A 56,084-nucleotide genomic window follows, 5' to 3' on the forward strand; every position below is an offset into this window, starting at 1 on the left:
GAATCAAGTTCGCTGTTCCCGTTGAGTACCCTGTTCAAAAAGACTGACAGCATTTCATCCACCTACTGTCAAAGAACGTCACCTCGGTGAAGCACAACGAAAAGCCTCCGAGTTTCTGGGGGCTTTTTTCCCAACATTTATGGAAAACGTCTTGCCCTTATGGGGCGGCTTTTTTCATGGGATGCGCGCCGATGGCGCGAGAGCCGGGTTTGGGGGCTGCGCCCCCAAAAGCCCTCCATGCCCTCCCGGCGGGGTCCATTTCTTTTGCTGCGCCAAAAGAAATAGACGAAAGAAAAGGCGCTTGAAGCGTTATCACCGCCCCGGTGCTCGCTGGCGAGAATCTCATCCAACCCGGTCGGCTCCAGACTACGTGGAGCGGAACGCCCTGCCAATTTTACCGTACGTAGGCCGTCCCACTCCGTGCGAGTTCTGGCACAAGAGCCACCGCCCGGTTTGGTGAGCTTCTAGGCCCGTGAGCAAGGGGCTGACTGCGGACCTTTGAGAAGGAAGTCGTAGCGCCGAATTGCTTCTTTTTGATTCGTAATGGGGTGTCAACTCGGATTGATGGGCGAGGACAAGCTGCCCTTATAGCATAACAGGGTGTCAGCTCGACTTGGCGGACAAAGAAGAATTGCCTTGTTCGGTAAGCTACCAATCATCCAGGCAGCGACCTGTCATCGAGTTCGGGGCTTAGAGCCGCTTGCACACGGCTGAAGCGCAGCCCGAAGCGCGCCTGCCCGCAGGCTTTCGCTTTTCGGGCAGCGGAAGCCGTGTTAGCGGCTCTTGGCCTCGAAATCGCGCTGCAGCACCAACAGAGCGACTTTTGCTTACTTTTGGGCGCTCCGGTCCAAAAGTAAGTCGCCCCGGAAGGGGCGAAACCCTTCATCCAATCATCGCCGCCGACAGGCGGCTTCCTTTTCTCTTCTTCTCCCAGCGCCGCAGGCATCGTAAAATAAAAAGGCCGCCCATATGGGCGGCCTTCCCTTACTTCTTCAAAACAAAAAATCTCACCACCTACCCGCCATATTCCTTCAAATACCCTTCCAGCCGGTCCATCCCTTCACGAATGTCGTCCAGCGAGGTGGCGTAGGAGAAGCGGATGAACCCTTCGGCACCTTCACCGAAGTCGATCCCCGGCGTGACGCCGATCTTCGCCTTCTTCAGGATGTCATAGGCCAGGGCCAGGGACGAGCCGTCGAACTTCGCGGCCAGGTGGCGCATGTTCACCAGCACGTAGAACGCGCCCGTGGGGTCGTGCTTGATGTCGAAGCCCATGCCCTTGAGCCGCTCAAGCATGTACACGCGCCGCTTGTTGTAGGTCTCCTTCATCCGCGCAACGTCCTCGTCCGCTTCTTTCAGAGCCGCGACCCCGCCCCACTGGGCCATGGTGTTGGCCGAGATGAAGAAGTTCTGGCAGACCGTCTGCAGGGTGCGCATGAAGTCCGGCGGCGCGATGACGTAGCCCAGCCGCCAGCCGGTCATGGCGTAGAGCTTGGAAAAGCCGTTGAGCACGAAGGCGCGGTCCGTGTATTCGAGGATGGAGTGCTCGGTGCCCTCGTAAACCAGGCCGTGGTAGATCTCATCCGAGACCACCCAGAGGCCCTTTTCCTCGGCCAGGGCCGCGATGCCCTTGAGCCGCTCCTCGGAGAGCAGCGTGCCCGTGGGGTTGGCCGGAGAGTTGATCAGGATGGCCTTGACGTTATCGTTGGCCTCCACTGCCTCGCGGATGGCCGAAACGCGGAGTTGGAAGCTGTCCTCTTCGGTGACCGTGATCTTGACCGGCTCCGCGCCCGCAAAGGTGATGAAGTTGTCGTAGCAGGCGTAACACGGGTCCGAGGTGATGACCTTGTCTCCCTCCTCAAGGATGGCGGAGAACAGGGCGAGCATGGCCGGGCTGGTGCCCTGGGTGACGGCGATGTTGGCCGGGTCCACATCCACGCCGTAGCGCTTTTGGTAATCCTCGGCCACGGCCTCGCGCAGCTCGGGGATGCCCAGGGAGTGGGTATAGTGGGTGTGGCCCTTGTCCAGCGCCTCGCAGGACGCGCGCTTGGCGCACTCCGGCGTGTCGAAGTCAGGCTCGCCCACCTCCATGTGGATGACGGATTCGCCGTTGCGTTCCATCGCCTGGGCCTTTTCCAGGATTTCCATGACCAGAAACGGGGTAATGCCGCAGCATCGTTTCGAAATGCTCATCGCCTTTCCGTCCTCCAACGAAAAACCCCGCCCCGGGCCGTGAACAGCCTGGGGCGAGGGAAGCTGTTGAATCAATCGACTTCCAATGATTTAGGAAACTTCCACAACCTCGATGTCAAAGACAAGGGTCTTTCCGGCCAGAGGGTGGTTGCCGTCCAGGGTGACCGTCTCCTCATCGAACTCGGTGACCCGCACATAGGCGGGCTGGCCGTCTTCGGTGCGCAGCTCCAGCATGACGCCTTCCTGCAGCTCGACATTGGGCGGAATCTGGTTGCGGCGGACCTGGAAGACCAACTGCGGGTTGGGATCGCCATACCCCTCTGCCGGGGGAATCTCGGTGGTGACCTTGTCGCCCACGGATTTGCCGATGACTGCCTTTTCAAAACCGGCGATGACCATGCCCTCGCCCAGCTTGAACTCCAGCGGGTCGCGGCCTTCGCTCGAATCGAACCTGCTGCCGTCTTCTTTCAACGTGCCGGTGTAGTGTACCTTGACGGTGCTTCCTTGTTGTGCGGTCATGCTGACTCCTTGTGCTTGCTTTGCCTCCGGCGGCCAAGGGGAAGGGGAGAGAGGGAAACCCTTTGCACAGGGCTTTCCCTCTCTCCCCTTCCCCCTGGACCCCCATCCCCTCTCTTCCTTTCCTGAACCCTGTGGCGCCGCTGACGCGGGGCGGAAGGCGGGTATGGTGCACTGTCGCTCGGGAAAGCACACGAGGGCGTTAGTTCTACTTGCGGTTTATTCGCTTGTTTCCATCCGATAAATTCAGGGGATAGTAGAATACATCGAAGTTGATGTACACCCCGGGGCAACTTGGCGGTCTTTCGATCCATCCCCTCTAGTGTCTCAGTCTCTTTCTGATTTCTTGACCTGCCGCAAACTCGATTTTCCGATGGCCTCGGAATATCCTGCGGCGCGACAAAAAGTTTGGGAAAGGGGATGGGATGGGGGCCCGGGGGAAGGGAAGGGGGCGAACCCTTCTCTAAGGGTTTTCCCCTTCCCTTCCCCCGGCCGCCGGAGGCCTTGCCTCCTAATAATCGAATCCGGTGACCTGGCGGACTTCGTCCATGGTCTTTTCGGCAAAGGCGCGTGCCTTCTTGTTGCCGTCGTGCAGGATTTCGCGGACGCGCTCGTCGGTGCAGGCGGCGCGGCGTTCCTGCATGGGAGTGAGGAATCGTTCCATGGACTCCATGAGCAGCTTTTTGCAATCCACGCAACCCCAGGAGGCGTTGCGACAGCCTTCCTGAATCTCCGGCAGCTTTTCCGGATCGGTGAGCAGCCGGTGATAGGGGTAGAGGTTGCAGATTTCCGGGTCGCCCGGGTCGGACTTGCGCAGTCGGTTCTCGTCGGTCTTCATGCCGCGCAGTTTGGGCATGATCTCCTCCATGGGCTCGGAGAGCATGATGGAGTTGCCGTAGGACTTGGACATCTTGCGTCCGTCCAGGCCGAGGAGCTTGGACTCTTCGGTGAGCATGTCCGCCGGTTCCGGGAAAAGGTCGGTGTTGTTCAGGTGGTTGAAGCGGCGGGCGATCTCGCGGGTCAGCTCCAGGTGCGGGAGCTGGTCCTTGCCAACGGGCACGGCGCACGCCTTGTACATGAGGATATCGGTGCTCATGAGCACGGGATAGCCCAGGAAGCCGTAGGTGTTCAGGTCCTTCTGGACCAGTTCGGTCTTCTGTTCCTTGTAGGTGGGGCAGCGCTCCAGCCAGCCGAGCGGGGTGGTCATCGAGAGCATGAGGTGCAGCTCTGCGTGTTCCTTGATCTTGGACTGCTGGAAGATGACGCATTTTTCCGGGTCCAGGCCGGAGGCGACCCAATCCTTGACCAGGCCGGGCACGAAGCCCTTGATCCGGGTGGGATTGGCGTATTCGCTGGTCAGGGCGTGCCAGTCGGCCACGAAAAAGTAGCAGTCGTATTCTTCCTGGAGCTTGATCCAGTTGGCGATGACGCCGAAGTAGTGACCGAGGTGGAGGGGGCCGGTGGGCCGCATGCCGGAGAGAATGCGTTTGTTGTCGCTCATGATGGAATCGCTGGGTTTATATGTTGACGCCGAGCAGGGCGGCCGCGCCCGAGACCAGGGGGAAGATCACCTGGCCCACCAGGGAGTAGCCGGAGAAGCGCCCGACAAGGATCAGGCCGATGAGGATGAAGAATCCGTATCGGCTGAGGCTCATGTACTTGTAAGCCAGACGAGGCGGCAGAAAATACGCCAGAACGTTGCTGCCGTCCAGTGGCGGGATGGGAATGAGGTTGAAGATGCCGAGGACAAGGTTCACGAAGACCCCGGCCTCGCAGATGTAATACAGGGGCACCACCACTGACTGGGCCAGCCCTCCTTGGGTGAAGGGGATCGAGGCCAGCAGGTGCAGGACGATGGCGAAGACGCAGGCGAGGATGAAATTGACGCCCGGACCGGCGATGGCGGTGAGCAGCATGCCCTTGCGCGGGTCCTTGAAGTAGTTCGGATTGATGGGCACGGGCTTGGCCCAGCCGAACTGGACGAAAAAGAAGGCCAGGGTTCCCAGCGGGTCCAGATGCCTGATGGGGTTGAGCGTCAGCCGTCCCATGGACTTGGCCGTGGGGTCGCCGAGCAGATAGGCGACGTAGCCGTGGGCCACCTCATGGCAGACCAGGGCGATGAGCAGGCCGGGAGCAAGGATGACCGCCTGCTGGAGGGCGGCTGCGGAAAAGAAAGCGGGCATGCGAAGCGGCTACCATGCGAGGGTGGGCGACGCAAGCGGAATGTCCGTGACGATCCCTTACGGGTGCGCCGCAACAGGACGTTTGCCAGGGATGAACCGGAACCGGTCCAGCGCTTCCCGCGTCTCTTGGGTGACGTGGTGCCCTGGCAGGTCGATGCGGACCCGTTTCTCCAGCTTGGCCTCATGCAGGGCAGTTGCAAAAGCCGGGGTGGAGGTCAGGAGTTCCTGGAATTCGCCGGACTCATACGCGGCCTCGAGACCACGGAGGATGTCGTTGTGGAGGTCCTGCCTGTCCTTTCCCACAAAGAAGTAGAAGGCAAATGGGTAGGTCAGCAGCAGGTGCTCGTCGATGACCAGTTCCGGGTTGGTGCCCTTTTGCAGCCGATACTCTCCGCCAATCTCGAAAAGCCCGCGCGGGAAGAGGTCCACCCGGCCGGCGGCGGTCATCCTGTAGAGGAGTTCCCCTTTGTACACCTCCTCGACACGGAGGCCTGCGGCCCTGAGGATGGGGACATCGGCCCAGCCGAGCCCCTGGATGAAAGTGAACTCGCGGAGATCCTCCAGGGTGCGTACCGACTTCAGCTTGCCTGCCGTGGCCTTGTTGGTGAGCAGGATGCGCTGTCCCGAGCCGACACCGAGCATGATGGGTGCGTGCACCGCCAACAGCTCGGTTTCGAGCTTCGGGCTCGTGCCCAGAACGATGACGCAAGCCTCGCCAGGGGTCTTGATGCGCTCGATTCGACGTAATTGAGAGGACTCGTCTATGCTGACGGCGACGCGGTAGGGCTTGCCGGACTTGGTGAGCGCAAGCTTGAGAAGCGCCTCGTTGTAGCCCTCGCCCGCATTCTCTGCGGATTGGATGAGATGAACCGTCTCCGGCTCCTCCGCCAGGCAGGGCAAACAGGCTCCCAGGAGCAGGGTCAGAATTGTAAGCAAAAGGCGCGGCACGCTTCATTCTCCGGATGATGTGGGAACAGTCGCCCCAGAAAACGCAATTTCACCCCGTTGTCAATGTTCCGCTCAAGGCGGCTACATGATCTCGGCGCGGGACAGCATCTCCACGAACCGTTTGAGTAGCGGCTTTTCCACCATGCCATCGTCGTCCATGATGGTCTTGAGCGCCTCAAAGGGACGCAGGGCCTTGCGGTAGGGCATATTACGGGTCAGCGTGTCGTAGGCGTTGCACAGGCAGATTATCTGCACGTACTGCGGGATGTCCTCGCTGCCGGCCTTGGTGGGATAGCCTTTGCCGTCGGCCCGCTCGTGGTGGAAGAGGATGCAGTTGGAGGCGATGGAGGAGAGGTTGAAGCAGGAGCAGGTTCTGGCCCCGACCATGGGGTGCAGCTGAAGCACGGCGGCTTCGTCTCCGCTGAGCTCTGCGGGGTCCTTGGTCACGATGTCCTGGGGGAGGCCTATTTTGCCGATGTCGTGGAGCAGGGCGCCCATGCCGCAGGATAGGATCTTGAAATCCTGGTAGCCGAACTCATGCATCAGGGCCATGGAGTAGACCATGGTGCTGATGCCGTGGTGGTAAATATTGTACCCCTTGCTGATGAAGCCGGAAAGATGCTTGAGGGGCTTGGGCGACTGGATGAACCCGGCGGTGGAAGTAATAAGCTGCTCGAATCGGTGGTATCGCTTCTCAAAGGTGGGGCCGGGCAGCTTGTCTTCATAGAGTTCCTTGCCCAACATGGCGGCGGCGTTGGACCAGGCCTCGGCGCGTTTGTCCAGGGGAATTCCCTCGTCATCCAGGATGCCGGTGATATACTCGTTCAGATAGGTTCGGTAGCTGTCCAGGCTGCGCTTGTCGATGTATACGTTGTTGACGCTGTTGGCGGCCAGTTCGCGGCATTGGCCGCCGGTCAGGGTCATGCCGGCGGCGTTGAACAGGACGTAGTTGCCCTCATGGCGCAGGAAGACGTCGAAGGGTACCCGGGAGTCGGCCCGCAACATGAGTGGGGAGATGGAGACGTATTGGGGCTTGCTGCGCTTCGGGACCATGCGTGTTTTCCTGTGGCGGCGTCAGGTTGTCTGAAATGACGCCCTGTGCCGTATGGATTTTTCTACGTGCCGCCTTTCCCGATGTCAATTTCGCGGTTGTGACGCCAGCTGGGAAGCAAAAGGCGTCCTCTCCATTTCGGGAGAGGACGCCCTGCGGAAAAAATACCGGGGACGGCCTACATGCCGGCCTTGTTCACGGCCATGCGCACCTTGTCCTTGAGTTCGGTAAGATCCACGGACTTGACCACGTAGTAGTCGGCGGCGATGGATTTGAGGTCGTGCTGGAAGGAGTCGTAGGCCGTGGACAGGATAACCGGAATCTGTTGGTTCTGGGAGCGGATCTCCTGCAACAGGTCCAGGCCGGACCGGTTCACGCCGAGTTTGATATCCAGAATGACGATGGTCGGGTCTTCGCGGCCGATGACGTCGAGGATGTCCTCCTCTCCGTCGGAGGTGGCCACTTCATAGCCGTCGGCCTCCAGTTCTTCCCGGTAGAGCATGCGGATGTGTTTTTCGTCGTCGACGACGAGAATCTTCGGTTGGCTCATGGAATCCTCCTTGAGAAAATATCCCTATGTCGGACGTTACAGGACATTGCGGTTTTGGGTCAACACGATTCCCTTATTTTTTGGCAAGGATTGGCATTTGCCGCATGCGTCAGCAGGGACTCCACGCCTTCCGACCTTGAACTCGGCGGACTTCGCGGGTAGGGTCCGCCCACACCGCTGGCATTCAAAACGGCTGGCGGAAGGAGAAACAATCATGATTACCGTCCATCTCGAACCGGAGGGGGAAGTGGTCGAGCTGCACAATACCAAAAGTGTGCTCGCCGTGCTGAACCGGCTGAACCTCCGTTCCACCATGGCCATCGTCGTCCGCGACGGCGAGCTGCTCACCCCGGACCGCAAGCTGCACATGAACGACGTGCTGATGGTCCGCAAAGTCACGTCCGCAGGCTAGGGAGGCCATCATATGAAATGCTCTCGCTGCAAAAAGCTCGCGTGCGTGGCCCTGCCCAGCCACCACGCCGGATTCTGTCCCGAGTGCTTCCCGCTCTTTTTCACCCGCCAGGTGGAGACCGCCATCCGGCGCGAAAAGATGTTCACCCATGACGAGCGCATCCTCGTGGCCCTGTCCGGCGGCAAGGACTCCCTGGCGTTGATGCTGGAGCTCAAGCTCCAGGGATACGACGTCACCGGTCTGCACATCGACCTCGGCATCCCGGATTCCTCGTGGAAGGCGCGCAAGAAGGTCGAGGACTTCTGCGATGCCAACGACCTGAAGCTGGAAGTCTTTGAAATGGAGGCGTGGGGATTGCCCATCTGCGACGTGAAGCAGTACGTGGACCGTCCAGTCTGCGCCGTGTGCGGCAAGCTCAAGCGTCACCACTTCAATCGCATCGCCCGCGAGGGTGGCTACGACGCCCTGGCCACGGGTCACAACCTCGATGACGAGGTGGCGCGCCTGTTCGCCAACACCCTGCGCTGGGACACCCCCTACCTTTCGGATCAGGGCCCGGTTCTGCCCGCGAGCGACGGGTTCGTGCGCAAGGTCAAGCCGCTCTTCCGCCTCTCGGAGTTCGAGACCGCCAACTACGCGTTCCTCAAGGGCATCGAGATTCATTCCGACCCCTGCCCCTACGCTTCGGGCGCGAGCTTCACCAACCACAAGCAGTTGTGGGGCGAACTGGAGCACCGCAGCCCGGGCCAGAAGTTTCAGTTCTACAACGGGTTCCTCCAGCGCGGCAAACTGGCCTTCCAGGCCCTGGAAAAGGAAACCGGCGCGACCCTGCAGCCGTGCGAGGAGTGCGGTTCGCCCACCAGCGTGGGGCGCTGCTCCATCTGCCGCATCAAGGAATCGGTCCACCGGAAAAAGGCCGCCGCAGCGGAAGGATAGGCGATCATGGCCGCCCCGAAGATCTCCGTGACCCTGCCCTGCTACAACTGCGGGGAGACTGTGGGCCGGGCTCTGGACTCGATCCTGGCCCAGACCTGTGGGGATTTCGAGGTGGTGGCCGTGGATGACGGCAGCACGGACCACACCGCGTCCGTGTTGGCCGAATACGTCCGCAGGGATGGGCGCGTGCGTACCTTCTCCATCGAGCACGGCGGGGTGGTTGCCGCGGCCAACGCCGCCATCGAGGCAGCCCGTGGGCGGTACATCGCGCGCATGGACGCCGACGACGAGATGCTTCCCGAACGGCTGGCCGCCCAGGCCGGGCTCCTGGACGAAAATCCCGGCCTCGGCCTGGTGGGCTGCCGGGTGCGCTTCGGCGGTTGCCGCGAGTCCTGCGCCGGCTACGCCCACTATGTGGACTGGACCAACACGCTGCTCACGCCCGAGGCCATCTCCCTGAACCGATTCGTGGAGTTCCCGGTGCCCAACCCGTCCATCCTCTATCGCCGGGAGTGCGTGGAGACCCACGGCCTCTACCGCGACGGCGACTTTCCCGAGGACTACGAACTGCTCCTGCGCTGGCTGGAGGCCGGGGTGGCCATGGCCAAGGTGGACGAGGAGCTGCTGGTCTGGAACGACCCGCCCTCGCGTCTCTCGCGCAACCACCCGCGCTACGACGTGGACGCCTTCTACCGGGTCAAGAGCGAATACCTGGCTCGCTGGCTGGGGGCCAACAACCCGCACCATCCTGTTGTCCACATTCTCGGCTCGGGGAGGACCACCCGCAAGCGCGCCGACCTGCTCCTTGACCACGACATCGAGTTCGCGGCCTACCACGATGTGGACCCGCGCAAGATCGGCCACGTGGTCAACGGCGTGCCCGTGCTCGACCGCGACAGGATTCCGCAGCCCGGAGCTGGGTTCTGCCTTCCCTATGTGGCCAGCCGGGGAGCGCGCGAGGAGATCGCCGAGTTCCTGGAGGCTCGAGGCTTCGTGCTCGGGCTGGATTATCTTCCCGCAGCGTAACATACTCTGATCACGGTCAATGCGCTTGACCAAAACAGCGGAATCGGCGTATCGCTTGATCGATTTTCTCAATAGTAACCATACGAGGAAGCCGATGATAGTCACGAACATCGAGTCCATTCCGGGGAAAACCGTTGTCGAGCACTTCGGCCTGGTTTCCGGCAACACCATCCGCGCCAAGCACTTCGGGCGGGATTTCATGGCGAGCCTGAAGAACATCGTTGGCGGCGAACTGAAAGGATACACCGAGCTGCTGCAGGAGTCCCGCGAGGAGGCCACCCGGCGCATGACCGAGGAAGCCCGCGAACTGGGAGCCAACGCCGTGATCAACGTCCGCTTCTCCACCTCTTCGGTGGCGGCGGGCGCTGCGGAAATCTATGCCTACGGCACTGCCGTCCTGGTGGAGTAGGAGCGCGCCATGGAACTGTATATAGTTCTTGCGCTCCTCGTCCTGGGGTATGTGGCCGGAACGTATCGAGAGCGCCGGCACTACCGGTCCATACTGCGCCGGGAACAGGAGTTGGTGAACGTGCCGGTCAGCAGCATGAAGACCGTGCCCTTTGATGAAGACCGCATCGAGCGGGCCGAGCTGATTCAGGGCAGCGTGGTGGTGGGCACCGACTACTTCAAGCGTATCGCCGCATCCCTGCGCAATCTGTTCGGCGGCAACATCCGCGTCTATGAATCCCTGATCGACCGCGCCAGGCGGGAGGCCGTGCTGCGGCTCAAGGAGTCTGCCGGAGACGCCGACATCGTCGTCTGCCTCCGCATCGAGACCTCGACCATCGGCGCGGGCAGCAAGAACAAATACGCCTGCGTCGAGGCGTTCGCCTACGGCACGGCCATTACCCTCAAGGGACAATGCGCCTGACCAACAAGCTGCCGCAACGCAACCACAACCTTTCTCCGGCATCGCCTCTGGGGAACTTTCTCAAGAGCCTGATCGGAGGGGCGGTCATCCTCGCCGTGCTCTATTTCGGGATGGTCTGGATGCTCGACCTCTGCATCCCGCATATCTCCCCGGAGATGGAAGCGTGGCTGGGCAACGTATTCTCGCGCCATTATGACGGCGGCGGACGCACCGGGGAGGAGGTCCGGTTGCAGCATCTGCTGGACAGCCTCGCGGCTACCGGTCCTGCCCTGCCGTACCGGCCCGTGGTGCACATCGAGCAGTCTGACGGGGTCAACGCTTTTGCGCTCCCCGGCGGCAACATCGTTGTCCTGTCCGGTCTGCTGGACCAGGCCGCGTCCGAGCGTGAGGAGGCCTTTGTTCTGGCCCACGAGCTGGGGCACATTGCCCACCGCGATCATCTGCTCGGTCTGGGGCGGGCGATCACCCTGACTTCGCTCAACCTGCTGTGCTCCGCTGTGGCGGGCGTGGAGCTTCTGCCCGAAACCCTGGTGCTCTATGACCGGTCCGTCTCCCGGCAGCGTGAGGCCGCCGCCGATCGATTCGGCCTGGATCGCTTCTACCGGTTCTACGGCGATCTGGACGGCTCCTTCGACTTTTTCGAGCGCCAGAAGGCCCAGCGGGAGCAACCCGCCTGGGCCGAATACTTCTCCACCCATCCCGGCGCGGAGCACCGGATAGCCTTGTTGCAGCGTTACGCGGCGGACAAAGCGTACGCCGCCAAGCCGGTTCCCTGATTCCGCCCATTCCCTTTCCGGGCCGCATCTGGCATCCTCCTGCGGACACAAGGAGGCGACATGCAATACATATCCACACCGGACAGTCCTGCACCGGCGGGGCACTATTCCCAGGGCGTCGTGCACGGCGGGCTGGTCTACGTTTCGGGCATGCTGGCCGTGGACCCGGTCAGCGGAGAAAAGAAACTGGGCAGCGTGGAGGAACAGACCCTTCAGGCACTGAACAACGTGGAAGGCGTGCTCAAGGCCGCCGGTTCCTCGCGCGACAAGGTCCTCAAGTGCACCTGCTACGTGGCGGACATTGAGCTGTGGGGGCGGGTCAACACGGTTTATGCGGAATTTTTCGGGGAGCACAAACCGGCGCGGGCCGTGGTGCCCACCCGTGAGCTGCACTTCGGCTTTCTGGTGGAGATCGAGTGCGTGGCTGCTGTGGAGGAAGCGTAATGGCGACATTGGTATGCAAGGCGTGCGGTGAGCGTTTTCCGGACACGGACGCGCGCTGGCGCTGCGGTTGCGGCGGTGTGCTGGACCTGGATTTCACCCCTTCGCTGGACCCGGCCGAGGTGGCCGGGCGGCCCGCCACCCTGTGGCGCTACCGGGAGGCTCTGCCCGTACCCGAGGGTGCGGAGCTGACTTTGGGCGAAGGCTTCACCCCGCTCCTGCCGGTGGAGATCGGCGGGCGGGAGGTGCTGGTCAAGCAGGAGCATCTGGCCCCCACCGGCTCGTACAAGGACCGTGGCGCGGCGGTGATGATCGCTCTGGCCGCCCACCTGGGCGTGTCCGGCGTAGTGGAGGACTCCTCGGGCAACGCCGGGTGTGCGGTGGGCGCCTACTGTGCCAAGGCGGGCATTCCCTGCCGCATCTTCGTCCCGGCGGACAATTCTCCGGGCAAGCTCGGCCAGATAGAACTCTACGGCGCAGACCTGGTGGCCGTGCCCGGCAGCCGCGAGGACACCGCCGCGGCGTGCATGGAGGCCGCGGCCGACACCTTCTACGCCAGCCACGTGTACATGCCGCACTTCTTTCACGGCACCAAGACTTTCGCCTACGAAGTGGCTGAACAACTCGGCTGGCGCGCGCCCGACACCGTGGTCCTGCCCGCCGGGAACGGCACGCTTCTGCTCGGAGCTTATATCGGGTTCACCGAACTGGCCGGGATGGGGCTGATCGAGTCCGTGCCCCGGCTGATCGCGGTCCAGTCCGCCGGATGCGCGCCCCTGGCCGCAGCCTTCGAGGCCGGCGCATCGGTCCCGGCGGAGATCAGGACCTCCCCGACCCTGGCCGAAGGGATCGCCATTGCCGCGCCTGTTCGCGGGGCGGACATGCTCGAGGCCGTGCGCGCCACGGACGGACATTTCCTGGCAGTCGAAGAGGACGAGATACTGGCTGCCTTCCGGGATATGGGCCGCAAGGGATATTGCATCGAGCCGACCTCCGCCGCAGTCATTGCCGGGGCGGCCAGATATGTGCGGAGCGCCTCCCCGGACGAGGTGGTGGTCACCGCGTTCACGGGCCACGGGCTCAAGGCGGGAGATAAGCTGCATAAGCTCTCGGGAGTATAATCGTGGTGGAAAACGGCTCTTCCAACCCCAGGAGACCTTGGCTGGCCGCGCTCCTCTCCCTGGTCTGCACCGGGCTGGGGCAGGTCTATGCCGGGCCGTGGAAGCGCGGCGTGACGTTCCTTGCCGTAGAAGCGGTAATCGGCACGGCGGTCTTCGCCTGTCTCGGCACCATGACCGGCCTGGTAGCGGGCATGTCCGTGCTCGTGGTCTTCAATATCTATGTGGCGGCGGACGCCTTCCTTGTTGCGCGACGGGCTGGCGAATATCGCCTCGGACCGTGGAACCGGTGGTGGGTGTACGGCTTGGTCGTGGCCGTTGGCCTGGGGTTGGGCTCGGCCCTGGACGCGGTGGTTTCGGCCCGCTCCTACGAGACCTACCGGGTGCCGTCGGAGTCCATGGTGCCCACGCTGCTGGTGGGCGACCATTTCATGGCCGAGGTCCTCGCGGAGGACGAGCCCCTGTCGCGGGGCGATGTCGTGGTCTTTCTGGAAAAGCGCAGCGGCAGGCACTTCGTCAAGCGGGTCATCGGCCTGCCGGGCGAGACCGTGTCCATGCGCGACAAGACGGTCCACATCAACGGCGGGCGGCTGGACGAGCCCTATGCGCGTCACATCTCACCGGTGAATCTGCCGGTCCGCGATACCTTCGGTGCCATCCCCCTCGGACCGGACGAATACTTTGTCATGGGAGACAACCGGGAGGAGTCCCACGACTCCCGCTGGCTCGGCCCGGTCAAGCGGAGCGTCATGGAAGGGAGAGCCAAATATATCTATTTCCCCGGCGGCAGAGAGAATCCTGACTGGACTTCACGCTGGGGCATGGAAGTTCGGTGATCTACCAGAAGTCGGGCGAGATGAGCAGCCCGTCGGCCTGGTTGACCTTGAGCGGGGCTATTGTTTCGATGTCCAGGGCGCGCATGTAGCCCAGGACCAGGATGAGGTTGGTCAGGCGGGTATCCGCGTACTCGCTGTTGAATGCCTCGTCGCTCTTGCCGGTCCAACGCGACAGGGCTTCCTCCACCTCCAGGCGGGTGTAGGCGGGGCCTCGCTGGCCCAGGAGTTCGGGAACGGCGTGATAGTGCACCCCGCCGATGCCCACGACGCGCACCTTGCCGTTGCGAATCCGGTTGGCCAATCCCTTTTCCACGCTGAGCATGGCATAGGCTTCGACCAGCTCAAGCCCGCGTTCCACCTCATTGGCGGACATGGGGTTGGGAGAGGAAACCGTGTTGATATCTCTGCCCTGGATGGCCGAGATGACCGCGTTTTTGAACGAGACCGAGGCCATCTTGTCGATATGGAACACGAGGCTGCCGTCGTTGGCCCGGACGGTCATGGTCTGATCGTCTCCGCCGATGTCCCAGACCAGCAGGTCCGGGGAGGCCACGCTCGCGTGCTGCTGTACGGACTGGTAGCTGAGCAGCGATGCCTGCTGCTCGGAGACGATGCGCGCGGCAAACCCGGTCTCCTCCTGGATGAGGGCGAAAAACGCCTTGCCGTTCCTGGCCTCCCGGAAGGGCGGGCCTCCCACGGCGGAGAATTCATGGGTGCCCAGAGCCAGGGCCTTCCGCTTGAGTTCCTTGACGGCCTTCATTCCCTTTTCCAGTATATCCTTGCTCAGGTTGCCGTCGTAGGAGCGGGCCATGTCCTCTGCATAGTCCACCTTGACGGAAAAACGCTGCACGATTTTGACGACGTCGCAGGAGATGGGATTGACGTCCGCCACCGTGCACTTGGTCACGGCTGAGCCGATATCCAGGGCGGCCCTTCGGATGACCGTCGGAGACTCGGCGGCCATGGTCAGGGCTGGGAAAAGGAGAAGCAGGAGGCAGAGAAACAACCCGGCACGGATGATGGTCCCGGAAACGGCCTGGAAGGTATGGTGGCGGTGTGCGGTCATGGCGATGTCTTACAGCTTGGTGGAGCGGTACGTGCTACGGTTGCGATGCATCTGGTATTTGCGCACAGCCCGGTTGTGTTCGTCAAGGGTTCGGCTGAAATGATGCGTGCCATCCCCCTTGGCCACGAAGTAAAGGAAGTCGTGTTTCTCCGGATGGATGGCGGCCTTCAGCGCGTCCAGCCCTGGTGAGCAGATGGGCCCGGGCGGCAGGCCCGCGTGCGTATAGGTGTTGTAGCGGTTGCCTTTGTCCTGAAGGTCGCTCTTTCGCAGATTGCCGTCAAAGGAAGGGCCCAGGCCGTATATGATGGTCGGGTCGGACTGGATGAGCATCCGCTTCTTCAGCCTGTTGCGGAATACGCCCGCGATGCGCGCCCGCTCCGAGGCGTCGCCGGTCTCCTTCTCCACGATGGAGGCGAGGATGACCGTCTCATGCATCTTTTTGAACGGCGGTAACCCTTCGGGCCATGCCTTGGCCGCGTTCTTGAAGAATTCCCTGATCATGGTCTCGGCCATGTACGGGGACTGGTCGCCGCGCGGCGGGGTGAGCAGGTAGGTCTCGGGAAAGAGATAGCCCTCGGCGTCTCCTGCCTTGATGCCGTATTTGGCGAGCAGGTCGGGGTCGCGTACGGCCTCGGCAAAGGTCTCACCGCTGCCGATGCCCGCCTCGCTGATGCGATCTCCGGTCTGCCACCAGGTCAGTCCCTCGCGGACAGCGACCTTTTTCATGATCCCCGCCGACGTGGTCAACTCGTGCAGAACGGCTTCCGGCACCCAGCCCGTGTTCAGCTTGAACACGCCGGCCCGAATGGACGAGGTGCGCCCGGACCTGGCGGCCAGGCCGAGGAAGCGGCGGGTGTCGGTGATCAGCCCGGCCTGCTTGAGATTTCGTGAGATGGTGGTGAAGATCTGCCCCGGCTCCACGCGGAAAACCACGTCGCGGCCAGGGGTTTCGGGCGGCACGGTCAGAAACTGTTTTTCCTGCCACGCCTTGTGCCAGCGGTAGCCGCCCAGGCCGATACCGGCCAGGAGCGCAAGGACCGCAATCCCTATGAAGAGTGTCCGTTTTCGAGCCATGAGCGCAAGATGATGGTTGCGGCCTGGCTGTCCAGGGCCTGTTTCCTTTTTTTGCCGCGCAGCCCTGCTGCGTTGAGTTCCTCTTCGGCCTGCGCCGAGGTCAGCCGCTCATCCATCAGGTGGATGGGCAGGTCGGTCCGCCGCCCCAGGCTCTCGGCGAAATTCCGGGCCTGGCGCGTGGTCAGGGTGTCCTCGCCCTCCAGGGACAGGGGCAGGCCGACCACGATGGCGCCGACGGATTCCTGTACAATGATTTCGAGGAGTTCGTCAAAAAGAGCGTTCCGGGTGGTCCGCTCCAGGGTCTTCAGCGGCGAGACCAGGGTCTGCGTTTGGTCGCACACGGCCAGGCCCACGCGTTTCAACCCGAAGTCGATGCCGAGAACGCGCACGCCTACAGATCCTTGAGTGATTTCTTGGTCCGGTAGCCCATGGCCTGGATGTCGGCCACCAGCTCGCCGGAATCGTCGCAAACCCGAACCGAATAGGTGGCCATGCGGCCTCCGGCGGAAATCTCCTCGGCTGTGGCCGTGAGGCATTCGCCTTTGCCGGGCTTGAGGTAGGCGATGGACAGGTTCACGGCCAGGGCCGCGTTGCCGTGGCTGTTGGCCGCCGCGCCGAAGGCTGTCTCGGCCAGGGTGTAAATGGCCCCGGCGTTGACCGTGCCGAAGGGATTGAGATGCTCGTCGCGCAACGCCAGGCGGCAGGTTGCCCGGCCTGGAGAGACCTCGGTCACCTCCACGCCCACCAGCGCGGCAAAGGGATTGCCCGTCGAGAGCAGCTCCTTGACGGCTTCGCTGTCCATGTCCGTACTCCTTGCCTTGTTCCGGCGGCAGATGCGCGCCCGTTACGCTCCCTTGCGCTCCACCTGTTCCATCAGCTCCTTGAGCTCCTTCTTCCACTTGGGACCGCCCACGCACTCGGCCAGGTATTCCGCCGTGTGCATGACCCGGTTGGGCCGCTTCATCTGGAGCAGGGACCTCTTTATGCCCACCTTGCAGGACGGGCAGCCCACCACGATGGGCTTGTCACGGTTCTCGCTCAAGTCTGATTCGAGTTGAATCTGCTTGCGCTCGCGCAGCCGGTTGTAAATGTCCGGCGTGGTCAGCGCGCCCAGGCCGGACTCGCCGCAGCAGCCCGGGGACAGGGATACGTCCGTGCCGGTCAGTTTGGCCAGGTTGGACCGGTACAGGTCGGCGGCCTTGGTCTTGGGCACGTCCACCCATTCCGCGTGGCAGGCCGAGTGGTAGACCACGGGCTCGGTCTGGCGCAGGCCGATGGGGTGGCTTGCCAGGCGTTCCATGAGGAACTGGATGACGTCCATGTGCTTGAGCGGGTCCACCAGCTCGCCGGAGAAGTCATAGGTCTCCAGGGACTCGCGGCAGGTGCCGCAGGCGGTCAGCAGCGTGGTGGCCTTGAGCCCTGCCTTGCCGGTCTTGACCAGCAGGTCGAGGAAGGCCTGGACGTTGCGGTGTCGGTTGGTCTTGTACGCCTCCTCGCAGCCCGAGGCGAGCAGCGGGTAGCCGCAGCACATGTGCTTGTCGGGCAGGACCACATTCACGCCGGACTTGAGCAGCAGGTAGACCGAGGCCTGTCCGATGGAGCGGGAGAAGAGCGAACCGCCGCAGCCGGGGAAGTAGAGCACGGTCTCGTCACGCGCCGCGCGCGGGTTCTTGAACACCGAGCCGGTCTCCAGCTTCAGGGACTCCGACAGGTTGCGGAAGTCCATGTCCGGGCTGCGGTGCTTGAACATGGGCGACTCGATGCGCGAGAGCCAGCGGGCCGGGATCATGCCCAGGGTCTTGTCCTGCACAGACTGGCCGATGGCGAGCAGCTTGGCCGTAACCGGGACCGTGGCCGCCGGGTTCTTGGCCAGATTCTTGAGGATGATCTGCTTCAGCGGGTGGCCGGACTTGCCCTTGGAATCCAGGAAGGACCGGATGGACAGGGCGGACCCCGCCGAGTCGATCTTTACCGGACAGACGGCCTGGCACTTGCCGCAGGCCGTGCAGTGGTCCATGAGGTCGCGCAACTGGGCCATGAGGCCGGGCGCGGGCTCGCCGGACTGGATCTGCGAGTAGTAGATGCCCTCGATGAGCGCGCCCAGCGAAATGTTCTTGTTCCTGGGATGGAACATCAGCCCCTTGTCCGGATAGTACATGGGACAGACCTGCTTGCACTTGCCGCAGCGGGTGCAGGTCTGGATGTTCCTGAGCAGGCGGATGAGCGCTTCCTTGTCCTTGAGCTGGGTGGCGTCGAGGTCGTTGATCAGCCGGTTGAAGGAGAAGGTGAAGGGCTGGCTCGGCAGCTCGCGCCGGACGAGTTTGCCCGGGTTGAACACGTCGTTGGGGTCCACCAGCTTCTTGTACTCGGCCAGGGCCTTGATCTTTTCCTCGCCCAGGAAGGCGATCTTTGTGACGCCGATGCCGTGTTCGCCCGAGACCTCGCCGCCCATCTCCTGGACCTTGGTCATGACCGCTTCAGCGGCCTCGTGGGCCTGGGCCAGCATCTCTGCGTCGTTGGAGTTGACCGGCAGGTTGACGTGACAGTTGCCGTCGCCCGCGTGCATGTGGTTGGCGATGACGATGCGGCGCTGCTGCATCTCCTGCCAGAAGGCCTTTATCTCACGGTCGAGCTTGGGGTACGTGTCGCGCAGCTTGAGGAACAGGAAACGGCACTGGGCCTCCTGCTCGGTGTCGGAGTGGTCCTTGGAAGAGACCGCCCCGCTCAGGATGGACTCGACGCGACGCTTGGCCTCGGCGATGTCTTCGTCGTTTTCGTTGACGCCTTCCAGGTCCAGGACCCGGTTCAGGGTCTTGTCGTAAATCTTGGCCAGGTAGATGAGGTTCAGGTCCTCCAGGTATTCCGAGAATTCCGGGATGACGTCCGTGGGGATGACCACGTCCTCGTTGATCTTGAAGCCCGAGGTGCGCTTGGCGATGGCCGAGAGCTTGTGCCGGTCCTCCCAGAAGAGTTCGGCCTCCTTCTCGTCGCGGGCGGTGAAGATGTCCACGCCGTCGTAGGGCTGGGCCAGGGCCACGATGGTCTGGCTGGCCGCGTCCAGGGCCTCCTTGTCGTCGGAGTCGAGCTGGAGGATGAGCACGGAGATGGGGTCGCCCTCATACTGGGTCGATTTGGCCTGGTATTCGATGGCCTGGACGTATTTGGGTCCGAACTCCTCCAGGGCCGAAATCTTGACCAGGTCGCCTTCCTCGCGAATCTTGTTGCGCAGGCCGACCACGTCCTTGATCACGAGCATGGCGTTGTTCATGGACCGTCCGTAGAACTCCAGACAGAGCACGCGGGAGTGGGCCAGGGTCGGGTAGCAGATGAAGGTGGCCTCGGTGATGATGCCGTCCACGCCTTCCTTCTGCACGCCGGGCAGGCCTCCCAGATACTTGTTGGAGACGTCCTTGCCCAGCTTCTCCTTGCGGATGTCCTTGCCGCCCAGGCTGACGGTGTCGATGAGCTTGCCGTACTCGTCGAAGATCTCGAACACGGCCGTGTCGGTTTCGTAAATCTTATGGCGCGGGTGATCCTTGCGCCGCACCTCGATCAGCTGCCCGGAGGGCTTGACCATGCGGTAGCGCAGGATGTTGTCGATGGTGGTGCCGTACTCGAAGGCGAACGGCCCGCCCGCGTTCTCCGCGATGTTGCCGCCCAGGGAGGAGCCGGCCTTGGACGCCGGGTCCACGGTCAGGAGCAGCCCTTCCTTCTCGGCGGCTTTGATACCGTTCAGGGTGATCACGCCGGACTGGACCGTGATGGTCTTGTCCTTGGTGTCGATGTCCAGGATCTTCTTGAAACGGGACAGGGAGAGGATCACGCTCCGGGGCATGGCCGGGATGGCGCCGCCCGTGGCGCCGGTGCCGCCGCCGCGCGGGATGATCCCGAACTGCATTTCGTTGGCAAGCCGGACGATGCCCTGTACCTGGGCCTCGGTCTCCGGGAAGAGTACGAGCATGGGCAGCTCCATGCGCAGGTCGGTGGCGTCCGTGGCGCATTCGATGCGCATGTGCGGTGCGTCGCCGATGCCGCGTTCGGGCATGAACTGGCCCAGCCGCTCGATGATCCGCTTGCGGAAGGCCTGTTCCCGGTCGAACCGCTCCCAGAAGAGCTCAATGCCCTTGGCCAGGATGGTGCCGAATTCCTTGTCCAGCAGGGGCTTGGACATGTTCAGCCGCCGATCCACGGACTGGCGCACCAGTTTCGGGTCGATGAACGGGTTGTAGCGGACCATGAAGAGTTCGGCCGCCAGATTGGAGGCCAGTTTCTTCACGCCCTCGGGCCAGTGTTGATACTGCTCCATCTCCACAACGCCCAAGGCGCGGGTGATGAGTTGTTCGTCCGATATCGATATGTGGGGTCCAAGCTGGGCCATGTCTTATTACTCCATGGGAAATGGTGAAGAGTCAGGAAGTAGGACTTTTTTTGGCGGTTGGCAAGGGTGAGGGGTGGAGGGTGCCTGCGGCGCGGCCCGAGAGCCGGTGTTGGAGCGTACCGCTCCAACAGCCTCCAGGGTTCGCGCTTGCCGTGCGGTTGAGGCGTTTTGTTCGAAATGACAGGCTCCAGCGTAGCATTTGGTGAACGTCGGGACTGAGGGAGGTGGGAAAAGAGAAGAGGAAGCCGCCTGTCGGCGGCAATTGATGGGGAAAGGGTTTCGCCCCTTTCGGGGCGACTTACTTTTGGACCGGAGCGCCCAAAAGTAAGCAAAAGTCGCTCTGTTGGTGCTGCAGTGCGATCTCGGGACCAAGAGCCGCTAACACGGCTACCGCTGCCCGAAAAGCGAAAGCCTGCGGGCAGGCGCGCTTCGGGCTGTGCTTCAGCCGTGTGCAAGCGGCTCTAAGCCCCGAGCTCGATGACCGGTCCCAGCCGGGGTGATCGGTAGCTTGCCGAACGAGGCAACTCTCCTTTGCCTGACAAATTGAGCGATTCTCAGAATCGTAGCAAAGACATCTCTCTCATCCGGCCAAGTCGCGCTGGCTCCTGCGTACTAATCAGAAAGAAGCAGTCCGGCTCTTCGACTTCCTCTTCGGAGGTCCGCAGTCAGCCCCTTGCTCATGGGCCTAGAAGCTCACCAAACCGGGCGGCGTCTCTTGTGCCGGAGCACGCACGGAGTCGGACGGCCTACGTACGATAAGCTTGGCAGAGCGTTTCACTCCACGTAGTCCGGAGCCGACCGGGTTGGATGAGATTCTCGCCCGAGAGCAGCGGGGCGGAGATGGCGCTCACAGCGACCTTTCTTTGCTACTTTCTTTGGGCGCCGCCAAAGAAAGTAGGCCCGCCCGGCAGGGCATGGAGGGCTTTTGGGGCGCAGCCCCAACCCCGGCTCTCCGCGCGCTGCAAGCGTGATTCCCGGAGGGGGCGGAGCGGAACGCTCCAACACCGGCTCTCCGCGCCGCAGGCGCGATCCACCCACCTCGCCGCCGCAGGCGGCATCCCCACCTCTTCAGGGGCAGCGGGCCCACCCGCCTCTAAATACTCACCCTGCTGACGCCCTCGACATCGGCCAATGCCTGCCGCACCTCCTCGGTGGGCTTCGCATGCACCACGTAGACGGTCTGGACCTGCTCGCCGAGCTTGCGGGAGTTGTTCTCGCGGATGTTCACGCCCATCTCGCCCAGCAGGGTGCCGAACCGGCCGAACATGCCGGGCGTGTCGCGGTGGGTGATGAAGATGGTGTAGACCTGGGTGCCTTCCTCCTGGACGGTCTGGCCCACGTTGACGGAGTTGGCGTAATCTCCGCGCAGCAGGTAGGCGGAGACCACCTCGGCGATCTCCATGCCGGTGCGCACGCCCGCGTTGGTGGTGGACGCGCCCAGGTGGGCCGAGAGCACCACGTTATCGAGCTCGCGCAAGCGGCATTCGAAGGGCTGCCCCTCGCGCTTGGGTTCGGTCTCGTAGCAGTCCAGTGCGGCTCCTGCGATCCGGCCGGTCTGGAGCGCCTCGTACAGGGCGTCCTCGGATACGTTCTTGCCGCGCGAGGCGTTGATGAGGAAGGCGGTCTCCTTCATGTGCGAGATGGCGTCGGCGTCGATGATGGCGTCGCAGCCGCCGCAGTGCAGGGAGACGAAGTCCGCTTGTGCGAGGAGTTCAGGCAGGGTGTCCTTGTACTCCACGGCGGCGTCAAGAGAAGGGTAGGGGTCAAAGCCGATGACCTTCATGCCCAGGGCGCCCGCCTTGGCGGCCAGGGCCTGGCCGATACGCCCGCAGCCGATGATGCCGAGTGTCTTGCCGAACAGCTCCACGCCCAGGAAGCGCTTCTTGTGCCAGGTGCCGCCCATGAGCGTGTGGTGTGCCAGCGGCACCTTGCGGGCAATGGCGAACATGAGCCCCAGGGCGTGTTCGGATGTGGCGTTGAGGTTGCCGTTGGGCGCGAATTTGACGATGACGCCCAGCTCCTTGGCCGCCTCAAGGTCGATGTTGTCCGTGCCGATGCCGCCGCGCCCTACGATCTTGAGCTTGCCGTTGCCGGAGACCCCGGCTTCGAGCAGCCGCCGCGAGACCTTGGTCGCCGACCGGACGAGCAGCGCGTCAAAGGAGCCGATCTCGCCCAGGAGATCCTCCTCGTCGCGCTTCTCCGTGTCCACGGTGAATCCCCGATGCTTCAGGAACCGCCGCGCTTCCTCCACCAGACCGTCATTGGCGAGTATCCGCATGCCGAACTTCCCCCTTCGGCCAGCCGGACGGCGCGTAGCCTCCGAAATGGGCCGCAAAGGCGTTGGTCCCTCCGGTTCCTTTGCGGCCTCGTGCCCGCGCTTCCGGGACGGCCTGTTGTGATTTCCGTTACAACTTCTTCAGCTCCGTTTCGAGTTTGCCGAGATATTCGCCGAGCATGTCCGGCGTGATGTCGCCCATGTGTCCGATGCGGATGACCTGCCTGCGGCCCGCTTCCTCCAGGGCCGCGTTGAGCTTTCCGTAGCCCGGGTCCATGAGGTAGCCCTCGCCCCGGAGCGCTTCCTTCACGCCCTGCTTGAGCTGGGCCACGGTGACCCCTTCGGGACAGACCACGGTGGACACGGTGGGCGAGCGGTAGCCCTCGGGCGCGAACATGTCGAACCCGTCCAGGCCTTCCACCCACTTCTCGACCATGCCGCGCATCTCGATGTGGCGGGCGAAGCGGGCGGCGATGCCCTCATTGTTGACGATGTAGTCGAGCTGCACGCACATCTGGTTGGCCAGGGCGCAGTTGGGCGTGGTCAGGGTCTGGTGCTTGCGCGCCAGGACCAGGTGCTTGGAGATGTCGTGGTGGTGGCCCTTGTTCTGCACCCGGGCGGCCTTTTCCTCGGCCTCCTTGCTGATGAAGCCGATGCCGAACCCGGCGTTCAGGGCCAGGGCCTTCTGGGTGGCCGTGGAGTACATGGCGGCCCCGGAGTTCTTGAGGTCCAGGTCTGCGCCGCCGAAGATGGACACGCCGTCCACCAGGGGCATGGCGCCGTTCTCGCGGATCAGTTCGCAGACGGCCTTCATGTCGTTGACCACGCCGGTGGAAGTCTCGTTGTGGGTGAAGGATACCACGTCCGGGCGCATTTCCTTGAGCTTGGCGTCCAGAATGTCCATGTCGATGGGCTGGCCGTAGTCGAACTTGAGGTTTTCGGCCTTTTTCCCGTTGGACTCGGCCAGGGTGTAGTACATGTCGCCGAACGCTCCCACCGACACGTTCAGGATGGATTCGTCGTCGGCCACGAGGGAGCGCACCGAGGCCTCCATGCCGGTGGAGCCGGAGCCCAGGAACAGGACGGCCTCGTAGTCGTCGTCTGCCCCGGCCAGCTTCTTGAGGTTCTCGAAGATGGGACCGAAGCGCAGCTCGTTTTCGCTGTCGCGGTGGCCGAACTCGGGCAGGGCGGCGGCCTGCCTGACCTCTTGGCGGATGTATGTGGGGCCGGTGATGAAGAGCTTCAACGGTGCAAAATTCTGTATGCTCATTATGCGTTCCTTTCCGGGTGTGTTGAAGGGAGGGGGATGCCCAGCCGATAATGGATAATGTCCCCGTTCATATAACGAAGGCGCGCGGGTTGTCCAGAAAGGGGCTGCCCTTCAGGAGCTGTGACGCGTCATTCCGGGCCTGTTCTTCCGACGTCTATTTCCGAGCGGAAAACTCCAAAAACGTCAAGCGTCTTTAAGGGGCATGACTGTTTTGGAATGAAGTGGAACAAAAATGATGAAAGGTATGTTGTGCGTGATATAAATAGGAATATTGCCAGCAGTGTGTCTGGAGTGACTCATCAGTCAATGTGAGTGAATAGCAGTAACAACGTAAAACGTCCGTTTGGAAAACATAACAACGGTTAATATAAGATCATTTTATTGTAATTGACCGGTTTTATGTATTTTGATGTGTACATGATGCAGTAATTGTGGCAGTGTGCATCGAACTGAAACTCCTACGCATGAACCGGCATAGTACGAGGTTGGAAGGGTTGCCGCTCACGAGGGAAGGTGTCGCTCAACTGTCTGGAGAGCGGTGGCTTGCCTCAAACAAGGAGGTTTCGTCGATATGACGACCGCGCTTCTCGTACTGATTGCTGTCATGTGGATTCCCGTGGCCCTGCTGAACATCGGCAAGGGCGAACCCAAAGGAACCGGTGCCGTGTCCGCCCTGGTCGGTGTCATTGTGGTCTTTGGGGCGATCCTGCAGGCCGCCGTGTTCGGAGACGCCTTCACTGCAGGGCTGCTTTTCGCCCATGGCATCCTCTACTGCTGCGTGGGCTACGCCCTGCTGACCGGCCTGGAAGACCTGCGTTCGGTGGGTAACGTCAGCCTGACCGTGGCCCTCATCTCCGCCATTTACGCTCTCTGTTTCTACTACGGCGGTCCTGTCATGCCCGACGGCACTCGTCTCGTGGCTCCGAGCATGTACCTGGCCATGGCCTGCGTTGGCTACACCGTGCTGACCCTGGAAGTCTGGATGGCTTTCTACGGTAAACTCAACCCCGGCGTTGTGGCCTGGTCCCTGCTCATCTGGGTCCCGATCGGGCTGTGGATTCCCGCCTTTTACCTGATGACCGCCGGCACCCTGCCTTTCTAATCGGGCGTCGACAGGCACAGACCGCACACAAAAGGGCGCTCCGACCGGGGAGCGCCCTTTCCTTATATCGTGAAGAGATGAGGAGAATGGTTGAAAACAACTATTCTCGTTTTATTTCAATGCATTGAGAACGGTCTGTTTTAATGCGCCTCGGCCCAGTTCCTGCCTACGCCCATGTCCACCTTGAGGGGGACGTCGAGCTTGGCTGCCTGCTGCATGATCTCTACCAGCCTCGCGCCTGCCTGTTCGATATTCGCCTCCGGGGCCTCGATGATCAGTTCATCGTGCACCTGGAGCAGAAGCCGCGCGCCGAGAGCCTTCAACTCCTTGTCGCCGTAGGCGGCCACCATGGCCATCTTGATGATGTCGGCGGCGGTGCCCTGGATGACCGTGTTCACGGCCTGGCGGCGTGCCTCGCTGGCCTGCATGTTGTTGCGCGAGTGCAGCTCGGGCAGCAGGCGACGGCGTCCGGCCAGGGTGGTCACGAAGCCGTCGGTTTCGGCGTCCTTGATGATGGAGTCGTAGTATCCCTTGAGGGTTGCGAGCTTTTCGAAATAGCGCTCGGTGAATTCCTTGGCCTCGTTCTGGGTGATCTTCAGCTCGCGGGCCAGCTTTTGTACGCCCATGCCGTAGATCAGACCGAAGTTGATGGTCTTGGCGTTGCGCCGCTCGTCCGGGGTAATCGCGTCCACGGACTTGTCGGCCAGCAGGGCGGCGGTCCGGGAGTGGATGTCTTCATTGTTGCGGAAGGCGTCCAGCAGGGCCGGGTCTTTGGAAAAGTGGGCGAGCACGCGCAGCTCGATCTGCGAGTAGTCGGCGGCGGCCAGGCTGTTGCCCGGCGCGGCGGTGAAGCAGGCGCGCATGCGCGGGCCATACTTGCCCCGGATGGGAATGTTCTGGAGGTTGGGCTTCGAGCTGGAGAGGCGTCCGGTGGCTGTGGCCAGCTGGTTGAAGCTGGTGTGCAGGCGCGAATCCTCGTCCACCAGCTTGGGTAGGGGCTCCAGGTAGGTGGAGCGCAGCTTTTCCAGCATGCGGTATTCGAGAATATCCTCCACAATGGGGTGAGCGCCGCGGATTTTCTCCAGCACCGGGTTGGCGGTGGAGCGCATGCCGGTGGCGGTTTTGATCCCCGCCTGGATGCCCAGGGTGTCGAACAGGACCACGGCCAGTTGTTGGCTGGAGCGGATGTTGAACTCTTCACCGGCGTGGCCGATTATGGAGCGGGTCAGTTCGGCCAGTTGGTCGGAAACGTCGTCCAGGAAGTCGCTGAACGCGCCCAGGTCGATGGTGATGCCCGCCTTCTCCATGGACACCAGTACCGGGATGAGCGGGATCTCCAGGTCGCGCATGAGCGGTCCGAGGTGGGCGGTCCGCACCTGGCCCTGAATGCCTTGCATGTAGGCCAGCGCGGCCAGTCCCTGGGACTGCCGGTGAAGATTTTGCGCGGCTTCGGCAAATTCGGGCCGGGCGTCCTGGTACAGGGAGAGGCGCAGGCGCGGCCAGACGTAGTTTCTCATCTCCGGGTCGAGGAGGTAGGCGGCCAGGCTGAGGTCGAACCATTGGGAAGAAAGAATATGGCCCCAGGCGTCGTCCGCCCGGAGCAGTTCCTGCACAGACGGCGTGGCGATGACCGAGGCGTGTTCCAGAGCACGGATCAGGGCCGGGAGCGGCCCGGTGTAGCGATATTCCTTGCCCTCGAGCCCGAGGAAGAGGGTGTCGTCCTCGAACACGAGCCCCACGTCTTCGCCCGCTAGGGAAGGCAGGGTTGTGACGTCCGTCGTCTCGACGACTTTGAACTCATTCTCCTCGTCGAGTTCCGCCTGGGGAGCTCCGAACAGGGAATACTGTCCGCCGTCTGCGGCCGCCATGGGAGCGGCCTTTTTCTCGGCGGGTCTGGGTACCATGCGCTCGAGCCCCTTGAGCTCGTATTCCTCCAGAAAGGCGAGCAGCTTGTCGCGCTCGGGGTCGCGCAGGGCAAAGGTGTTCACCGGCTCGTCGCAGCAGTCGGGCTTCATGCGGGTCAGTTGTCGGTAGAGAAAGATGTTGTCCAGCTCGGGCTCGATCTTGGCCTGGAGCTTCTCGGGCAGCCGGGTGTAGTTGGCGCGGAGGTCCTCCAGGGTGGGGCCGGTCTCGTCGAAGATCTTGCGGGCCGTGACCGGGCCGACCTTGGGGATGCCGGGGATGTTGTCCGCCGAGTCGCCGATAACGGCCTGGAAGTCCGGCCAGGTGGCGGGCTCCATGCCCTCGGCTTCGCGGAAGCTCTCCAGGGTGTGGATGGTCTCGTTGCGGCCGTTCTGGCTGACCATGACCACATCCCGGTCCAGGCACTGCTTGAGGTCCTTGTCCGAGGCCAGGATGATTACCGGGCGGTCTGCCTTGTACCGGGCGGCCAGGGAGCAGATGCAGTCGTCCGCCTCGACTCCCTCGGAGACCAGGAGCTTGACGCCGAGCAGTTCCACGCCGCGCCTGACCGGCTCGATCTGTTCGGCCAGGGCCTCGGGCATGGCGGGGCGCTGGGCCTTGTACTGGTCGTAGGCGGCGTGGCGAAAGGTGGGGCCCTTGCCGTCCATGACGAATGCCACGTGGCTGGGCTGCTCGTCCCGGATGAGGTTCATGAGCACGCGCAGCACCGTGTTGATGGCGTTGGTCGGGAAGCCATCGGAGCGCGACAGCCCGGCTCGGGCGTAAAAGGCCCGGTAGAGCAGGGCCGTTCCGTCAATGAGGTAGACGGGTTCCTTGTCGAAATTGAGGCGTTCTTTGAGAGACATTCTGCTCGGGGTCGTAGGTTGTTATTGGTGGCAGGGAATCTACGCTGGCCGGTGAAAAAAGGCAATCGTCCGGGAAAATAGGCGGACGGCCCGTTCCGCGCCGCGAAACGGGCTTGGGCGGCGTTGCAGCCGGGAGTACCCTGTTTCCTGTGCTTTCTGGATCAGATGCGCCTGATGGTCTTTTTTCGGCCCTGGCCCAGCCGTTTGAGCATGAAGATTTCCGGGTCTTCGTCGCCCAGCTCCTTGAGTTCGACCTCGGCCCGCGCCGCTTCCTTGTGGCCGCCCGCGCTGCCCAGCCCGTTCATGAGCTTCTGGGCCATGGAGCCCATGTCGCGCCTGAGGCCGTCGCCCCGGAAGATGCAAACGAGCTTGTCGTCGGCAGTGCCCGAGACCACTACCCAGGGCACGTTGTGGACCCGGGTGAAGAAGTCGGCCACGATGACCAGGATGTCCGGGTTCTCCACCTTGCCGCAGTGGGCGAAAAGGCCCTGGCCGATGCGCCGGAGATTGTAGAAGGCGCGTGAGAAATAGCGCATCCAGTCCAGGTGGAATTCGCTGCGGCTGATGCGGTTCATCAGCTTGGAGTCCGCGAACTTGGAAAGGTACTTGAAGGCGGCCATGTCCGCGTCGATGAACTTGCGCTCGAAGGTGCGCGTGTCGCAGCGGATGCCGTACATGAGGGCCGTGGCCAGAAGTTTGGCCGGACGGATCTTCATGTTGTAGAGATATTCGGTCATCATGGTGCAGACCGCGCCGTACTTGGGCCGGATGTCCACGAAATCCGCCTGGACGAGGTTCTCCTGGTCCAGGGGATGATGATCGATGACCACCGAAAATTCAAAGTTCTTGAACTCCGGATTGTGGTGCGGCTGGGAATCCACCAGGGCGAACTTATCGAACTGGGCCGCCAGGTTGGGGATCAGTTTCTGGGTCGGTATCCGGCAATAGCGGATCATGGACAGGTTGTCCGGCCGCTTGATCTCGTTGATCTGCGCGATGGCCGCGTTATTCACCTTGCGGGCCATGATCCGACGGAGCGCCAGTGCCGAACCCAGGGCGTCCGGGTCGGCGTTGATGAGGATGAGCCAGTTGTCTTCTTTGCTGAAGAGGGAGAGCAACTGCTCCACCTGTTCGTCCAGCTGTCTGAAAAGTGCCACAAACTATCCCTGTTTCAGGATTAACGGTAGTCCTGCGGCCACCAGGAACGCCTGATTGGCCGCTTTGGCCACGCCCTGATTGAGCGCGCCCAGACTCCGTATGAACGCACGGACTCCGCTCCCTCCGGGCAGCGGTCCAAGCCCGGCCTCACATGAGACCAGTATCAGGTCCGTGTTCCCCCAGTCCCCCAGGACTTCAAGCAATTCCCGGACCTTGTCCTCTTCGTCTCCTGCCTCTCGGCAGGCGAAGAGCCAGTAGTCCAGGGAATCCACCAACACGGACGGAAACGACAATTTAGCCTGCTTGAGCGCTTGAGGCAACCCCCCGCCCACCTCCATGACCTCCAGGCCGGGGCCCCGGCTTTGGCGGTGAAGCCGGATTTGCTCTCGAAATTCCATGTCCCGGGCCTTGCCTGTGGCGATAAACAGCCCCGGCCCATCGCATTGCGCCAACAATTGGAGCGCAAAGTCGGATTTGCCGGATTTGTTGCCGCCGAGAACAAGCGTGATCATTTTTTACCATTCCATTGGTTCAGGTGTTCCGCCAACAGGTCCACGGACAGGGCCAGGGCCCGGTCGTCGAACACTTCCAGGGTGACGGCGTCTCCCTTGAACGCGGCGAGCATGGCGCGCAGGAGAGTCCACCCTTCCGGGTCAAGGCAGGCCAGGCCCAGGTGCTTACCACCCGGACCGGGCGCGTATACGTGAAGCATGCGAACCGTGTCCCACAGCCCGTCCAGTTCGAGCACCGGATGCTGGCCATAGGCCAGGATGTGTCCCAGGTCCAGACAGGTGGAGTATCCTCCCTCCCGGGCCTCGGGCCAGAGAGCCGCCAGGTCGCTCTCCTCCACGTTCTCCAGCAACACGTCCGCCGGGTCGATCCCGGCCTCGCGGAATCTGGCCGCCAGCGGGACCAGCATGTCGGGCTCCGTGGGCGGATGGAGCACCCAGCAGCGCGGCGACAGGTAGCTCGCCTTTGCGACGAGTCCGGCCAACTTGGACCAGGCCGCGTCCAGCCCGTCCCGCCACGGCAGGTCGAGCGGCATGTGGACGTGCCACGAAACCGGCAGCTTGGCAAGGTCCGGGGGCAGGTCGTCCCCGGTGTAGGCCAGGCAGGACTCGGTCTCGAAGAAGAGCAGTCCGATCTCTTCGTACCGCTCGGCAAGGTGACGACTGTTCTCGGCCACTCCGGCGGGAATGACAAAGGAGGGCGCGGCCACAGTGAACGGGAAACGGTCTGTCCGGGTTTTTCGGACAGGTGTGTCGGTTTTGTGTCTGCCGAGAGCAGAATTTGCCCTCTTGCCGTCAGGGCTCTTGCGTGAATTGCCGGTCATTGTTGGATAACGTTTCGCAGGCATGGGGTTTGCAGCCTTCAGGTCAAAGCAAAACCGTCGTGAGGCTATTGTTATGAAGACTTTTCGAGATTATTGCCAACACAGGCTCAACCCGCTGCATGTATTCTGTCGGCTGCGGTGTCTGGGCGTCCCCAGGGTCGCTGCCCGGGGAGTCTGCCTGGTGTACGAGCGGAGCCTGTACCGCATGTTTTTCTAGGGAACCATGTTGTTAAGTCCCTACGGAAAAAATCAGAAACTGAAGCCGCCGTTCGGCGGCGATGGTTTTTTGATTTCGCCTCCGGCGGGCAAGGGGTTGAGCCCCTTGCATCCCCTTTTTCGCACCTACGGTGCGGGACGAGCATACAAGCTCTTTTTTACCCTTCAAGGAAACGAGTAATTACCCCTCTTGCGGGTCGGCGTTTCCGATCCCCTTCTTTTTCAGGACGGCTTTTTAATCGAGCAGTCCGAGCTGTTTTTCCCTGGTCACCTTTTTCGCCGCGAGCGTGGACCGCGTCACCAGCTCCTCCGGGATCTCCCGCAGGTAGCGTGACGGCGGCAGCGTAAGGGTTTTGCCGTAGAGCTGGCGCTTGTCGGCGCGGCTGATGTACAGGTTGCGCTTGGCGCGGGTCATGCCCACGTACATGAGGCGGCGCTCCTCCGGGAAACGCTGGCCCCGGCCCGGGGTCAGGGTGATGTCCGCCGTGAGCAGCGACATGCCGGCAAACGGCAGGATGCCCTCTTCGCAGGCGGGCAGGAACACGGCGTCGAACTCCAGCCCCTTGGACGCGTGCAGGGTCATGATCTGGACCTTTTCCGCGGAGCGGCGGACCAGCTCCAGCTCGGTCTGGAGGGAGACCCAGTTGATCAGCGACTGCCAGCCTCCGCGCTGGTCGAAGGCTCGCTTCAGCTCCTTGAACTGGCGGCTCTCCCAGAAGAACTGGTCGAAGGGCGGGGTCTCGGCCAGGTAGGCGGCCAGCCCCACGGGGCCCTTGGCCAGAATATGCTCGGGCACGTCGATGAAATTTTCCTCGTTATCCGGGTCCGCGTCCAGGGTCATGCCCAGGAAGCGCTGGGCCGTGCGCAGGATGTCGGCCACGCGCGGCTCCTGCCAGAAGCCGTCCAGCTCCGGCGTGGAGCAGGGGATGCCTGCACGTTTGAGGGCCTTCTCCAGGATGGGAATGAGGGCCTTGAACCGGACCAGCACCGCGATGTCGCCGGGAGCCAGGTCGCCGTGGCCTTCGGCGTCGGAGATGGAGTGGGAAGTGGCGCCGATGAGTCCCTTGATCTTGTCGCTGATCCAGTTGGCCTCGCGGAGTCCGTCCGGGGCCTCGAAAAAGTGAATAGTGGCGTCGATATTCCGGTTGGCGCTCAACCTGGGCTCGAAGGGGAAGAGCGCGGCCGAGCCGTCGAGAATCTTCTGGCCCGAGCGGTAGTTCTCGCCCAGGGTGACGGTCTCCATATCCTCCCATATTTCGGCAAGGCGGTCGGCCACGTCGCCCACTGCGCCCCGGAAGCCGTAAATGGACTGCTTGGGGTCGCCGATGCAGAAGAGTCCCCGGCCCGATTCCCCTGCAATGCCCCGGATCACGGCCAGTTGCAGGGGGGTGAGATCCTGCACTTCGTCCACGAGCACGTGGCGGTAGGGCATCTTGAAGGTGGGCGCGCCGGACTGTTCGAGCATGAATTCCAGCAGGTCGGTGTAGTCCACCAGGTCCCAGTGGTTCTTCTGGTTGCCGTAGTTGATGTGCGCCTCGGCCAGGGCGTCGGGCACGTCGGCCAGTTGCTCGCGGCCCAGGTTGTAGGTGTTCCACCAGTGGTCGAGGTTTTTGCCGCACAGCTCGGGATTGACGTCCGCGAAAAGTTTTTTTGCCGCCGCCTCGGGCAGGACGATGGGCGTCTCGTTGTAGGCGTGCTTCCAGTAGTCGAAGCAGAGAGAGTGCAGCGTGCCCGCCTGGGGCAGGTCGGTGCCCTCGCCGCGCACGGCCTTCATCCTGTCGCGCAGCTCCTGAGCGGCCCTGCGGGTGAAGGTCAGGGCCAGAATCCGCCTGGGGACCTCGCCCTCGTCGATGAGCCGCGTCACCCGGCCCATGAGCGTCTGGGTCTTGCCCGTGCCCGGCCCTGCCAGGACCAGTACGGGGCCGGGGCCCGCGTTGATGGCGGCCTGCTGGGCAGCGTTGTAGGTGAGCGGCTTTTCCTCCTCCCTGGGCGGCGCGATGGAGGGGCAGGCGACGACCGCCTCCCTGCTGCCCGGCTCCTTGCGCTGGGGCCGGGGGATCTCCACCAGAGTGGCTCCGTTGATGATCTGGGAGCGCTCGCGGTCGTTGAAGACTCTGATCCTGCCGAACTCGCCGTCAAAGCCCGGCTTGCGGATGACGTTGCCCTCGCGCATGCGGGTCATGGCCTCGCCCAGGTAGCAGGAGTGCCGGTTGAGGTCTTCCACCGGGGCGCGCTGGAGGATGTCCAGCTCGCTGCCGAAGGCGCGGATGAGCTTCATGTACAGGAGGTTGACCTTCTTGGAGGCCGGGCCCACGCCGAGTACCTCGGACAGGACCTCCTTGAGCGGGATCAGCGAGACGAAATTGGCGGCTCCGGCAGGCTTGACCGGCTCGCGGCGGTCGGCCAGCTCCAGTACGCGGTTGTACACTCCCACGGTGACCGGCTTGCCGCAGACCGGGCAGATGCCGCCCCGGGCCAGGGTCTCGTGGGGGTCCATTACCACGCCGCACTTGCGGTGGCCGTCCATGTGGTACTTGCCCTCCTCGGGGAAGAACTCCACGGTGCCGAGAAATTTGTGCCCCAGTCCCTCGCCGCGCAGGGCCCGGTAGATGCCCTCGTAGGACATGTCCCCACGGAAGAAGTTGGCCTCGCGACCGAGCTTCTCGCCGGAGTGGGCGTCGGAGTTGGAAATAAGCTTGATGCGGTCCAGTTCGCTCCAGGTCCAGTTCATCTCCGGGTCCGAGGAGAGGCCGGTTTCCATGGCGAAGATCTCCTGGGAGTAGTCGCCGTAGCACTCCTTGATGGAGTCGAAGCCCGACTTGGAGCCGAAGAGCGAGAACCACGGAGTCCAGATGTGCGCGGGCACCAGAAAGGCCTGGGGATGGCACTCCAGGACCATGTCCAGGAGGTCGCGCGAGTCCAGGCCGAGGATGGGGCGGCCGTCCGAGGCCAGGTTGCCCACCTGGCCGAGCTTTTCGTTGAACCGGTACACTGCGTCCAGATCGGGCATGAATACCAGGTTGTGGACCTTGCGCACCTTTCCGCCGCGTTTGTAGATGGAACTGATTTCGGTCTGGAGCATGAAGCGCGTGCGCCCGGGAACCGGGCCGTCGTAGGTGGGAATTTCCCGCTCCAGGCCGGTGTCGTCCCGCAGCACGAACAGGCCGCTGCCGTTGTCTTCGAGCTGCTCCTCGATCTCCGCCAGCCACTCGGGGTGGGTGAAATCTCCCGTCCCCAGCACGTTGAGCCCCTTGATGGCGGCCCAGGCGGCCAGATTGCGGATGGTCAGGTTTTTGCTGGTGGCCCTGGAGAAACGTGAGTGGATGTGAAGGTCTGCGGTAAATCGTTCCATAGCCGGAACAGTAAAGGCATACCGGCATTATTGCAACCCGCAACCCCGGTCAAGACGGGACAGAAAGACGTTGACGCACTGTTTTGTTGCACATACAACCACTGCCATGGCAATAGACAAGTTGAATCCGAGGGAGTCGCTGGGGTTTCTGGCCTGGAAAGTGGCCAGGTTGATTGCCGGCGACCTGACCGCCCGGTTCACCGAAGCGGGAGTTTCCGTTTCGGTTGAGCAGTGGCGTGCGCTCATTCCCGTGTACAAGGTGGACGGCCTGACCCAAGGCCGCCTGTGTGAAATCCTTTCCCAGGAAAAGACCGGCGTCAGCCGTCTGGTTGCGGCGCTGGAGAAGCGCGGGCTGCTCGTGCGGGTGGCCGATGAACACGACCGGCGGGTCAAACATCTTTTCATCACCGACGAGGGACGCAGGCTCATTGAGGCCACGGCGGACCTGGCCATCGAGAACCGCCTGGAAGTGGAAAAGGATATCGACCCGGAGGATCTGGCCGTGTGCAAGCGCGTCCTCTGGGATATCATCAAGCCGACACTGGAAATCGAAAACTGCTGTAGTGAAAAAGTCTAACCGGAAAACGGGTACATCCATGAAAGCATGTTTGCGTGTCACATTGTTGCTGCTGGCGGTCCTGGCGTTCGCCGCGTCCGCATCGGCCCAGGGCGGGGACCGGCCGCCGTCTCCCGTGGTGGTCGCCAAGGTCACATCCGGCGACATGGCGCCCCAGTCCGAGTTTATCGGCACAGTCTATTTCACGGAAATTTCCAACGTGGCATCGGAGGTCACGGGCAAGGTCACCGAAATTCTGGTCAAGGACGGCCAGCGGGTGAAGCAGGGCGACGTCATGGTCGTGCTATCCTCCTCCATGCTGGACAAGTCCATTCGCAATGCGCGGGCCCTTGCCCAACAGGCCAAGGCGGCGTTCGAGTCCGCCAAGCTGGAGCACCAGCGCGTGGCCGCCCTGTTCAAGACGCGGTCCGTGGCCGAGGGCGAGTTCGACTCCAAGCGCCTCACCGCCGACGGCCTCCAGTATCAGTACGAGGCCAAGCAGGCCACCGTGGACCGGTTGCTGGAGGAAGCGGCCAAGAAGAAGATCCGCGCTCCCTACGACGGTGTGGTCATCGACGTCAAAGCCAACCGCGGCGAGTGGATGTCCATCGGTTCCGTGGTGGCAGTCACCGCCCGCGATGACGAGTTCGAGGTGGTGGTCAACGCGCCCAAGGAGGCGTTCGGCGTGGTCAAGCCCGGCCTGAAGGTGGGGCTGAAAGTGGCCGGTTCCGAGCTGCCCGGCGAGGTCTTTGCCGTGGTGCCCAAGGGCGACGTGGCCACCCGCACCTTCCCGGTCAAGATCCGGGTGGAAAACAATGGCTCGCTTGCCCAGGGCATGGAAGCCCGCGTGGTCCTGCCCAAGGGATTGGGCGGCAATACCCTGATCGTGCCCCGCGACGCGGTGATCAGCGCGCGCGGCCAGCAGGTTGTCTGGGCCGTGCTCGACGGCAAGGCCGTGCCCATGCCGGTCTACGTGGTCGGCTTCCGGGGCCTCTCTGCCGGGGTCAAGTCCAAGAAGCTCCAGGAGGGCATGGACATCGTGGTCAAGGGCAACGAACGGCTGCGGCCGGGCCAGGCCGTGGCGCCCCAGCCCCTCAAGCAGTAGGCGGGAACACATGGATATCGTCAAAGCTTCCATCGACAAGCCCGTGGCCGTGCTGGTGGGCGTGATCCTGGTGGTCCTGTTCGGCGGCATCGCCCTGGCCACGCTGCCCTATCAGCTTTCCCCCAACGTGACCGAGCCGGTCATCACCGTGTCGACCACCTGGCAGGGCGCGACCCCCTACGAGATCGAGCGGGACATCGTGGAGGAGCAGGAGAAGGTGCTTAAGGGTATCCCCGGTCTCATCGAGATGGATTCCTCCAGCTACAACTCCCTGGCCGAGCTTTCCCTGAAGTTCGAGATCGGCACGGACGTGGACTCCGCGTTGCTGCGCGTCTCCAACAAGCTGGACGAGGTTCCGGAATATCCGGACAGCGCCAAGCGTCCCGTGGTCTCGGCCACGGGTGCGTCCACCTCGCCGGTCATCTGGCTGATCCTCAAGACCCTGCCGGGCAACGAGCGGGAGGTACAGACCTACCGCACCTATTTCGAAAACGAGGTCCGTCAGTACCTGGAGCGCGTCAAGGGCGTGGCAGACCTCTTCGTGGGCGGCGGGCGCGAGGAGGAGATGCAGATCATCCTCGACCCGGTCAAGCTGGCCGCCTACAACATGACCATCCCCGAGCTGGTCTCCATCCTCAAGGCGGAAAACGTCTCCATCTCCGCCGGTTCACTGGGCGTGGGCCGTCGCGACTACCGCATCCGCACGCCAGCCGAGTTCAAGTCCCCGGAGGACATCGAGTCCGTGGTCCTGTCCTCGTCCGGCGAGTACCGCTTCACCCTGGCCGACGTGGCCGAGGTCCGGCGCGGCTATGAAAAGGCCACCGTGGCCATGCTCCACAACAGCGAGGAGGCCATGGCCATCGGCATCAAGCCGGAGTCGGGCACCAACGTGCTGGAGATGACCGACGCGGTGGAAAAGGTGGTGGACGGCCTCAACGCGGACAAGCTCAAGGACGAGGGCGTCACCCTGGACTGGGTGTACGACCAGCGCCCCTACATCGAGGGCGCCATCGACCTGGTCAAGCAGAACATCATCATCGGCTCCATCCTGGCCATCGTGGTCCTGTTCGTGTTCCTGCAATCCTTTTCCTCGACCATCATCGTGGCCGTGGCCATTCCCATATCCATCGTGGGCGCATTCATCATGTTCGCGGCGGCGGGGCGGTCGCTCAACGTCGTGTCCATGGCGGGCATCTCGTTCGCGGTGGGCATGCTTGTGGATAACGCCATCGTCGTGCTGGAGAACATCGACCGGCATAGGCGCATGGGCAAGAAGGCCATGGCCGCCGCCTATGACGGGGCCAGCGAGGTCTGGGGCGCGGTGCTCGCCTCGACCCTGACCACCGTGGCCGTGTTTCTGCCCGTGGTCTTCATGGAGCAGGAGGCCGGGCAGCTTTTCAAGGATATCGCCATCGCGGTCACCTGCGCCATCTCCCTGTCGCTCTTCGTCTCGGTGCTGGTCATTCCCATGCTCGCCAAGCAGTTCTACGGCATCGCCGAGAGGCGCGGCGGCGGAGAAGGGGACGGCGGCCCGCGCAAACCCGCCTCCCTGTCCCTGGCCAAGCGGGCCATGCTCCCGCTGACCGCTCTGGGCGGCAGGCTTTCCGACGGCATCATGTCCCTGCTGGACAAGGCCATCTCCCGGCCCTCCAGCCGCATCGTCACCGTGGTCTCCCTGACCCTGGCCTCGGTGCTGATGGTCTGGTCCTTCTTCCCCAAGATGGAGTACCTGCCGCAGGGTAACCGCAACCTGGTCATCAACATCCTGATCCCGCCGCCGGGCCTGTCCTATGCGGAACGGCTCGACATCGGACGCTACGTCTTCGACCAGGCCGCGCCCAACATGGACACGTCCGTGGACGGCCTGCCCGGCATCAAGGACATTTTCTACGTCTCGGCCCCGACCATCAACCTGTTCGGCGCCATCTCCAACGACGAGCAACGGGCGGGCGAGCTGACCCCGTTCTTCTCGCGCATCCTCAACTCCATCCCCGGCATGTTCGGCGTCTCCATCCAGGCGTCCATCTTCGAGCAGGGGCTGGGCAAGGGCCGCGTCATCGACGTGGATATCTCCGGCGCCAGCCTGGAGCATATCGTGGCCGCCGCCGGAACCATGTTCGGTATGGCCATGCAGGAAATACCCGGCTCTCAGGTCCGCCCGGTGCCTTCCCTGGAGCTCCTCTATCCAGAGGTGCGCTTCCTGCCTGATCGCGATCGCGTCCGGGCCGCGGGCCTCTCCACAGAGGATCTGGGAACGGCCATCGACGTCATCCTGGACGGCCGCGACATCGGCGACTTCAAGGAGGAGGGCAAGAAGAAGATCGACCTGGTGCTCAAGGGCTCCAACAAGGACGTGACCACGCCCGAGGAGCTGGACTCCTCGCTCATCGCCGTGCCCCAGGGCTGGGCCGTGCCGGTCTCTTCCCTGGCGCGCATTCAACGCACCAACTCCATGAACCAGATTCGCCACCTTGAGCGGCAGCGGACCATCTCGCTTCAGGTGACGCCGCCGGCGACCATGCCGTTGCAGCAGGCCATGGAGACCATCCAGAACAAGCTGGTGCCCGCAGTGCGCGGGATGGGGCTGCTGGACGGGCTTACGGTGCGCCTCTCTGGCGCGGCGGACAAGCTGACCGTGACCCGCGAGGCGTTGCAGTGGAACTTCCTTCTGGCCCTGGTCATCACCTATCTGCTCATGTCCGCACTGTTTGGTAACTTCCTTTACCCGTTGATCATTCTCTTCACCGTGCCCCTGGCCGGGGCGGGCGGATTTCTCGGCCTCAAGCTGGAGAACTGGTTCATCGCGCCCCAGCCGCTGGATATCCTGACCATGCTCGGGTTCGTCATCCTCATCGGCGTGGTCGTGAACAACGCCATTCTCATCGTCCACCAGTCCCTGGGCAATATTCGCGAGCACGGCATGGAGCACAAGGAGGCTGTTCTGGAGGCCACGCGGACCAGGCTGCGGCCCATCTACATGTCCGCCGCCACCTCGGTCTTCGGCATGCTGCCCCTGGCCGTGGCTCCCGGCCCCGGCTCCGAGCTTTATCGTGGTCTGGGCGCGGTGGTCCTGGGCGGCCTGGCCCTGTCCACGGTGTTTACGGTCTTCGTCATCCCGGCACTGCTGATGTTTTTCATCGGCATGGAGAAGCAGGGTGGTGGCACGGAGTAGCAATTCGTCAGGATACGACGCGACGCATAATGAAACGGCGCACGCCATAATGGCGTGCGCCGTTTCTTGTTTTTTCGGTCGGGTGCTATTCTGCGCGGGTGGGATGATCCAGGACCCGCTCCACGGCGTCCCGGATTTTGGACTTGAGTTCGTAATCCGAGAGTCGGTTGGACAGGACGATCGATCCCTGCTGCACGTAATGGGCGGGGATGAGGTTGAGGCTCAGGGCGTAGATGTCCTGAATGTCGAGGGGCTCGAAGATGTAGTCCTCGTAGTATTCATCAAGTATTTCCGGAATCAGCTTGGCCACCTTGCGCTCGTTGCGGTTGGCGATCTTGCTGACGTCCACACCCTTGATCTCCAGCTTGGGCTTCGACATGTCCGTTTCCCTCCGGCGGGTTTTCTGCGTGGGGTCGATGTGGAAAGGATAACCCGTTTTGGGTCTGAAACGCAATGCAATCCGGTGGATAACGGGGATGTCCCGTAATTCCGTTTTTTGTGACGGTTTCGGGAAATGCGGTGGTCCGGGTTGACAGCCCTGTATTGCGGGCATACTCCTATAATATGAGAATGAAATCTATTATCGATAACAAGGGGGGCGACCATGACCATGAAGCGAGTAATCTGGGCCATTCTGGCCCTTGTCGTGTTCGTGGCGGGGCTCGCCGTTACCGGACACGCGCAACAGGAGGGTGTCATGACTGAAGATGCCAAGCTGGAAGTGGCCACCCTGGCGGGCGGATGCTTCTGGTGCGTTGAATCGGACATGGAAAAGCTCCCCGGCGTGGTCCGGGCCATATCCGGTTATGCCGGCGGCAAGGCCGAGACCGCCACTTACGAACAGGTTTCCGGCGGCAATACCAAGCACCGGGAGGCCGTGCAGGTCTTCTTCGACCCCGCCGTAGTCAGCTACGCCGAGGTGCTGGACCACTTCTGGAAGCACTTCGATCCCACTGACGAGGGCGGTTCCTTCGGAGACCGGGGGGCTCAGTATACGTCGGCCATCTTCTACCACAATGAAAAGCAACGCGAGATAGCCGAGGCTTCGGCCAAGGCCCTGGATGAGTCCGGCCGCCTGGGCAAGCCGGTGGTCACGTCCATTCTGGAGTTCACCAGCTTTTACCCGGCGGAGGAGTATCATCAGGACTACTACAAGAAGAATCCGGCGCGCTACAAGACCTACCGCTACTTCTCGGGCCGCGACCGGTACGTGAAGGACACCTGGGGCGACGAGGCCAAGCCCAAGGCGCGCAAGGCCACGCCCGAGCCTGACGCCAAGCGCTTCGTCAAGCCCGACGAGGCCGCGCTCAAGGCCAGTCTTACGCCCATGCAGTTCGACGTGACCCAGAACGAGGCCACTGAACCGCCGTTCAAGAACGAGTTCTGGGACAACAAGCGTGAGGGCATCTATGTGGATGTGGTCTCCGGCGAGCCGCTCTTCTCCTCCACGGACAAGTTCAAGTCCGGCACGGGCTGGCCGAGTTTCACCCGGCCCCTGGTGTCCGGCAACATCGTGGAGAAGAAGGACCGCAAGCTCTTCTTCGTCCGCACCGAGGTCCGCAGCAAGGCGGCGGATTCCCATCTGGGCCACGTCTTTGACGACGGCCCCGAGCCCACGGGCCTGCGCTATTGCATCAATTCGGCCGCCCTGAGGTTCGTGCCCAGAGAGGACCTGGCAAAGGAAGGCTACGGCGAGTTCATCAAGTTGTTTGAGTAACCCTTGAAAGTAACGCATTGCCGGGGGAATCCGTCCGCAGGGCGGGTTCCCCTTTCATTTGCGGAACCAAGCCGGAATTCTAAGCCCCTTGGCAATTAGGCGGGAGTAGGCTAATTGCCGACTGAACCATGCGTGCATTCCTGCTGACTTTTCTTTTCACGGCGTTGCTGCCGCTCGTCGCCCTGGCCGGGGCGGACGATTACCGCTATCCCTTTGGCAATCCCCTTCAGGCAACCGTGTACGGCACGCCCCCGGACCTCATATATGACACAAAGGGCGAAGTGCCGCTCAAGATCCGCTCCATTCAGATCAAGGGGCGGACCATCCCGGACATCTTTTCGCATGACAGCGAGATGTTCTACTCAACCGCGCTGCACGACGGCCCGGCTCCGCTGGTCTTCGTCATCGCCGGGACAGGGGCCGAGCACAAGTCCGCCAAGATGGTTTTCCTGACCCGCGCCCTGTACCTGGCCGGGTTTCATGTTGTGGCGCTCTCCTCGCCCACGCACATGAACTTTCTGGTCAGCGTGTCGGAGCACGGCGCGGCAGGATACGTGCCCTTTGACGTGGACGACCTCTACCGGGTCATGTGCTGGATAAAAGATGACCTGGCCGGGGAGGTCGAGGTCACGGACTACCGTGTCACCGGCTACAGCCTCGGGGCGCTGCACGCCGCTTTTCTCGCCCGCAAGGACAGCGAACTCGGTGACTTCCATTTCAGCAAGGCATTGCTGATCAACCCGCCCGTGAGCCTCTATCACTCGGTACGGCGGCTGGATTCCTGGCTTGATCCGGAGACTCTCGGCGGCAAGCAGCCCAGAGAAGAAATCCAGCGGATCATCAATATCTTTTCCAACTACTACAAGTCGCAGGAAATCACCGACCTGGATGACGACTTCCTCTACAACATGGTCACCCGGACGGATCTCGACGGCACGGACCTGCGGGTGCTCATCGGCACGGACTTCCGGGCCTCGTCGTCGTCCATGATCTTCGCCTCCGACGTCTGTCTCCGGGCCGAGTACCTGGTGCCGCCGGGGGCCTACCCGCTCAAGACGGGCACGCCGCTCATGCGTTTTGCCGAGGCCGCCTTCGACATCAGCTTCGAAGACTACATGGACGAGTACCTGCTGCCCTATGTCAGGCACCTGGAGCCGGACGTGGACCGCTATGAATTCATTCAGCGGTGCAGCCTCTACGCCATCCGCAGCTATCTGGCCGAGACCGACAAGATCGAGCTCCTGGGCAACCGTGACGACGTTATCCTCAACGAGAACGACATCCGCTTCATCGAGTCAGTCTTTGGCGGGCGGGCGAGCCTCTATCCCACGGGCGGCCACTGCGGGAACATGATGTACCCCCATTTCGTCAAGCGGATGCTCGCCATGCTCGACGCTCCGGCCGGGCAGGAGGGGACGCCATGACCCGGTTCGTCTCTCTTCTTCGTCTGGTTCTGATCTGTGCGCTGCTCCCGACCCTGTGGGCGTGTGGTGCGGCGCGCACCGACCATGTCATGCCGGAGCCGGTCCCCTCCCTGACGGAAACGGGCTTCAAGGCTCCGGTGAAACGCTACGGCACCGAGGGCGACGATTCGCTTGATTTCCTCAAGGTCTACGACCCGTGGGAGCCGTTGAACCGGAACATCTACGTGTTCAACGCCCTGTTCGACAACTACCTGATGCTCCCGGCTACGCGCACCTACGAGTTCATCCTGCCGCAACCCGTGCGTACCGGGGTCAAAAACGTCATCAGCAACGCCAACGAGGTGCCGACCCTGATCAACTGTCTGTTGCAGGGCAAGCTGACCAAGAGCGCCATCACCACCTCCCGCCTGCTTATCAACACCACCTTCGGCCTGCTGGGCGTGTTCGATCCGGCCTCGGGCGCGGAGAACCTCCAGCGGCAGGATGAGGACGTGGGCCAGACACTCGGCGTCTGGGGCATGGGCGCGGGGCCGTACTTCGTCATGCCGTTCATGGGCCCGTCCAATGTGCGGGACACGCTCGGCTTCGGCGGGGACACCCTGCTGGTGTATCTTCAGATGATGTATGTCTACGACAAGCTGGGGGTGAGCGATTTCCGATCGGTGGCCTACACCGAGCTGGTGGTCCGTCTGCTGAACAAGCGGTCCAACATTAAGTTCACCTACTACGAGACCGGGTCTCCCTTCGAATACGAACTGGTGCGGTTTATCTACACGAAGAAGCGCGAACTGGACATCGAACGGTAAGCGTCCGGCAAGTGGCGGTGGGGCGGCTCAGCGGCCCAGGCCGCGCAGGTCGTCCAGAATGATGGCCGCGGCGCGGTTCGCCGCGCCGAGCTCGCCAACCATGGTCCGCAGGTCGGCCAGTTCCCTTTTGCGCCTGTCGTAAGTGGCGGGATCGTCCAGCCACGCTTGCGCGCACTCGGCAAGGACGTCGCCCCGGGCGCGCTCCTGGATGAACTCCGGATAGACCTCGCGGCCCATGATCAGGTTGGGCAGGGAGATGTAGTCCACGTTGACCAGCAGCTTGGCCACCAGCATGGAGAGGGTCGAGACCTGATAGGCGACCATGACCGGGGTGCCGATGAGCGCGGTTTCCAGGGTCACGGTGCCCGAGGCGGCCATGATCAGCTTGCAGGAGCGAAAGATCTCGTAGCGGTTGTCCGGCTCCACGATCTCCACCGGGATGGACTCGGGCCAGTGGCCCAGGAGACGTTCTTTATCCATGCCCGGCGCGCGCACCAGGGTGTAGCGCAGGTCGGGGTGCGCGGCGCGCAGCAGGCGGGCGGCCTCGGCGAACTGCGGGAGCAGGGTGTCCACTTCCTTTTTGCGGCTGCCGGGCAACAGCCCGATGCGGTTTTCGTCAACTGGCAGGGCGTCCAGTTTATCCAGGGGCAGAACATCCATGAGAGGGTGGCCCACGTAGTCCACGTCCACGCCGAATTTCTCGTAAAAGGGCTTCTCGAATGGCAGGATGCAGATGACGCGGCGCACGTGTTCGCGCAGAAAGTGGACGCGCCCGGAGCGCCAGGCCCAGATCTGCGGGGAAATATAGTAATAGACCGGAATGTCGAGCCGCTTGGCGATCTTGGCGATGCGGAAGTTGAACTCCGGGCAGTCCACCAGGACGATGGCCCGGGGCCGGACCCGTTCCAGTTCTTGTCGGATGCGCCTGAGCAACAGGAGGATTCTGGGCAGGCCGCCGAGGATTTCGGTGATCCCGACCAGGGAGATGAGCCGCATGTCGAAGCGGGCGTCCAGGCCCTGACCGGCCATGGCAGGGCCGCCCATGCCCGTGAAGGCGGCCTCGGGATCGGCGCTCTTGATCGCCTTCATCAATTCCGCTCCGTGCAGGTCGCCGGACGCTTCGCCGACGCTGAACCAGATGGGGCCTGTATTTCCTGTGTGCATGGCTAGTTAGTACAGCATGTCCTTATCCCCGGCAAGAACCCCCGGCAGGGCCCGGCTGCACAAGCTTGCCAACCGGCCTTCTTACGAGTAGAGAGGCCTCACGTGAAGTCACTTATTTACCCAATACGGAAATAAAGGAATTAGAATAATGTTCAAAGTCGGAGTAGTCGGTTTGGGCTGGATGGGCCGTGTCCATCTGCGCAACTATACCGAAATGGCTGATGTGGAAGTGGTCGGCGTCGTGGACGTGGACACCGAGGTGCTCAAGGAAGTCGAGGGGCAGTTCGGCGTCAAGACCTACACCTCCCTGGATGAGCTGCTGGAGAACGACCTGGACGTCATGTCCGTGTGCGTGCCCACCAGCCTGCACCACGAGACCGGGCTCAAGATCATCGAGAAGAAGATCAACCTGATCATTGAAAAGCCCCTGGCCGCCACCGCCGCCGAGGGCCGCGAGCTGGTCCTGAAGGCCGAGGACATGGGCATCAAGCTCATGGTCGGCCACGTGGAGCGGTTCAACCCGGCCGTCGCCCGCGTCAAGGAACTCATCGGCGATGCCGAGGACGTCATCTCCATCCAGATCGAGCGCGTGGGTCCCTATCCGCCGCGCATCCAGGACGTCGGCGTCATCAAGGACCTCGGTTCCCACGATATCGACCTGCTGCGCTATCTGTCCGGTTCGGATTTCAAGTCCGTGTACGCGGTCTGTTCCACCTCCATCGGCAAGCACGAGGACTCCGCGCTGATTACCGCCGAAATGGAGAACGGCGTACTCGCCAACATTTCCACCAACTGGGTGACTCCGTACAAGGGTCGCAACATCAGCGTGGCCTGCGAGTCCAAGTACATCCACGCCAACCTGATCACCCAGGAGGTCAAGGAATACTCGGCCTTCTCCACCTACGACAAGTCCTACTCCGTGCGCGAGTGGCCGCTCATGTTCCGCGAGCCCGTCAAGGAGGAACTGACCCAGTTCCTGAACGCCCTGCGCAACGGCACCGAAGTGCCCATCCCGGGCTCGGACGGTCTGGAAGTGCTCAACATCTTCGAGCGCATCCTCGGCGAGAATAAGTAGCAACCAAGTGGCATCACATAAGAAAGGCCCGTTCGCAGACGCGAGCGGGCCTTTTCCTTTATTCGATATCCGGGGAGATCAGTTGGCCGCGACCTTGGCCTTGCCTGATGCGGGCTGGCCGCTGACCACGATGTAGTCGACCACGTCGCTGATGCCGCCCACTTCGCTGGCGATGGCCACGGCCTCGGTCTTCTGGGCCCAGGTTCCGGCCCGTCCGATGAGGATGGCGTGGGAGCGGACGACCTCCACTCGGAGGTCCGCGTTGTCCAGCCGTCGGGCTTTGCCCAGCCTGCCAGCCAGCTCCTTGAGGAGCAGGTGGTCGCTCTGGGCTTCGCGCGCCGGACCCATGGGGTAGAATTTGCAGTGGACGATTCGGAGTCCTTCCACGGTGGAAGCGACCTTGACCGCCCGGTCCGCCTGGGAACGGCTGGTGAAGCGTCCGACCAGGTAGGCCTCGCCGTTGATGACGTGGCCCGAGACCGTACGCTGTCCGTCCATGGCCAGCCGCTCGCGCAGCCTGCGCTCCATCATCCGGTCCGAGGTGCAGGTCAACTCCCCGCCCTCCACGGAATTGCGCGGCAGGTAGTCGTCCGCCAGGTGCACGGCGTCGTAGCCGGTCATGGCCCCGCCCGCCACCTGGACGGCGGGATACAGGGCGCACCCGGCCAGGGTCAGACCCATGATCAGGATCAGCAGGCCCGGCAGGAGCGTGGTATGGCGGTAACGGTCAGACATAACTAAGACAATACTATAGTCGAGTGTCTAGAATTTGTCTAATCCCTTGTCGGTCCCGTTGTCGAAGTGAAATCAGCCTTTGATTACAACGAGATATATCATTCCGGCAATATCCTGGCGGTCCAGGATTCGCAGGCCTTCGGGGCGGTCCTTCCAGTTTTTCCAGTGTTTCTCGCGGATGGAGAGAACCACTCTCTCTCCGCCATCAACCAGACTCGTCAGCTCGTCCCAGTCGCCGGTCTCTTCGATTTCGTGATCGGCGTAATAGGTGAAGATGCCGGAGTAGATCTTGAAGGCCAGAGGAGTGTACCCCTCGTCTACCAGCGCGCCGATCATCTCGCCTTGGCGCTTGGGTGACATGGCATTGTCCAGGGAGGGGGCGACCATCAATCCGACCGGGTAGAGCCAGACCGTCACGGCCAGTACCGTGGAGAGCAGGGCGATGCGGTTGCCCGCCTTGCGGACCGCGTAGAGCAGGGCCGCGCCGCCCAGCAGGGTGATCGCGGCGATACCCATGCCGCGCATGGGAACCGGGAAAGGCAGCAGGTCGCCGCCCAGCAGCAACCCCGCACCGAGCAGGCCCAGCAGCCCGGCGGCCAGGGTCCAGAAGCGGACCGAGTCGTCCTCGTTCTGGCGGGTCATGGCGTCGCCCGTCAGAATGGCCATGGGCGGGAACATGGGCAGGATGTAGATGAGCACCTTGCCGCTCAGTGAGGAGAGGAAAATCAGGGTCGCGCCGAACATGATCCAGAGAAAGGTGCGCGGTCCGGCCTCACGGCGCGAGGCCCACAGCGCTCCCCAGTTCTCCAGGGAGAACGCCCGCTTCACCGGCGCGGCGAACAGGAACAGGGTCCAGGGCAGCCAGGCCAGGGGCAGGGCAATGAGGTAATAATAGAACGGCTCCATGTGATGGAAGGTGTGGGTGGCGCGTTCCAGGATCTGATGGCCGAGGACCGTGTTCAGCAGAAAGTCCGGGCCTTGTGACAGGATCACCCCGCCCACCCAGGCAGCGAGCATCAGGAGCATGGCAAGCAATCCCTTGCCCATGGGCCGGGTGAGGAACTTTTTCACCTCGCCCTTCCAGATCAGGTAGACCGTCGAAGTCAGCAGCGGGAAGAGGAAACCGAGCGGCCCCTTGACCAGGGTGGCGAGCCCGGCCAGCAGGAAGCCCCACAGGGGCCAGCGGCCCTGGTTCTCCTCGGAGAAGGCCCGGAACAGGCAGGCGTGGCTGAGCACGATGAGCGCGGCGAACATCAGGTCCATGCGCGAGTAGTGGAACAGCCCGGCCAGGAAAAAGGTGGAGAGCAGGATGAGCACGGCGGACAGGCTCACCTGCCTGTCAAAGCCCAGGGTGCGCGCCAATGCGTAGGCCGAGGCCAGCAGGAAGAGCCCGGACAGAGCCGCTCCCAGGAAGAAGACCGTGGGCTGGTCCGCCGGGGTCAGGGTGTCCAGCAACCAGAGGAACCAGAAGTAGACCGGGGGCTTGTCCGGGTAGGCCTGGCCGTTGAGGGCCAGGACGATCCAGTGGCCGTGCTCGGCCAGGTTCCGGTAGGCGTCGGCGTAGCGGACCTCATCCGAGAACCAGAGGGCGCGGTTGTTCAGGGTGAACCAGGTCTGGGCGAGGACGCCGAGGATCATGGTCATCCAGGGGTGGTCTTCGAGAACGTACCATATGCGAAGGGCGGTTTTTTTCATGAACGGCCTTGTTGTCGTTTTCGGGTTGTCATGCCCCGGCCTTGCGCCGGAACAGGGTCGAGTCGGCCAGGATCTGGGTGGCGAATCCGCCGAAGCTTCCCAAAAGCCAGCCGAAGAACACATCGGTGGGATGATGCCATCCCAGATAGATGCGGGTGAATCCCACCAGGCCCACGAAGAGGCCAAGGCCCAATGTGGGGGCGAATGCCGAAAGCCGGAACGCCAGAGGCAGGCTCCAGCCCGTTATCTCGGTGGTGTGTCCGGACGGCAGGGAGTGGTAGTTGCCGCGGGAGGTCAGGGGGTCGAAATACCAGCCCTGGCCCGGCCTGGGGCGACCAATGGTCCGCTTGATGAAGTGGACGCAGAGCAGGGAGACCACCACCTGGACGCCGAGCAGGATGAACACGTAGCGCTTCTTCTCCGCGTCGCCCTTGCGGAAGGCGTTGACGAGCATGACGCCGTAAAAGGCGTAGAAAAGCGGGTTTGACCAGTCCGTGACAAACTTGAGCGCGGCGGAAAGGGTTGGGTGGGCGGCACTATGCTCATGAAAGAACGTGCTGACCCCGGCCTCGGTGTCGAAACCGAGCCAGAGGGCGGCAAGCACGAGCAGCAGAGGGGCGGAAAAGATCGCCCAGTGGAGAAAGCGGGTGCGCATGGGCTCCTCTTAAGCCATACGGCACGGGGGGGCAACCCGGCGAGGGCTATTCCCCGCCGTCGTCCGAATTTTCCGCTGATTCGCCGTTGCGGAAGGGCTCGTGAGTGTAGCGGGCCCAGGTTTCCTCGTCCACGCCCAGTTCCTGAAGGAGCGCGGCCATGGATATGCCTTCCTGTTTCCAGTATTTGTGGGTGTGGTCCGAGCATTCGAAGGGGATGACCAGGGTGCCGTCGTCGTCAACATAGGGTTCGATCTTGTTCATGGAGCGGAATCGGGGCGGGGTAGTGGTGAATAGGGTGGCCGTCGCGGCGGGGTCAGCGTCCGAGCAGGCGGCGCGCTTCGGCGATGGAGCGCGTTCCGAGCGGTCCGGCCGAGCCGAGTGCGATGAGGGTCTCGACGTCTTCGAGGGTGTCCATATCTTCCAGGTTGGGCAGGATGTGGGTCTTCATTCCCTGGCCGGAGATCAGGCTGGCGGTCTGTTCGAAGACCCGCTCCGTGCTCCAGTCGATGTTACGGAACACCTCGGGCACGAATCCCTTTCGATGAAAGCCGATCAGGTAGTAGCCGCCGTCGTCGGCCGGGCCGAGGCAGGCGGTGTCCGGGGTCAGCGCCTCAAGGGCTTCCTCGATGATGGCCGGGCTCAGGCCGGGCACGTCGCTGCCCGCCAGGACCACCCGTTCGTACTTCATGAAGAAGGCCTCGCGGAAGCCGTTTTCCATTCTGCGGCCCAGGTCGGCGCCCTTCTGGCCCACGTAGCGGTGGTACTCGCCGAGCCAGTCGCGCATGGCCTGTCCGGCGGTTTCCGGGGCGAAGCAGACGATGATCTTGGCCTTGCAGCCGGACAGAAGCTCCTCGAACTTCTCCTCCACGAAGGTGGCGTAGAATTCCGCGGCCAGTTCGGGGGAGGAGTTTTCGGCCAGCCGGGTCTTGACCTCGCCGGGTTCCGGGTATTTCACGAAGAAGAGTACGCAGTCGTTCATTGGGCGTCCTTTGCATCCTGGGGACGATAGTGCCGGGCCAGATCGGCGGGGTCAGCGCCCAGGGCATACCGGAGTCTGAGCCACCAGTTGGTCAGGGTCCGCACAAGAACCCCTTCCTTTTCCCATCGTCGTGCCGACGTGACTACCTTACCCGGCAGAATGGCAATGGGCAATCCCTGTCGGCGAATCCGCCGGAAAAATTCCACATCCTCCATGATCGGGATGGCCGCGAATCCGCCCAGGGCGCGGAAGGTCTGGGCGGTGACGAATTGGGCCTGGTCGCCGTAGGGCACCCGCTCCAGCCGGGTGCGGAGGTTGGCAAACAGGGCCACCACCCGCAGGGAGGGGCGGGGGGAGTCGATGGACAGGGAGAAGGCTCCGGCGGCTGCGCCGTCGGCCACGGCCCGGCGTATGGCCGTGAACGCGTCTCCGGGCAGCCGGGTATCGGCGTGCAGGAAGAGCAGGGTGTCTCCCCCGGCCCTGTCCGCGCCCGCGTTGAGCTGGATTCCCCGCCCCGGCGGGCAGGCGACCTTGATCACGTCCGGGTCCCGCACCGCCGCAAGGGTGTCGTGCCCCGGACCGCCGTCCGCCACGACGATCTCCACGGGCTCCTTCGTGGCGGCCCGGCGGACGCGCTGGATCGCGTCGTTGATGATCTCGGCCTCGTTGTACACGGGGATGATCACGGAAAGTGACGGTCTGGTGGTTGTGTTCCGGTCCATGGAGGATTAATAGACCACTTGTCTTACAATTTAAAGAACGGAGAAGCGCATGCGCAAGGGCGTTACGGAAGACCGCGAGGTCGTGGAGGCGATTCTGGAAAAGGCAGAGGTCCTCTGGCTGGCCCTCGTGGACGGGGACGGCCCCTACTCGGTGCCGGTGAGCTTCGCGGAGGAAGGCGGGGTGGTGTTCATCCATTCCGGCAAGCGCGGGCGCAAGGCCGAGGCCCTGAAATCCGGCGGCCCGGTGGCCTTTTCCTGCGCCGTGGACGTTCGCATGCGCGAGGGCGGTGACGACGCCTGCGACCAGGGCTATCATTTTCGCTCGGTCATGGGCCGGGGCGTACCCCGGCTGGCAGAAGGCGAGGAAAAGATGCGCGGCCTGGACCTGATCACGGTCAAGTACCTGGGCAGGCAATTGCCCTACGTGGACAAGGTCCTGCCCATCACCGACGTCTGGGCCATCGACGTGGATACCCTGACCGCCAGAATAAAGGAGTAAATTCATGATTATATGCTATTTCGGCGACTCCCTTACCCTGGGGTACGGCGACCCCTCCGGCCTTGGCTGGCCGGGCCGGGTGTCCGGCAAGCTCGCCTCACTCGGGGTGGACGTGACCAGCTACAACCTGGGCGTGCGCCAGGACGCCACCACGCGCATGGCCAAGCGTTGGAAAGCCGAAGCCGAGCCGCGCAGGATGCCCTCCCGGGAATACAAGCTGGTGTTCAGCTTCGGCGTGGCCGACCAGTCCAACAAAGTGGCCCCGGCCGACTCCCTGGCCGCCGCCGAGGCCATGCTGACCGAGGCCATGGACATGGGCGAGGTGCTGCTGGTGGGACCGCCGCCGGTGAGCAACCCGGAGACGACCCGCCGCATCGGCACGCTTTCCGAGCAGTTTGCCGGGCTCTGCGAGCGGCTCGGCCTGCCTTATGTCCCGGTCATCGACGCCATGCTCGCCCATCCGGTCTACGGCAAGGCACTGGAGGATGGCGACGGCGCCCACCCCTCGGCCCTGGGCTATGCGGTCCTGGCCGAATGCATCCTTGAATCCGAACCCGCCCGCGATTTCTTCGGGCTGGAGTAATACTGCATGAGCGATCTGAAATCCTTTGCGAGCGACAATAACTCCGGTGCGCACCCGGCCATCATGGAGGCCGTGCTGCGCTGCAACGAGGGGCACCTGAAGTCCTACGGCGACGACGAAATCTCCATTCGCACCGATGAGGTGTTCAAGGAGTTCTTCGGCTCCCAGGCGCGCATCCACTACGTGACCACGGGCACGGCGGCCAACGTCCTCGGACTGCGGGCCGTGACCCACACCTATAACTCGGTCATCTGCGCGGAGCAGGCGCACATCAACAACGACGAGTGCGGCGCGCCCGAGGCCTTCGGCGGCATCAAGCTGGTGCCCGTCCCGTCCAAGGACGGTAAGCTGACGCCCGGGGCCATCGCCCCGTACCTGGGGCATGTGGGCTTCGTCCATGCCTCCCAGCCCCGCGTCATCTCCATCACCCAGCCCACGGAGGTGGGCAAGCTCTACACCCTCAAGGAGATCGAGGACATCGTGGAGTTCGCCCATGACCGCGACCTGCTGGTGCACATGGACGGCGCGCGCATCGCCAACGCCTGCGCCGCTCTTGGCTGTTCCTTTTTCGACATGACCACCGCCCTGGATATCGACCTGCTCTCTTTTGGCGGCACCAAGAACGGCTGCCTCATGGGCGAGGCCGTGGTCTTCCTCAACCCGGACATCGGCGAGGGCTTCCCCTACCTGCGCAAGCAGGCCATGCAGCTTGTCTCCAAGATGCGCTTCGTCTCGGCCCAGCTCGAACGCTACCTGGCCGACGACCTCTGGCTGGAGAACGCCCGCCACGCCAACGCCATGGCCAGACGGCTGGCGGACAAGGCCGGGGCCGTGGACGGCGTCGAGATCAAGGGCAGCGTGGACTGCAACGCCCTGTTTGCCCACATCCCGCCCGAGGCCACGGAAATCCTGCTGGAGAAATACTACTTTTACGTATGGGACGAGCACGACAACACCGTGCGCTGGATGACCTCCTGGGCCACCACCGAGGCCATGGTGGACGAGTTCGTGGATGACCTGAAAAAAGCCGTGGAGGCTGTTCGATGACCCCGAAGAAGAAGCGAATTTGTGTTTATCTCGGCTCCAACCCCGGCTTCGACCCGGCCTACGGCGAGGCCGCCGAAGCCCTTGCCCGGGAGCTGGCCAGGCGGGAAATCGGCCTGGTATACGGCGGCTCCAATGTCGGCCTCATGGGCCTTATCGCCAACACCTGCCTGGAGGCGGGCGGTGAGGTTATCGGCGTCATCCCGGAATTGCTGGTGGAGAAGGAAGTGGCGCACACGGGGCTGTCCAAGCTCCACGTGGTCAAGTCCATGCACGAGCGCAAGCAGAAGATGGCCGACCTTTCCGAAGGCTTCATTACCCTGCCCGGCGGCATCGGCACGCTGGAGGAGTTCTTCGAGGCCCTGACGTGGAGCCAGTTGGGCTATCACGCCAAACCCTGCGGTCTGCTCGACGTCAAGGGCTACTACACCGCCCTGGCCGAACACATGGACCGCATGGTCCTGCACGGCTTTCTGATTCAGGAGCACCGCAGCATGGTCCTCACCGACGCCGACCCCGCCAGTCTCCTCGATCAGTTCGAGACGTATGTGGCGCCCAAGGTGAACAAGTGGATCGAGAAGAAGAAGGGGCTGTAAAAGCGCTTCCAATCTGTAAGTATCATTTTTTGCGGCGTACAAAGTCGCAACGGCAAAATTGCATGGGTTATTTAACTCATATATTCAAATTTACAGGAGTACACACATGGCAAAAGCAACTGCCCGCCATCTTTTGGTTAGTGACGAACAAACCTGTCTGGACCTGAAAAAACAAATTCAGGACGGCGCAGATTTTGGTGAACTGGCAAAACAACACTCCAGTTGTCCTTCCGGACAGCGCGGTGGGGATCTCGGAGAGTTCGGTCCCGGTGTCATGGTCCCGGAATTTGACACCGTGGTGTTTAACGAAGCTGTTGGCGAAGTTCATGGCCCGGTAAAAACACAGTTCGGTTACCACCTGCTGGAAATCACGAGCCGCGAAGACTAAACACTTCTTCACCGTTGTAACAAAAAGTCCGGTTGTTTTCAGCCAGGGCGTTTTCCATACATGTTGATAAGAATGGCTCCGATGAATTCGGGGCCATTTTTCTTGGGTAGCCACATTGTCATTGATTTCTTTTAGCTTTGCCCCGCATAGGCACAAGGGAGATAGGCCCTCAAGCAATTGACGTGGGATCAATTTGAGTATCACGACAAGCCGTGTTGGCTTCTCGACGTGAAGGGATACTACACCTGCCTCGCGGAGCACATGGATCGCATGTTCCTGAACGGTTTCCTCGTGCAGGAACACCGCCGAATGGTCCTTACCGATGCCGACCCCGCCAGTCTCCTCGACCAGTTCGACAACTACGTCCCGCCCGAAGTGGACAAGTGGATAGAGAAGAAAAAGGGGCTGTAGTCAGCCCCTGCTGTGTAAACAACCGGCTGTAATTGTCGGTTGTATTTACATTCTGCGCCCTGTGGTTCACAAAAAATACATACATTACGGATGCGCATATGTGGCATGGGATATGCTTGCCTCAATTGATAAAACAAGGGGTTACAAGAGAATAGATATATCATCGGCAACGCGCTATAGCTTGCTTTGCGCAAAATGTTGGAGGTACCGATTATGGCTTTTTTAAAAAGCACACCCATGGTCATATGCTCTTCATTTGTTTTGCTGCTCTTGATCTCTCCCGTTTCCACCTCCCACGCAGCTCCCATTTACATCGATTTCGATAGCCTCTCCTCCGGTGCCATAGTGTCGGATCAATATGGCGCTCTTGGTGTCTTCTTTCAAAATTCACTTACGGACACAGCTTCGGATGTGGAGATTTTGGATGGGGGATACGATTCGACGATAAATGCCATCATGACAACCTCTTACAGCGATGGCTTTTATGTCATCCTCCCTGAAGGCATGAACAGCTTCGAGGGCTTTGTCTACGAAGACAGTTATTATGTGTATGGAGACGAGGACTACTATGACGAAGGAGGAGAAGGGGAGTACTATGACGAGGGTTATTCCGTATACATCCAGGCGTACGACATAGACGGTCTGCCCATGTTGTCCAGCGAATACGTGGTCCACAGCACGGATGTGTGGTCCGCCTTTTCGTTAACCACGAGTGCTCCCATCGCGGCACTGCACATCTATGGGACAATGAGTTTCAAGATCGACAGCATCCAGATTCAAAATACCATGAACGGGCAGGCCGCCGTGACAACTCCCGAGCCGTCCTCCTTCCTCCTGCTCGGCGTGGGGCTTTTGGCTTTCCTGGCATGCCGTGCTGGTGTGCGGCAGCGCTAAGGCAACTCGACCACTGTTCCGAGTGAAGACCGCACTCCCCCCATCATGATCGCGGGAGTCGTCGCGCATCGTTTTTGAACGCCCCACGAAATAGCCTGCCAGATCGTGGGGCGACCTTTCTCTCATTGCTTGCATATAGCTATGTGCCCTTCCAACTAGGGGCGGATCAGGAGGGCATTTACATAGTCCTCACCGACGCCGGAGGCATCCCCTTCTCCCTCTCTCTTCGAGCAAACACCAAAAACGGCGCGACCTGTCTGGCCGCGCCGTTTTGTTTGTCATCAAGCGTTGGCAGGGGAGTCTAGTCGCAGACTGCCTTGGCCTTGAGCGCCTTGATCCATGGGTTGGCGCCGTAGCCCATGATGATGTACTTGCCCGCGATGAGGGTCGGGGTGCCGGGCAGCTCCGCCTTTTCGCAGAGGTGAGCGGTCTCCAGGACGTGGGCCTCGTGGTCGGCCTGGAGTCTGGCGGCCAGCCCTTCAAAAGTGACGCCTTCGCCCATGGCCGGGAAGCGGGTGACGAACTGGGCCAGGACCAGCATGCGGGCCTGTTTCAGGTCGTCGGTCTTGGGCTGCTTGAGGTCGTAGTAGGCGAAGTCGATCATGGCCTTACTGTTTTCGCTGCCTGCCGCGTCCTCCAGTATCCAGGCCGCCATGTCCGAGCCGATGAAGGATTGCCTGGGGAAGAAGATCAGGTTCACGGTGCCGTAGAGCTCTGGATACTCGCCGAGCAGCTTGTGGCCCAGACGGCAGTGCCAGCAGAGCGGGTCGGTGACGATGGTGATGTCCAGGTCGCCGGTGCCCTTGAATTTGGCAACGGCGTGTCCGCCCAGGGAGGCGTATTGGGGCGCGCAGCCCGTGACGCCCTCGGCAAGGGCTTGGGCCGGGAGAAGCAGCAACAGGGCCAGCAGGGTGAGCGGGATGAGTTTTCGCATGGGCCCGAGTCTATACCCATCAGCCCACAATGCCAAGGCAGGGGGGCGGGGAGGGGCCGATTGCTGCGTTGCTGCAAAAAGCGCAAACCCTCGCGTACGTGGTGTACGCTTCGGTCTTGCGCTTTTTTTGCGCCTTGCACTCGACCCCTCCCCGCCCCCCTGCCCGGTGGTACGGTGTTGGTTGGGGCTTGTTTCGAGGAGAAGCGGAGGGGGAGCCTGATTGCTGCGTTGCTGCAAAAAGCGCAAACCCTCGCGTACGTGGTGTACGCTTCGGTCTTGCGCTTTTTTTGCGCCTTGCACTCGCCCCCTTCCCGCCCCCCTGCCCGGTGGTACGGTGCTGGTTGGGGCTTGTTTCGAGGAGAAGCGGAGGGGGAGCCTGATTGCTGCGTTGCTGCAAAAAGCGCAAACCCTTGCGTACGTGGTGTACGCTTCGGTCTTGCGCTTTTTTTGCGCCTTGCACTCGACCCCTCCCCGCCCCCCTGCCCGGTGGTACGGTGTTGGTTGGGGCTTGTTTCGAGGAGAAGCGGAGGGGGAGCCTGATTGCTGCGTTGCTGCAAAAAGCGCAAACCCTCGCGTACGTGGTGTACGCTTCGGTCTTGCGCTTTTTTTGCGCCTTGCACTCGACCTCTCCCCGCCCCTCTGCTCGGTGGTACGGTGTTGGCTGGGGCTTTGGGGAAATGGCCTGAGTGCCCTAATGCCCTGAAGGGTCAATTGATTTAGCTCAATACTTCGCACCAAAGGTGCGCGAATGGGGATGCAAGGGGCTCAACCCCTTGCCCGCCGGAGGCAACGTCATCCGACAATCGCCGCCGAAAGGCGGCTTCAGCTCCTGATTTTCATCATGGGATTTTGCCTCTAACCGTGAAAACACCCTGTTGTCGGTGCTCCTGAATCAGGCCGCGTTGTCCACCTTGCCGGGCACGACCGGGCGGAGCCGCTTGGTCGCGTTTGCCTTGAGAAAGGTGTCCAGCCCTTCCTTGCCCATGAACCGGGACAGGACCTTGGGCTCGGAGCGCATCAGGTCCACCAGGATCAGGCCGTCCAGACAGTTGCCGAAGGCCGGGTCCACGTTGAAGCCGA

General features: G+C 62.4%; 54 protein-coding genes (2 of these 54 only partly in view). 25 read left to right on the forward strand and 29 right to left on the reverse strand.

Annotated features, from left to right (window positions below; translation table 11 throughout):
• Nucleotides 1-47, forward strand: partial view of a hypothetical protein gene (locus tag GM415_RS08325; protein WP_158947354.1) — the 3' portion only. It extends 280 nt beyond the left edge of the window; only the last 47 of its 327 coding nucleotides appear in the window; its start codon lies beyond the left edge, outside the window; it ends in the stop codon at nt 45-47.
• Between the two features lie 967 nt (nt 48-1,014).
• Here the strand turns inward: GM415_RS08325 and GM415_RS08330 are convergent.
• The 7 genes from GM415_RS08330 to GM415_RS08360 form a co-directional block, all read right to left on the reverse strand.
• Entirely contained in the window at nt 1,015-2,193 is a 1,179-nt protein-coding gene (locus tag GM415_RS08330; protein WP_158947355.1) for a pyridoxal phosphate-dependent aminotransferase, read from the reverse strand.
• A gap of 90 nt (nt 2,194-2,283) precedes the next feature.
• Nucleotides 2,284-2,712 (reverse strand): FKBP-type peptidyl-prolyl cis-trans isomerase, encoded by a 429-nt coding sequence (locus GM415_RS08335; protein ID WP_158947356.1) that lies wholly within the window; start codon nt 2,710-2,712, stop codon nt 2,284-2,286.
• Nucleotides 2,713-3,220: 508 nt separating this feature from the next.
• On the reverse strand, nt 3,221-4,210 hold the full coding sequence (trpS, locus tag GM415_RS08340) for a tryptophan--tRNA ligase (RefSeq protein ID WP_158947357.1): 990 nt from the start codon (nt 4,208-4,210) through the stop codon (nt 3,221-3,223).
• A gap of 16 nt (nt 4,211-4,226) precedes the next feature.
• Nucleotides 4,227-4,892 carry a site-2 protease family protein gene (locus tag GM415_RS08345; RefSeq protein ID WP_158947358.1) on the reverse strand — a complete coding sequence of 222 codons (666 nt, stop codon included), beginning with the start codon at nt 4,890-4,892 and terminating at the stop codon, nt 4,227-4,229.
• A gap of 57 nt (nt 4,893-4,949) precedes the next feature.
• Nucleotides 4,950-5,840, reverse strand: a complete 891-nt coding sequence (locus GM415_RS08350; protein ID WP_158947359.1) for a type 2 periplasmic-binding domain-containing protein — start codon at nt 5,838-5,840, stop codon at nt 4,950-4,952.
• 81 nt (nt 5,841-5,921) lie between these two features.
• Nucleotides 5,922-6,893: an HD-GYP domain-containing protein gene (locus GM415_RS08355; protein ID WP_158947360.1), complete on the reverse strand. Its 972-nt coding sequence runs from the start codon at nt 6,891-6,893 to the stop codon at nt 5,922-5,924.
• Nucleotides 6,894-7,069: 176 nt separating this feature from the next.
• Nucleotides 7,070-7,441, reverse strand: a complete 372-nt coding sequence (locus GM415_RS08360) for a response regulator (RefSeq protein ID WP_158947361.1) — start codon at nt 7,439-7,441, stop codon at nt 7,070-7,072.
• Nucleotides 7,442-7,655: 214 nt separating this feature from the next.
• Here GM415_RS08360 and GM415_RS08365 point away from each other — a divergent pair, with 214 nt between their 5' ends.
• The 9 genes from GM415_RS08365 (at nt 7,656) to lepB (ending at nt 13,857) form a co-directional block, all read left to right on the forward strand.
• Nucleotides 7,656-7,853, forward strand: coding sequence for a hypothetical protein (locus GM415_RS08365; RefSeq protein ID WP_158947362.1), 198 nt, complete (start codon nt 7,656-7,658; stop codon nt 7,851-7,853).
• A 12-nt stretch (nt 7,854-7,865) separates the two neighbouring features.
• Entirely contained in the window at nt 7,866-8,789 is a 924-nt protein-coding gene (locus GM415_RS08370; RefSeq protein WP_158947363.1) for a PP-loop family protein, read from the forward strand.
• A gap of 6 nt (nt 8,790-8,795) precedes the next feature.
• A complete protein-coding gene (locus GM415_RS08375) occupies nt 8,796-9,815 on the forward strand; it encodes a glycosyltransferase family 2 protein (protein ID WP_158947364.1) in 1,020 nt (339 codons plus the stop codon).
• Nucleotides 9,816-9,909: 94 nt separating this feature from the next.
• Nucleotides 9,910-10,224, forward strand: coding sequence for a YbjQ family protein (locus tag GM415_RS08380; RefSeq protein ID WP_158947365.1), 315 nt, complete (start codon nt 9,910-9,912; stop codon nt 10,222-10,224).
• A 9-nt stretch (nt 10,225-10,233) separates the two neighbouring features.
• Nucleotides 10,234-10,686 (forward strand): YbjQ family protein, encoded by a 453-nt coding sequence (locus GM415_RS08385; protein ID WP_158947366.1) that lies wholly within the window; start codon nt 10,234-10,236, stop codon nt 10,684-10,686.
• Nucleotides 10,677-11,462: a M48 family metallopeptidase gene (locus GM415_RS08390; protein WP_158947367.1), complete on the forward strand. Its 786-nt coding sequence runs from the start codon at nt 10,677-10,679 to the stop codon at nt 11,460-11,462. Before GM415_RS08385 ends, GM415_RS08390 begins: the two co-directional genes overlap by 10 nt.
• 60 nt (nt 11,463-11,522) lie before the next feature.
• The gene (locus tag GM415_RS08395; RefSeq protein ID WP_158947368.1) at nt 11,523-11,906 is read left to right on the forward strand and encodes a RidA family protein; all 384 of its coding nucleotides are present in this window, start codon (nt 11,523-11,525) and stop codon (nt 11,904-11,906) included.
• The gene (locus tag GM415_RS08400) at nt 11,906-13,024 is read left to right on the forward strand and encodes a threonine synthase (RefSeq protein WP_158947369.1); all 1,119 of its coding nucleotides are present in this window, start codon (nt 11,906-11,908) and stop codon (nt 13,022-13,024) included. The genes GM415_RS08395 and GM415_RS08400 overlap by 1 nt, the downstream gene beginning before the upstream one ends.
• A gap of 2 nt (nt 13,025-13,026) precedes the next feature.
• A complete protein-coding gene (gene lepB, locus GM415_RS08405; protein ID WP_158947370.1) occupies nt 13,027-13,857 on the forward strand; it encodes a signal peptidase I in 831 nt (276 codons plus the stop codon).
• A gap of 1 nt (nt 13,858) precedes the next feature.
• Here the strand turns inward: lepB and GM415_RS08410 are convergent, their stop codons facing one another.
• From GM415_RS08410 to GM415_RS08440, 7 genes are all read right to left on the reverse strand, one after another.
• On the reverse strand, nt 13,859-14,923 hold the full coding sequence (locus GM415_RS08410; RefSeq protein WP_158947371.1) for a Ppx/GppA phosphatase family protein: 1,065 nt from the start codon (nt 14,921-14,923) through the stop codon (nt 13,859-13,861).
• Between the two features lie 9 nt (nt 14,924-14,932).
• Nucleotides 14,933-15,997, reverse strand: a complete 1,065-nt coding sequence (mltG, locus tag GM415_RS08415; protein ID WP_158947372.1) for an endolytic transglycosylase MltG — start codon at nt 15,995-15,997, stop codon at nt 14,933-14,935.
• Complete coding sequence (gene ruvX, locus GM415_RS08420; RefSeq protein ID WP_158947373.1) at nt 15,970-16,386, reverse strand: Holliday junction resolvase RuvX; 417 nt, start codon at nt 16,384-16,386, stop codon at nt 15,970-15,972. Before ruvX ends, mltG begins: the two co-directional genes overlap by 28 nt.
• Before the next feature lie 2 nt (nt 16,387-16,388).
• Complete coding sequence (locus tag GM415_RS08425; protein WP_158947374.1) at nt 16,389-16,799, reverse strand: PaaI family thioesterase; 411 nt, start codon at nt 16,797-16,799, stop codon at nt 16,389-16,391.
• A gap of 42 nt (nt 16,800-16,841) precedes the next feature.
• Nucleotides 16,842-20,375 (reverse strand): FAD-binding and (Fe-S)-binding domain-containing protein, encoded by a 3,534-nt coding sequence (locus GM415_RS08430; RefSeq protein ID WP_158947375.1) that lies wholly within the window; start codon nt 20,373-20,375, stop codon nt 16,842-16,844.
• A gap of 1,093 nt (nt 20,376-21,468) precedes the next feature.
• Nucleotides 21,469-22,653 (reverse strand): NAD(P)-dependent oxidoreductase, encoded by a 1,185-nt coding sequence (locus GM415_RS08435; protein WP_158947376.1) that lies wholly within the window; start codon nt 22,651-22,653, stop codon nt 21,469-21,471.
• Between the two features lie 127 nt (nt 22,654-22,780).
• A complete protein-coding gene (locus GM415_RS08440) occupies nt 22,781-23,920 on the reverse strand; it encodes a pyridoxal-phosphate-dependent aminotransferase family protein (protein ID WP_158947377.1) in 1,140 nt (379 codons plus the stop codon).
• A 571-nt stretch (nt 23,921-24,491) separates the two neighbouring features.
• On the opposite strand from GM415_RS08440, the gene GM415_RS08445 reads away from it, so the two are divergent.
• Complete coding sequence (locus tag GM415_RS08445) at nt 24,492-25,022, forward strand: AmiS/UreI family transporter (protein ID WP_158947378.1); 531 nt, start codon at nt 24,492-24,494, stop codon at nt 25,020-25,022.
• A gap of 140 nt (nt 25,023-25,162) precedes the next feature.
• Here GM415_RS08445 and polA read toward each other — a convergent pair whose 3' ends face one another.
• The 5 genes from polA to GM415_RS08470 form a co-directional block, all read right to left on the reverse strand.
• Complete coding sequence (gene polA, locus GM415_RS08450; protein WP_158947379.1) at nt 25,163-27,790, reverse strand: DNA polymerase I; 2,628 nt, start codon at nt 27,788-27,790, stop codon at nt 25,163-25,165.
• 161 nt (nt 27,791-27,951) lie between these two features.
• Nucleotides 27,952-28,947 carry a DHH family phosphoesterase gene (locus GM415_RS08455; RefSeq protein ID WP_158947380.1) on the reverse strand — a complete coding sequence of 332 codons (996 nt, stop codon included), beginning with the start codon at nt 28,945-28,947 and terminating at the stop codon, nt 27,952-27,954.
• Between the two features lie 3 nt (nt 28,948-28,950).
• On the reverse strand, nt 28,951-29,460 hold the full coding sequence (locus GM415_RS08460) for a bifunctional adenosylcobinamide kinase/adenosylcobinamide-phosphate guanylyltransferase (RefSeq protein ID WP_158947381.1): 510 nt from the start codon (nt 29,458-29,460) through the stop codon (nt 28,951-28,953).
• Complete coding sequence (gene cbiR / locus GM415_RS08465; RefSeq protein ID WP_158947382.1) at nt 29,457-30,281, reverse strand: cobamide remodeling phosphodiesterase CbiR; 825 nt, start codon at nt 30,279-30,281, stop codon at nt 29,457-29,459. The genes GM415_RS08460 and cbiR overlap by 4 nt, the downstream gene beginning before the upstream one ends.
• 451 nt (nt 30,282-30,732) lie before the next feature.
• Nucleotides 30,733-33,849 carry a UvrD-helicase domain-containing protein gene (locus GM415_RS08470; protein WP_158947383.1) on the reverse strand — a complete coding sequence of 1,039 codons (3,117 nt, stop codon included), beginning with the start codon at nt 33,847-33,849 and terminating at the stop codon, nt 30,733-30,735.
• 106 nt (nt 33,850-33,955) lie between these two features.
• On the opposite strand from GM415_RS08470, the gene GM415_RS08475 reads away from it, so the two are divergent.
• Genes GM415_RS08475 through GM415_RS08485 form a run of 3 tightly spaced genes read left to right on the forward strand, consistent with a single transcriptional unit; the run spans nt 33,956 to nt 38,682 of the window.
• The gene (locus GM415_RS08475) at nt 33,956-34,426 is read left to right on the forward strand and encodes a MarR family winged helix-turn-helix transcriptional regulator (protein WP_158947384.1); all 471 of its coding nucleotides are present in this window, start codon (nt 33,956-33,958) and stop codon (nt 34,424-34,426) included.
• A 19-nt stretch (nt 34,427-34,445) separates the two neighbouring features.
• On the forward strand, nt 34,446-35,510 hold the full coding sequence (locus tag GM415_RS08480; RefSeq protein ID WP_158947385.1) for an efflux RND transporter periplasmic adaptor subunit: 1,065 nt from the start codon (nt 34,446-34,448) through the stop codon (nt 35,508-35,510).
• Between the two features lie 10 nt (nt 35,511-35,520).
• On the forward strand, nt 35,521-38,682 hold the full coding sequence (locus GM415_RS08485) for an efflux RND transporter permease subunit (protein WP_158947386.1): 3,162 nt from the start codon (nt 35,521-35,523) through the stop codon (nt 38,680-38,682).
• An 85-nt stretch (nt 38,683-38,767) separates the two neighbouring features.
• On the opposite strand, the gene GM415_RS08490 is transcribed toward GM415_RS08485, so the two are convergent.
• Nucleotides 38,768-39,061, reverse strand: a complete 294-nt coding sequence (locus GM415_RS08490; RefSeq protein WP_158947387.1) for a late competence development ComFB family protein — start codon at nt 39,059-39,061, stop codon at nt 38,768-38,770.
• A gap of 225 nt (nt 39,062-39,286) precedes the next feature.
• Here GM415_RS08490 and msrB point away from each other — a divergent pair, with 225 nt between their 5' ends.
• The 3 genes from msrB (at nt 39,287) to GM415_RS08505 (ending at nt 42,629) form a co-directional block, all read left to right on the forward strand.
• Nucleotides 39,287-40,399 carry a peptide-methionine (R)-S-oxide reductase MsrB gene (msrB, locus tag GM415_RS08495; protein WP_158947388.1) on the forward strand — a complete coding sequence of 371 codons (1,113 nt, stop codon included), beginning with the start codon at nt 39,287-39,289 and terminating at the stop codon, nt 40,397-40,399.
• A gap of 128 nt (nt 40,400-40,527) precedes the next feature.
• Nucleotides 40,528-41,823: an alpha/beta hydrolase gene (locus GM415_RS08500; protein WP_158947389.1), complete on the forward strand. Its 1,296-nt coding sequence runs from the start codon at nt 40,528-40,530 to the stop codon at nt 41,821-41,823.
• Complete coding sequence (locus GM415_RS08505; RefSeq protein ID WP_242012417.1) at nt 41,820-42,629, forward strand: MlaA family lipoprotein; 810 nt, start codon at nt 41,820-41,822, stop codon at nt 42,627-42,629. Before GM415_RS08500 ends, GM415_RS08505 begins: the two co-directional genes overlap by 4 nt.
• 27 nt (nt 42,630-42,656) lie before the next feature.
• On the opposite strand, the gene lpxB is transcribed toward GM415_RS08505, so the two are convergent.
• Nucleotides 42,657-43,793, reverse strand: a complete 1,137-nt coding sequence (gene lpxB / locus GM415_RS08510; RefSeq protein WP_158947390.1) for a lipid-A-disaccharide synthase — start codon at nt 43,791-43,793, stop codon at nt 42,657-42,659.
• Between the two features lie 148 nt (nt 43,794-43,941).
• Between lpxB and GM415_RS08515 the strand changes: the two genes are divergently transcribed.
• Entirely contained in the window at nt 43,942-44,868 is a 927-nt protein-coding gene (locus GM415_RS08515) for a Gfo/Idh/MocA family protein (RefSeq protein ID WP_158947391.1), read from the forward strand.
• Nucleotides 44,869-44,946: 78 nt separating this feature from the next.
• Here GM415_RS08515 and GM415_RS08520 read toward each other — a convergent pair whose 3' ends face one another.
• From GM415_RS08520 to GM415_RS08545, 6 genes are all read right to left on the reverse strand, one after another.
• Nucleotides 44,947-45,603 (reverse strand): BON domain-containing protein, encoded by a 657-nt coding sequence (locus tag GM415_RS08520; protein WP_158947392.1) that lies wholly within the window; start codon nt 45,601-45,603, stop codon nt 44,947-44,949.
• 72 nt (nt 45,604-45,675) lie between these two features.
• On the reverse strand, nt 45,676-47,298 hold the full coding sequence (locus tag GM415_RS08525; protein ID WP_158947393.1) for an ArnT family glycosyltransferase: 1,623 nt from the start codon (nt 47,296-47,298) through the stop codon (nt 45,676-45,678).
• A gap of 28 nt (nt 47,299-47,326) precedes the next feature.
• Complete coding sequence (locus tag GM415_RS08530; RefSeq protein WP_158947394.1) at nt 47,327-47,953, reverse strand: phosphatase PAP2 family protein; 627 nt, start codon at nt 47,951-47,953, stop codon at nt 47,327-47,329.
• 46 nt (nt 47,954-47,999) lie between these two features.
• On the reverse strand, nt 48,000-48,215 hold the full coding sequence (locus GM415_RS08535; RefSeq protein WP_158947395.1) for a hypothetical protein: 216 nt from the start codon (nt 48,213-48,215) through the stop codon (nt 48,000-48,002).
• Between the two features lie 52 nt (nt 48,216-48,267).
• Nucleotides 48,268-48,933: a TIGR04282 family arsenosugar biosynthesis glycosyltransferase gene (locus tag GM415_RS08540; protein WP_158947396.1), complete on the reverse strand. Its 666-nt coding sequence runs from the start codon at nt 48,931-48,933 to the stop codon at nt 48,268-48,270.
• Nucleotides 48,930-49,655, reverse strand: a complete 726-nt coding sequence (locus tag GM415_RS08545; RefSeq protein ID WP_158947397.1) for a TIGR04283 family arsenosugar biosynthesis glycosyltransferase — start codon at nt 49,653-49,655, stop codon at nt 48,930-48,932. Before GM415_RS08545 ends, GM415_RS08540 begins: the two co-directional genes overlap by 4 nt.
• Nucleotides 49,656-49,704: 49 nt before the next feature.
• On the opposite strand from GM415_RS08545, the gene GM415_RS08550 reads away from it, so the two are divergent.
• The 7 genes from GM415_RS08550 to GM415_RS08580 all read left to right on the forward strand — a co-directional run bounded on the left by GM415_RS08550 (nt 49,705) and on the right by GM415_RS08580 (nt 54,070).
• On the forward strand, nt 49,705-50,154 hold the full coding sequence (locus GM415_RS08550) for a pyridoxamine 5'-phosphate oxidase family protein (protein ID WP_158947398.1): 450 nt from the start codon (nt 49,705-49,707) through the stop codon (nt 50,152-50,154).
• A 4-nt stretch (nt 50,155-50,158) separates the two neighbouring features.
• Nucleotides 50,159-50,737, forward strand: a complete 579-nt coding sequence (locus GM415_RS08555) for a GDSL-type esterase/lipase family protein (protein WP_158947399.1) — start codon at nt 50,159-50,161, stop codon at nt 50,735-50,737.
• Nucleotides 50,738-50,743: 6 nt separating this feature from the next.
• On the forward strand, nt 50,744-51,784 hold the full coding sequence (locus tag GM415_RS08560; RefSeq protein WP_158947400.1) for a threonine aldolase family protein: 1,041 nt from the start codon (nt 50,744-50,746) through the stop codon (nt 51,782-51,784).
• Nucleotides 51,781-52,377 (forward strand): LOG family protein, encoded by a 597-nt coding sequence (locus GM415_RS08565; protein ID WP_158947401.1) that lies wholly within the window; start codon nt 51,781-51,783, stop codon nt 52,375-52,377. The genes GM415_RS08560 and GM415_RS08565 overlap by 4 nt, the downstream gene beginning before the upstream one ends.
• A 106-nt stretch (nt 52,378-52,483) precedes the next feature.
• Nucleotides 52,484-52,765 carry a peptidylprolyl isomerase gene (locus tag GM415_RS08570; RefSeq protein ID WP_158947402.1) on the forward strand — a complete coding sequence of 94 codons (282 nt, stop codon included), beginning with the start codon at nt 52,484-52,486 and terminating at the stop codon, nt 52,763-52,765.
• A 177-nt stretch (nt 52,766-52,942) separates the two neighbouring features.
• The gene (locus GM415_RS08575; RefSeq protein WP_158947403.1) at nt 52,943-53,176 is read left to right on the forward strand and encodes an LOG family protein; all 234 of its coding nucleotides are present in this window, start codon (nt 52,943-52,945) and stop codon (nt 53,174-53,176) included.
• 213 nt (nt 53,177-53,389) lie between these two features.
• On the forward strand, nt 53,390-54,070 hold the full coding sequence (locus GM415_RS08580) for a PEP-CTERM sorting domain-containing protein (RefSeq protein WP_158947404.1): 681 nt from the start codon (nt 53,390-53,392) through the stop codon (nt 54,068-54,070).
• A gap of 301 nt (nt 54,071-54,371) precedes the next feature.
• Here GM415_RS08580 and GM415_RS08585 read toward each other — a convergent pair whose 3' ends face one another.
• On the reverse strand, nt 54,372-55,004 hold the full coding sequence (locus GM415_RS08585; protein WP_158947405.1) for a DsbA family protein: 633 nt from the start codon (nt 55,002-55,004) through the stop codon (nt 54,372-54,374).
• A gap of 892 nt (nt 55,005-55,896) precedes the next feature.
• Nucleotides 55,897-56,084, reverse strand: partial view of a lysophospholipid acyltransferase family protein gene (locus GM415_RS08590; protein WP_158947406.1) — the 3' end only. Its footprint extends 1,654 nt past the window's final position; the window shows 188 of its 1,842 coding nt (coding positions 1,655-1,842); its start codon lies beyond the right edge, outside the window; the stop codon is at nt 55,897-55,899.

The sequence above is a fragment of the Pseudodesulfovibrio cashew genome, assembly GCF_009762795.1.
In the GTDB taxonomy this organism is placed as follows: domain Bacteria; phylum Desulfobacterota; class Desulfovibrionia; order Desulfovibrionales; family Desulfovibrionaceae; genus Pseudodesulfovibrio; species Pseudodesulfovibrio cashew.

Bases quoted from the DNA above. Each gene is read 5' to 3' on its own strand.
- GM415_RS08355 (WP_158947360.1), bottom strand. From the start codon at position 6,893: ATGGTCCCGAAGCGCAGCAAGCCCCAATACGTCTCCATCTCCCCACTC.
- GM415_RS08475 (WP_158947384.1), top strand. From the start codon at position 33,956: ATGGCAATAGACAAGTTGAATCCGAGGGAGTCGCTGGGGTTTCTGGCC.
- GM415_RS08545 (WP_158947397.1), bottom strand. From the start codon at position 49,655: ATGGACCGGAACACAACCACCAGACCGTCACTTTCCGTGATCATCCCC.
- mltG (WP_158947372.1), bottom strand. From the start codon at position 15,997: ATGGCTCGAAAACGGACACTCTTCATAGGGATTGCGGTCCTTGCGCTC.
- GM415_RS08375 (WP_158947364.1), top strand. From the start codon at position 8,796: ATGGCCGCCCCGAAGATCTCCGTGACCCTGCCCTGCTACAACTGCGGG.
- GM415_RS08425 (WP_158947374.1), bottom strand. From the start codon at position 16,799: ATGGACAGCGAAGCCGTCAAGGAGCTGCTCTCGACGGGCAATCCCTTT.
- GM415_RS08570 (WP_158947402.1), top strand. From the start codon at position 52,484: ATGGCAAAAGCAACTGCCCGCCATCTTTTGGTTAGTGACGAACAAACC.
- GM415_RS08445 (WP_158947378.1), top strand. From the start codon at position 24,492: ATGACGACCGCGCTTCTCGTACTGATTGCTGTCATGTGGATTCCCGTG.
- GM415_RS08390 (WP_158947367.1), top strand. From the start codon at position 10,677: ATGCGCCTGACCAACAAGCTGCCGCAACGCAACCACAACCTTTCTCCG.
- GM415_RS08470 (WP_158947383.1), bottom strand. From the start codon at position 33,849: ATGGAACGATTTACCGCAGACCTTCACATCCACTCACGTTTCTCCAGG.
- GM415_RS08500 (WP_158947389.1), top strand. From the start codon at position 40,528: ATGCGTGCATTCCTGCTGACTTTTCTTTTCACGGCGTTGCTGCCGCTC.
- GM415_RS08550 (WP_158947398.1), top strand. From the start codon at position 49,705: ATGCGCAAGGGCGTTACGGAAGACCGCGAGGTCGTGGAGGCGATTCTG.
- GM415_RS08400 (WP_158947369.1), top strand. From the start codon at position 11,906: ATGGCGACATTGGTATGCAAGGCGTGCGGTGAGCGTTTTCCGGACACG.
- GM415_RS08530 (WP_158947394.1), bottom strand. From the start codon at position 47,953: ATGCGCACCCGCTTTCTCCACTGGGCGATCTTTTCCGCCCCTCTGCTG.
- GM415_RS08515 (WP_158947391.1), top strand. From the start codon at position 43,942: ATGTTCAAAGTCGGAGTAGTCGGTTTGGGCTGGATGGGCCGTGTCCAT.
- GM415_RS08395 (WP_158947368.1), top strand. From the start codon at position 11,523: ATGCAATACATATCCACACCGGACAGTCCTGCACCGGCGGGGCACTAT.
- msrB (WP_158947388.1), top strand. From the start codon at position 39,287: ATGACCATGAAGCGAGTAATCTGGGCCATTCTGGCCCTTGTCGTGTTC.
- GM415_RS08520 (WP_158947392.1), bottom strand. From the start codon at position 45,603: ATGTCTGACCGTTACCGCCATACCACGCTCCTGCCGGGCCTGCTGATC.
- trpS (WP_158947357.1), bottom strand. From the start codon at position 4,210: ATGAGCGACAACAAACGCATTCTCTCCGGCATGCGGCCCACCGGCCCC.
- GM415_RS08505 (WP_242012417.1), top strand. From the start codon at position 41,820: ATGACCCGGTTCGTCTCTCTTCTTCGTCTGGTTCTGATCTGTGCGCTG.
- GM415_RS08430 (WP_158947375.1), bottom strand. From the start codon at position 20,375: ATGGCCCAGCTTGGACCCCACATATCGATATCGGACGAACAACTCATC.
- GM415_RS08560 (WP_158947400.1), top strand. From the start codon at position 50,744: ATGAGCGATCTGAAATCCTTTGCGAGCGACAATAACTCCGGTGCGCAC.
- GM415_RS08540 (WP_158947396.1), bottom strand. From the start codon at position 48,933: ATGAACGACTGCGTACTCTTCTTCGTGAAATACCCGGAACCCGGCGAG.
- polA (WP_158947379.1), bottom strand. From the start codon at position 27,790: ATGTCTCTCAAAGAACGCCTCAATTTCGACAAGGAACCCGTCTACCTC.
- GM415_RS08335 (WP_158947356.1), bottom strand. From the start codon at position 2,712: ATGACCGCACAACAAGGAAGCACCGTCAAGGTACACTACACCGGCACG.
- GM415_RS08410 (WP_158947371.1), bottom strand. From the start codon at position 14,923: ATGACCGCACACCGCCACCATACCTTCCAGGCCGTTTCCGGGACCATC.
- GM415_RS08555 (WP_158947399.1), top strand. From the start codon at position 50,159: ATGATTATATGCTATTTCGGCGACTCCCTTACCCTGGGGTACGGCGAC.
- GM415_RS08480 (WP_158947385.1), top strand. From the start codon at position 34,446: ATGAAAGCATGTTTGCGTGTCACATTGTTGCTGCTGGCGGTCCTGGCG.
- GM415_RS08585 (WP_158947405.1), bottom strand. From the start codon at position 55,004: ATGCGAAAACTCATCCCGCTCACCCTGCTGGCCCTGTTGCTGCTTCTC.
- GM415_RS08330 (WP_158947355.1), bottom strand. From the start codon at position 2,193: ATGAGCATTTCGAAACGATGCTGCGGCATTACCCCGTTTCTGGTCATG.
- GM415_RS08490 (WP_158947387.1), bottom strand. From the start codon at position 39,061: ATGTCGAAGCCCAAGCTGGAGATCAAGGGTGTGGACGTCAGCAAGATC.
- GM415_RS08535 (WP_158947395.1), bottom strand. From the start codon at position 48,215: ATGAACAAGATCGAACCCTATGTTGACGACGACGGCACCCTGGTCATC.
- GM415_RS08525 (WP_158947393.1), bottom strand. From the start codon at position 47,298: ATGAAAAAAACCGCCCTTCGCATATGGTACGTTCTCGAAGACCACCCC.
- GM415_RS08440 (WP_158947377.1), bottom strand. From the start codon at position 23,920: ATGAGCATACAGAATTTTGCACCGTTGAAGCTCTTCATCACCGGCCCC.
- cbiR (WP_158947382.1), bottom strand. From the start codon at position 30,281: ATGACCGGCAATTCACGCAAGAGCCCTGACGGCAAGAGGGCAAATTCT.
- GM415_RS08580 (WP_158947404.1), top strand. From the start codon at position 53,390: ATGGCTTTTTTAAAAAGCACACCCATGGTCATATGCTCTTCATTTGTT.
- GM415_RS08435 (WP_158947376.1), bottom strand. From the start codon at position 22,653: ATGCGGATACTCGCCAATGACGGTCTGGTGGAGGAAGCGCGGCGGTTC.
- GM415_RS08485 (WP_158947386.1), top strand. From the start codon at position 35,521: ATGGATATCGTCAAAGCTTCCATCGACAAGCCCGTGGCCGTGCTGGTG.
- GM415_RS08565 (WP_158947401.1), top strand. From the start codon at position 51,781: ATGACCCCGAAGAAGAAGCGAATTTGTGTTTATCTCGGCTCCAACCCC.
- GM415_RS08380 (WP_158947365.1), top strand. From the start codon at position 9,910: ATGATAGTCACGAACATCGAGTCCATTCCGGGGAAAACCGTTGTCGAG.
- GM415_RS08345 (WP_158947358.1), bottom strand. From the start codon at position 4,892: ATGCCCGCTTTCTTTTCCGCAGCCGCCCTCCAGCAGGCGGTCATCCTT.
- GM415_RS08370 (WP_158947363.1), top strand. From the start codon at position 7,866: ATGAAATGCTCTCGCTGCAAAAAGCTCGCGTGCGTGGCCCTGCCCAGC.
- GM415_RS08385 (WP_158947366.1), top strand. From the start codon at position 10,234: ATGGAACTGTATATAGTTCTTGCGCTCCTCGTCCTGGGGTATGTGGCC.
- GM415_RS08460 (WP_158947381.1), bottom strand. From the start codon at position 29,460: ATGATCACGCTTGTTCTCGGCGGCAACAAATCCGGCAAATCCGACTTT.
- GM415_RS08360 (WP_158947361.1), bottom strand. From the start codon at position 7,441: ATGAGCCAACCGAAGATTCTCGTCGTCGACGACGAAAAACACATCCGC.
- lpxB (WP_158947390.1), bottom strand. From the start codon at position 43,793: ATGCACACAGGAAATACAGGCCCCATCTGGTTCAGCGTCGGCGAAGCG.
- GM415_RS08365 (WP_158947362.1), top strand. From the start codon at position 7,656: ATGATTACCGTCCATCTCGAACCGGAGGGGGAAGTGGTCGAGCTGCAC.